At 65.2% G+C, this 56,948-nt stretch carries 50 protein-coding genes and 3 tRNA genes (1 of these 53 running past the window's edge); 33 read left to right on the top strand and 20 right to left on the bottom strand.

The annotated features are described in order from the left end of the window. The 3 genes from LL06_RS12670 to LL06_RS12660 all read right to left on the bottom strand — a co-directional run. The coding region annotated (locus LL06_RS12670; protein WP_210165720.1) for a hypothetical protein crosses the window boundary (this coding region is incomplete at its 3' end): on the bottom strand, positions 1 to 321 show 321 of its 2,492 nt. Its footprint begins 2,171 nt before the window's first position. 174 nt (positions 322 to 495) lie between these two features. Continuing rightward, complete coding sequence (argS, locus tag LL06_RS12665; protein ID WP_035527113.1) at positions 496 to 2,256, bottom strand: arginine--tRNA ligase; 1,761 nt, start codon at positions 2,254 to 2,256, stop codon at positions 496 to 498. 63 nt (positions 2,257 to 2,319) lie between these two features. Beyond that, on the bottom strand, positions 2,320 to 3,525 hold the full coding sequence (locus LL06_RS12660) for a deoxyguanosinetriphosphate triphosphohydrolase (RefSeq protein WP_035527110.1): 1,206 nt from the start codon (positions 3,523 to 3,525) through the stop codon (positions 2,320 to 2,322). Between the two features lie 139 nt (positions 3,526 to 3,664). Between LL06_RS12660 and erpA the strand changes: the two genes are divergently transcribed. The 3 genes from erpA (at position 3,665) to LL06_RS12645 (ending at position 5,188) form a co-directional block, all read left to right on the top strand. Then, positions 3,665 to 4,000, top strand: a complete 336-nt coding sequence (gene erpA, locus LL06_RS12655; RefSeq protein WP_035527107.1) for an iron-sulfur cluster insertion protein ErpA — start codon at positions 3,665 to 3,667, stop codon at positions 3,998 to 4,000. Between the two features lie 58 nt (positions 4,001 to 4,058). Next, the gene (gene xth, locus LL06_RS12650; protein WP_035527105.1) at positions 4,059 to 4,841 is read left to right on the top strand and encodes an exodeoxyribonuclease III; all 783 of its coding nucleotides are present in this window, start codon (positions 4,059 to 4,061) and stop codon (positions 4,839 to 4,841) included. Positions 4,842 to 4,906: 65 nt separating this feature from the next. After that, positions 4,907 to 5,188 carry a hypothetical protein gene (locus tag LL06_RS12645; RefSeq protein ID WP_035527102.1) on the top strand — a complete coding sequence of 94 codons (282 nt, stop codon included), beginning with the start codon at positions 4,907 to 4,909 and terminating at the stop codon, positions 5,186 to 5,188. A gap of 71 nt (positions 5,189 to 5,259) precedes the next feature. Here the strand turns inward: LL06_RS12645 and LL06_RS12640 are convergent, their stop codons facing one another. The 7 genes from LL06_RS12640 to LL06_RS12605 all read right to left on the bottom strand — a co-directional run bounded on the left by LL06_RS12640 (position 5,260) and on the right by LL06_RS12605 (position 15,962). Further along, positions 5,260 to 5,994 (bottom strand): tetratricopeptide repeat protein, encoded by a 735-nt coding sequence (locus LL06_RS12640; protein WP_244447117.1) that lies wholly within the window; start codon positions 5,992 to 5,994, stop codon positions 5,260 to 5,262. 49 nt (positions 5,995 to 6,043) lie between these two features. After that, entirely contained in the window at positions 6,044 to 7,768 is a 1,725-nt protein-coding gene (gene ilvD / locus LL06_RS12635) for a dihydroxy-acid dehydratase (RefSeq protein WP_035527097.1), read from the bottom strand. 254 nt (positions 7,769 to 8,022) lie between these two features. Further along, entirely contained in the window at positions 8,023 to 9,261 is a 1,239-nt protein-coding gene (locus LL06_RS12630) for an OmpP1/FadL family transporter (protein WP_052161502.1), read from the bottom strand. 317 nt (positions 9,262 to 9,578) lie between these two features. Beyond that, positions 9,579 to 12,395 (bottom strand): valine--tRNA ligase, encoded by a 2,817-nt coding sequence (locus LL06_RS12620; RefSeq protein ID WP_035527093.1) that lies wholly within the window; start codon positions 12,393 to 12,395, stop codon positions 9,579 to 9,581. A 382-nt stretch (positions 12,396 to 12,777) separates the two neighbouring features. Beyond that, a complete protein-coding gene (locus LL06_RS12615) occupies positions 12,778 to 13,566 on the bottom strand; it encodes a PopZ family protein (RefSeq protein WP_035527091.1) in 789 nt (262 codons plus the stop codon). A 193-nt stretch (positions 13,567 to 13,759) separates the two neighbouring features. Continuing rightward, positions 13,760 to 15,094: a TolC family outer membrane protein gene (locus LL06_RS12610; protein ID WP_152599589.1), complete on the bottom strand. Its 1,335-nt coding sequence runs from the start codon at positions 15,092 to 15,094 to the stop codon at positions 13,760 to 13,762. 199 nt (positions 15,095 to 15,293) lie between these two features. After that, on the bottom strand, positions 15,294 to 15,962 hold the full coding sequence (locus LL06_RS12605; RefSeq protein WP_035527088.1) for a protein-L-isoaspartate O-methyltransferase: 669 nt from the start codon (positions 15,960 to 15,962) through the stop codon (positions 15,294 to 15,296). 225 nt (positions 15,963 to 16,187) lie between these two features. Between LL06_RS12605 and LL06_RS12600 the strand changes: the two genes are divergently transcribed. Beyond that, positions 16,188 to 16,261 (top strand) — tRNA-Cys (locus tag LL06_RS12600). A 5-nt stretch (positions 16,262 to 16,266) separates the two neighbouring features. Here LL06_RS12600 and LL06_RS12595 read toward each other — a convergent pair. Beyond that, entirely contained in the window at positions 16,267 to 16,596 is a 330-nt protein-coding gene (locus LL06_RS12595) for a hypothetical protein (RefSeq protein WP_244447116.1), read from the bottom strand. A gap of 159 nt (positions 16,597 to 16,755) precedes the next feature. On the opposite strand from LL06_RS12595, the gene LL06_RS12590 reads away from it, so the two are divergent. After that, a tRNA-Asn gene (locus LL06_RS12590) sits at positions 16,756 to 16,830 on the top strand. 125 nt (positions 16,831 to 16,955) lie between these two features. Here LL06_RS12590 and LL06_RS12585 read toward each other — a convergent pair. After that, on the bottom strand, positions 16,956 to 17,921 hold the full coding sequence (locus LL06_RS12585; RefSeq protein ID WP_052161500.1) for a sensor domain-containing diguanylate cyclase: 966 nt from the start codon (positions 17,919 to 17,921) through the stop codon (positions 16,956 to 16,958). Positions 17,922 to 18,243: 322 nt separating this feature from the next. Here LL06_RS12585 and LL06_RS12580 point away from each other — a divergent pair, with 322 nt between their 5' ends. The 5 genes from LL06_RS12580 (at position 18,244) to LL06_RS12560 (ending at position 24,679) form a co-directional block, all read left to right on the top strand. Continuing rightward, positions 18,244 to 19,704 carry a deoxyribodipyrimidine photo-lyase gene (locus LL06_RS12580; protein WP_035527146.1) on the top strand — a complete coding sequence of 487 codons (1,461 nt, stop codon included), beginning with the start codon at positions 18,244 to 18,246 and terminating at the stop codon, positions 19,702 to 19,704. Beyond that, positions 19,701 to 21,041: an FAD-dependent oxidoreductase gene (locus LL06_RS12575; protein ID WP_035527085.1), complete on the top strand. Its 1,341-nt coding sequence runs from the start codon at positions 19,701 to 19,703 to the stop codon at positions 21,039 to 21,041. Before LL06_RS12580 ends, LL06_RS12575 begins: the two co-directional genes overlap by 4 nt. Before the next feature lie 2 nt (positions 21,042 to 21,043). Next, positions 21,044 to 21,895 carry a DUF1365 domain-containing protein gene (locus tag LL06_RS12570; protein WP_035527083.1) on the top strand — a complete coding sequence of 284 codons (852 nt, stop codon included), beginning with the start codon at positions 21,044 to 21,046 and terminating at the stop codon, positions 21,893 to 21,895. A gap of 36 nt (positions 21,896 to 21,931) precedes the next feature. Then, entirely contained in the window at positions 21,932 to 23,188 is a 1,257-nt protein-coding gene (locus LL06_RS12565) for a cyclopropane-fatty-acyl-phospholipid synthase family protein (RefSeq protein ID WP_035527081.1), read from the top strand. Between the two features lie 129 nt (positions 23,189 to 23,317). Then, positions 23,318 to 24,679 (top strand): MFS transporter, encoded by a 1,362-nt coding sequence (locus LL06_RS12560; protein ID WP_052161498.1) that lies wholly within the window; start codon positions 23,318 to 23,320, stop codon positions 24,677 to 24,679. Between the two features lie 12 nt (positions 24,680 to 24,691). Here LL06_RS12560 and LL06_RS12555 read toward each other — a convergent pair whose 3' ends face one another. Both LL06_RS12555 and LL06_RS12550 read right to left on the bottom strand, forming a co-directional pair. Continuing rightward, positions 24,692 to 25,495, bottom strand: coding sequence for an SDR family NAD(P)-dependent oxidoreductase (locus LL06_RS12555; protein ID WP_035527079.1), 804 nt, complete (start codon positions 25,493 to 25,495; stop codon positions 24,692 to 24,694). An 84-nt stretch (positions 25,496 to 25,579) separates the two neighbouring features. Further along, positions 25,580 to 26,251 carry a ChrR family anti-sigma-E factor gene (locus LL06_RS12550; RefSeq protein WP_035527077.1) on the bottom strand — a complete coding sequence of 224 codons (672 nt, stop codon included), beginning with the start codon at positions 26,249 to 26,251 and terminating at the stop codon, positions 25,580 to 25,582. Between the two features lie 252 nt (positions 26,252 to 26,503). Between LL06_RS12550 and LL06_RS12545 the strand changes: the two genes are divergently transcribed. From LL06_RS12545 to LL06_RS12520, 6 genes are all read left to right on the top strand, one after another. Next, positions 26,504 to 27,541, top strand: a complete 1,038-nt coding sequence (locus LL06_RS12545) for a cysteine synthase A (protein WP_035527075.1) — start codon at positions 26,504 to 26,506, stop codon at positions 27,539 to 27,541. 21 nt (positions 27,542 to 27,562) lie between these two features. Continuing rightward, positions 27,563 to 28,288, top strand: a complete 726-nt coding sequence (locus LL06_RS12540; RefSeq protein ID WP_035527073.1) for an alanyl-tRNA editing protein — start codon at positions 27,563 to 27,565, stop codon at positions 28,286 to 28,288. Between the two features lie 163 nt (positions 28,289 to 28,451). After that, the gene (locus LL06_RS12535) at positions 28,452 to 28,751 is read left to right on the top strand and encodes a hypothetical protein (RefSeq protein ID WP_152599588.1); all 300 of its coding nucleotides are present in this window, start codon (positions 28,452 to 28,454) and stop codon (positions 28,749 to 28,751) included. A gap of 260 nt (positions 28,752 to 29,011) precedes the next feature. Next, positions 29,012 to 29,866: a 3-mercaptopyruvate sulfurtransferase gene (gene sseA, locus LL06_RS12530; RefSeq protein WP_035527068.1), complete on the top strand. Its 855-nt coding sequence runs from the start codon at positions 29,012 to 29,014 to the stop codon at positions 29,864 to 29,866. Position 29,867: 1 nt separating this feature from the next. Beyond that, positions 29,868 to 30,437: a GNAT family N-acetyltransferase gene (locus LL06_RS12525; protein ID WP_035527066.1), complete on the top strand. Its 570-nt coding sequence runs from the start codon at positions 29,868 to 29,870 to the stop codon at positions 30,435 to 30,437. Positions 30,438 to 30,534: 97 nt separating this feature from the next. Further along, entirely contained in the window at positions 30,535 to 31,014 is a 480-nt protein-coding gene (locus tag LL06_RS12520; RefSeq protein WP_035527063.1) for a DUF1203 domain-containing protein, read from the top strand. 93 nt (positions 31,015 to 31,107) lie between these two features. Here the strand turns inward: LL06_RS12520 and ald are convergent, their stop codons facing one another. Continuing rightward, a complete protein-coding gene (ald, locus tag LL06_RS12515; RefSeq protein WP_035527061.1) occupies positions 31,108 to 32,226 on the bottom strand; it encodes an alanine dehydrogenase in 1,119 nt (372 codons plus the stop codon). A gap of 169 nt (positions 32,227 to 32,395) precedes the next feature. Here ald and LL06_RS12510 point away from each other — a divergent pair, with 169 nt between their 5' ends. Continuing rightward, the gene (locus LL06_RS12510) at positions 32,396 to 32,860 is read left to right on the top strand and encodes an Lrp/AsnC family transcriptional regulator (RefSeq protein WP_035527141.1); all 465 of its coding nucleotides are present in this window, start codon (positions 32,396 to 32,398) and stop codon (positions 32,858 to 32,860) included. 91 nt (positions 32,861 to 32,951) lie between these two features. On the opposite strand, the gene LL06_RS12505 is transcribed toward LL06_RS12510, so the two are convergent. Beyond that, positions 32,952 to 33,317 carry a PRC-barrel domain-containing protein gene (locus LL06_RS12505; protein ID WP_035527059.1) on the bottom strand — a complete coding sequence of 122 codons (366 nt, stop codon included), beginning with the start codon at positions 33,315 to 33,317 and terminating at the stop codon, positions 32,952 to 32,954. 304 nt (positions 33,318 to 33,621) lie between these two features. Between LL06_RS12505 and LL06_RS12500 the strand changes: the two genes are divergently transcribed. Together LL06_RS12500 and LL06_RS12495 are read left to right on the top strand one after the other, a co-directional pair. Further along, the gene (locus tag LL06_RS12500; protein ID WP_035527056.1) at positions 33,622 to 33,810 is read left to right on the top strand and encodes a DUF3008 family protein; all 189 of its coding nucleotides are present in this window, start codon (positions 33,622 to 33,624) and stop codon (positions 33,808 to 33,810) included. 184 nt (positions 33,811 to 33,994) lie between these two features. Continuing rightward, positions 33,995 to 34,366, top strand: coding sequence for a hypothetical protein (locus LL06_RS12495; RefSeq protein WP_035527053.1), 372 nt, complete (start codon positions 33,995 to 33,997; stop codon positions 34,364 to 34,366). Between the two features lie 92 nt (positions 34,367 to 34,458). Here the strand turns inward: LL06_RS12495 and LL06_RS12490 are convergent, their stop codons facing one another. Further along, positions 34,459 to 34,755 (bottom strand): HlyU family transcriptional regulator, encoded by a 297-nt coding sequence (locus LL06_RS12490; protein ID WP_035527052.1) that lies wholly within the window; start codon positions 34,753 to 34,755, stop codon positions 34,459 to 34,461. Positions 34,756 to 34,991: 236 nt separating this feature from the next. Here LL06_RS12490 and LL06_RS12485 point away from each other — a divergent pair, with 236 nt between their 5' ends. From LL06_RS12485 to LL06_RS12475, 3 genes are all read left to right on the top strand, one after another. Further along, positions 34,992 to 36,983: a bifunctional 2',3'-cyclic-nucleotide 2'-phosphodiesterase/3'-nucleotidase gene (locus LL06_RS12485; protein ID WP_081963944.1), complete on the top strand. Its 1,992-nt coding sequence runs from the start codon at positions 34,992 to 34,994 to the stop codon at positions 36,981 to 36,983. 144 nt (positions 36,984 to 37,127) lie between these two features. Beyond that, positions 37,128 to 37,445, top strand: coding sequence for a PilZ domain-containing protein (locus tag LL06_RS12480; RefSeq protein WP_035527047.1), 318 nt, complete (start codon positions 37,128 to 37,130; stop codon positions 37,443 to 37,445). Between the two features lie 165 nt (positions 37,446 to 37,610). Then, positions 37,611 to 38,567: an alpha/beta hydrolase gene (locus tag LL06_RS12475; RefSeq protein WP_345775680.1), complete on the top strand. Its 957-nt coding sequence runs from the start codon at positions 37,611 to 37,613 to the stop codon at positions 38,565 to 38,567. Positions 38,568 to 38,588: 21 nt separating this feature from the next. Here LL06_RS12475 and ilvA read toward each other — a convergent pair whose 3' ends face one another. Continuing rightward, complete coding sequence (gene ilvA, locus LL06_RS12470) at positions 38,589 to 39,863, bottom strand: threonine ammonia-lyase (RefSeq protein ID WP_052161496.1); 1,275 nt, start codon at positions 39,861 to 39,863, stop codon at positions 38,589 to 38,591. A gap of 75 nt (positions 39,864 to 39,938) precedes the next feature. Between ilvA and LL06_RS12465 the strand changes: the two genes are divergently transcribed. Then, positions 39,939 to 41,393, top strand: a complete 1,455-nt coding sequence (locus tag LL06_RS12465; RefSeq protein ID WP_035527044.1) for a TrkH family potassium uptake protein — start codon at positions 39,939 to 39,941, stop codon at positions 41,391 to 41,393. 89 nt (positions 41,394 to 41,482) lie between these two features. Next, the gene (locus LL06_RS12460; RefSeq protein ID WP_081963943.1) at positions 41,483 to 42,985 is read left to right on the top strand and encodes a methyl-accepting chemotaxis protein; all 1,503 of its coding nucleotides are present in this window, start codon (positions 41,483 to 41,485) and stop codon (positions 42,983 to 42,985) included. Positions 42,986 to 43,049: 64 nt separating this feature from the next. On the opposite strand, the gene LL06_RS12455 is transcribed toward LL06_RS12460, so the two are convergent. After that, positions 43,050 to 43,136: transfer RNA gene (locus tag LL06_RS12455), tRNA-Leu, on the bottom strand. A 131-nt stretch (positions 43,137 to 43,267) separates the two neighbouring features. Next, a complete protein-coding gene (gene wrbA / locus LL06_RS12450) occupies positions 43,268 to 43,867 on the bottom strand; it encodes an NAD(P)H:quinone oxidoreductase (protein ID WP_035527040.1) in 600 nt (199 codons plus the stop codon). A gap of 224 nt (positions 43,868 to 44,091) precedes the next feature. Between wrbA and LL06_RS12445 the strand changes: the two genes are divergently transcribed. From LL06_RS12445 to LL06_RS27290, 9 genes are all read left to right on the top strand, one after another. Beyond that, positions 44,092 to 44,859: a competence/damage-inducible protein A gene (locus LL06_RS12445; protein WP_035527130.1), complete on the top strand. Its 768-nt coding sequence runs from the start codon at positions 44,092 to 44,094 to the stop codon at positions 44,857 to 44,859. Positions 44,860 to 44,973: 114 nt separating this feature from the next. Continuing rightward, positions 44,974 to 45,816, top strand: a complete 843-nt coding sequence (locus LL06_RS12440; RefSeq protein WP_035527038.1) for a universal stress protein — start codon at positions 44,974 to 44,976, stop codon at positions 45,814 to 45,816. A gap of 216 nt (positions 45,817 to 46,032) precedes the next feature. Beyond that, the gene (gpt, locus tag LL06_RS12435; RefSeq protein ID WP_035527035.1) at positions 46,033 to 46,530 is read left to right on the top strand and encodes a xanthine phosphoribosyltransferase; all 498 of its coding nucleotides are present in this window, start codon (positions 46,033 to 46,035) and stop codon (positions 46,528 to 46,530) included. A gap of 14 nt (positions 46,531 to 46,544) precedes the next feature. Beyond that, on the top strand, positions 46,545 to 47,798 hold the full coding sequence (locus tag LL06_RS12430) for a TCR/Tet family MFS transporter (RefSeq protein ID WP_081963942.1): 1,254 nt from the start codon (positions 46,545 to 46,547) through the stop codon (positions 47,796 to 47,798). A 156-nt stretch (positions 47,799 to 47,954) separates the two neighbouring features. Further along, positions 47,955 to 48,287, top strand: a complete 333-nt coding sequence (locus LL06_RS27665; protein ID WP_035527032.1) for a hypothetical protein — start codon at positions 47,955 to 47,957, stop codon at positions 48,285 to 48,287. Further along, complete coding sequence (locus tag LL06_RS28405) at positions 48,284 to 49,990, top strand: methyl-accepting chemotaxis protein (RefSeq protein WP_161784972.1); 1,707 nt, start codon at positions 48,284 to 48,286, stop codon at positions 49,988 to 49,990. Before LL06_RS27665 ends, LL06_RS28405 begins: the two co-directional genes overlap by 4 nt. A gap of 176 nt (positions 49,991 to 50,166) precedes the next feature. Beyond that, complete coding sequence (locus LL06_RS12415; protein WP_052161493.1) at positions 50,167 to 50,706, top strand: NUDIX hydrolase; 540 nt, start codon at positions 50,167 to 50,169, stop codon at positions 50,704 to 50,706. A gap of 722 nt (positions 50,707 to 51,428) precedes the next feature. Continuing rightward, positions 51,429 to 55,232 carry a vitamin B12-dependent ribonucleotide reductase gene (locus LL06_RS12410; RefSeq protein ID WP_035527029.1) on the top strand — a complete coding sequence of 1,268 codons (3,804 nt, stop codon included), beginning with the start codon at positions 51,429 to 51,431 and terminating at the stop codon, positions 55,230 to 55,232. Between the two features lie 90 nt (positions 55,233 to 55,322). Beyond that, positions 55,323 to 56,084 carry a hypothetical protein gene (locus LL06_RS27290; protein ID WP_152599585.1) on the top strand — a complete coding sequence of 254 codons (762 nt, stop codon included), beginning with the start codon at positions 55,323 to 55,325 and terminating at the stop codon, positions 56,082 to 56,084. The last annotated feature ends 864 nt before the right edge of the window (positions 56,085 to 56,948 follow it).

Genomic DNA, 56,948 nt, shown 5'->3' with positions numbered 1-56,948 from the left:
GCCTGTCTCGTCCGTCAGCTCCGGGGAGAGGGACACCTCATCCTCGATCGCGCGGGCCAGGTCCTCGGTCGACAACTCCCCGGACGCGTCCCATTCCGGCAGGTCGCCGCCCTGGGCATCGAGCCAGTTCTCTTCGGTGTAGGCATCGTCCTCGACCGGCGCGCGATAGGCGTCCGCGTCGGAAGCCTGACGGTCGAAGCCCTCTTCGGCCTCGGCAGCATCGAGATCGTCCACGTCCGGGATCTTCGGCACATCGAGTTCGCGCATCAGTTCGGCCTCAAGATCGAACTCGGTCGACTGAGGCGCGCTATGGGCGGGCATGCGTCCCTCGGCCGGACGCTCGTAACCGATGATTCTGGCAAGTTCTGCCAAAGGATCGTCGATTTCGGTGTCCGGATTCGGGGACCGGGTGTTGCTATCCAGATGATCAGCCATGCATCACTCACATACTCTCGCGCATTCTACTGCCAGAGCATTGTGGGGAAAAGGTGACGTCTAGCGCATTTCTTCCGGTGCGTCAGTTCCCGTAATAGAGAGTCCCGACTTCAACACCGATGCGACCGCGTACACCAAACCCAACCTGGCGATGGTTGATTGTCTGTTTTTATCGTTAACAAACCGCAAACCCGGTTCATCACGCCCTTTATTCCAGTGCGCATGCAGTGAACTTGCGAGATCATAGAGGTAGAACGCCACCCTGTGCGGCTCTTGCCCGGCGGCCGCCGCCTCGATCATCCGCGGATATTCGCCAAGCTTGGCGATCAGCGCCAGTTCGCTCTCGTGGACCAGCGCGGACAGGTCGGCGGAGGCCAGCGCCTCGGGCGAGAGATCCAGGTCCGGGAAGATCTCCAGCGCCTGGCGCATCACCGAGGCGCAGCGCGCATGCGCGTACTGGACATAGAAGACCGGATTGTCCTTGGACTGCTCGGTCACCTTGGCGAAGTCGAAATCGAGCGTTTCCGAGCTCTTGCGGTAGAGCATCATGAAGCGCACCGAATCGACGCCGACCTCGTCGACGACGTCGCGCAGCGTGACGAAATCGCCCGAGCGCTTGGACATCCGCACCGGCTCGCCGTTGCGGTAGATCTTGACCAACTGGCAGAGCAGCACCGTGAGCTTCGCCTCGCCCGCCGACACCGCCCTCGCCACCGCCTCCAGCCGCTTGATGTAGCCGCCGTGGTCGGCGCCGAGCACATAGATCATCTCGGAAAAGCCGCGCTCGAACTTGTCGCGGAAATAGGCGACGTCGGCGGCGAAATAGGTGTAGCTGCCGTCCGACTTGATCAGCGGGCGGTCCATGTCGTCGCCCACCTCGGTGGAGCGGAACAGCGTCTGTTCCCGGTCTTCCCAGTCCTCGGCGGACTGGCCCTTCGGCGGCGGCAGCTTGCCCTTGTAGACATGGCCCTTGAAGGTGAGGTCATTGATGGCGTTGCGAATCGCCCGCGCGCCGTCGGCATGCAGGCTGCGCTCCGAGAAGAACACGTCATGCTCGACATTGAGCGCCTTCAGATCCTCCCGGATCATCGCCATCATCGCGTCGATGGTGCGGTCCCGGATCAGCGCCATGCGCTCCTCTTCGGGCTTGTTCCTGAGCGAGGTGCCGAAGTCCTCGGCAAGCGCCTTGCCCACCGGAACCAGGTAGTCGCCCGGGTAAAGCCCGGCCGGGATCTCGCCGATGTCCTCGCCGAGCGCCTCGCGGTACCTCAGATACACCGATTTCGACAGCACATCGATCTGCGAGCCGGCGTCGTTGATGTAGTATTCCTTGGTCACGTCGTAACCGGCGAACCCCATCAGGTTGGCGAGCGTGTCGCCGACCACGGCGCCGCGGCAATGGCCGACATGCATCGGACCGGTCGGGTTGGCCGAGACATATTCGACATTGACCTTGCGGCCGCCGCCGAGCGTCGAGCGCCCGTAGTCGACGCCGTCGCGGGCGATCACCACCACCAGGCGCTGCCAGAAAGTCGCCGTCAGCCGGAAATTGAGAAAGCCGGGACCGGCCACGCTGGTCTCGGCGACATCGGCGTCATCCTCGAACCGGGCGGCGATCAGTTCGGCCAGCGCCCGCGGGTTCATGCCCAGCGGCTTGGCCAGCACCATGGCCGCATTGGTCGAAATGTCGCCATGCGCCGGATCGCGCGGCGGCTCGACGGCCAGCCGCTCGAAATTGATCTCGACGCCTCCGTCCCTCACAATATCAAGGGCTTCCACAGCCTGCTTGATTCTGGTCTCGAAGTCCTTGAACACATTCATGCGATAAATCCGGATATGGCGGAAAGGGAGCGAAACGGTTGCTCGCGCGCGTTTGACCGCTGCCTATCGCAATTCAGGTGTATGGTCAAACAAGCGCCGGTGCGCCGCAATCGCATAGGTATCGGTCATCCCGGCGAGATAGTCCCTCACCTTCCGCGCCCGCAAGTCCACCGGAAGATCCTCGACGCCGGCATGGGCGTGCTTGTCGCCCATCCCGCCGGGATCGGCCATGAAGGCGGCGTAGAGATCGCGCACGATCCGCGTGGCGTTGGCCCGCACCCGCATCACGTCCGGGTGCCGGTAGAGATGGCGGTACAAGAACGCCTTGATGTCCTTGTCCGCGGCCACGAAGTCGGCGGAAAAATGCGCCATCGTCCGCCCGGCATGGCGCACGTCGTCGGCGGAGCCCGGCTTCACTTCGGCAAGATTGGCCTGGGCCACGCCGATCACGTCCTCGACCATCTCGGTGATCTGCCGGCGCATCACCTCATGGATCAGCCGCGGCTCCTCGAGACCGGGATAGCGCTGCCGCACGACCGACAGGAGCCGGGCGAGCATCGGCAGTTCCTCGAGCATGTCGAGCGTGATCAGGCCGGAGCGCAGCCCGTCGTCGATGTCATGGGTGTTGTAGGCAATGTCGTCGGCGATCGCGGCGACCTGCGCCTCGAGCGCAGAATGGGTCGCCAGCCACAGGTCGTGGCGCCGGTTGTAGTCGAGGATCGGTTCCGGCACCGGGCCCGTGCCCTCCCCGATCAGCGGCCCGTTGTGCTTGACCAGGCCCTCGAGTGTCTCCCAGGTGAGGTTGAGCCCGTCGAAATCGGCGTAGCGCTGCTCGAGCTTGGTGACGATGCGCAGCGACTGGGCGTTGTGATCGAAGCCGCCGGCGTCGGCCAGCAGCTCGTCGAGCGCCTCCTCGCCGGTGTGGCCGAAGGGCGTGTGGCCGAAATCATGCACCAGCGCCACGCCCTCGGCCAGGTCCTCGTCGAGCTTGAGCGCACGCGCCAGCGCCCTGGCGATCTGCGCCACCTCGATGGTGTGGGTGAGCCGCGTGCGGTAGTGATCGCCCTCATGGGCCACGAACACCTGGGTCTTGTGCTTGAGCCGCCGGAAGGCGGTGGTGTGGATGATCCGGTCGCGGTCGCGCTGGAACTCGGACCGGGTCGGGCTCACCGGCTCGGCGACAAGCCGCCCGCGGCTCGCCCAGGGGTTTTCAGCCCAGGGCGCGCGCGTCCCGGTTCCGAAACCCAGCTGTGTCACGTCGAATTCCATGCCTATCCCGTCAACAGGCGATCACGATGACCCGACTCACTCCGTCCAAGCATTGACGTCGGGCCACCGCCTTCATACCTATAGAGCAAGTGATTTGAAACATGTCTCTGCCGGACCTTGACCCCGGCAAGGAGGTTCTATGACTGAAACAGCACAAGTGACGCTGTCGGACTCCGCCGCCCGCCGGATCAGGGAGATCGTGTCCGCCGAGGCTGGCAAGTCGGCGCTCAGGGTCTCCGTCGAAGGCGGCGGCTGCTCGGGGTTTTCCTACAAGTTCGATCTGGCCGACCAGGCCGGCGAGGACGACGTGGTGCTGGAAAAGGACGACGCCCGCGTGCTGATCGACCAGATCTCGCTCGTCTACATGGCCGGGTCCGAAATCGATTTTGTCGACAATCTGATGGGCCAGGCGTTCCAGATCAGGAACCCCAACGCCGTCGCCTCCTGCGGCTGCGGAACCAGCTTCTCGATCTGATTGCCCCACCAGTCGCGCCGCGTACCAAACGCGGCGCCCCTTGCGAAGGATGCACGCCGTGAAAATCGCCACCTGGAACATCAACGGCATCAAGGCGCGCATCGACAATCTCCAGACCTGGCTCAGGGAAAGCGACCCGGACATCGTCTGCCTGCAGGAGATCAAGTCGGTCGACGAAGCCTTTCCCCGGCTGGAGATCGAAGCGCTCGGCTACCACGTGGAGACCCATGGCCAGAAAGGCTTCAACGGGGTGGCGATCCTGTCCAAGCGCAGCCCGGACGAAGTCCTTCGCGGCCTGCCCGGCGACGACGCCGACGACCACGCCCGCTTCATGGAGGCGGTGTTTTCGGTGGAAGGCGGCAGCCTGCGCGTGGCCTCCATCTACCTGCCCAACGGCAACCCGGTCGACACGCCGAAGTTTCCCTACAAGCTGTCCTGGATGGAGCGGCTCGAGGCCTTCGCAGCCGAGCGGCTGGCGCTCGAGGAACCGCTGGTGCTCGCAGGCGACTACAATGTCATTCCCGAACCGGTGGATTGCCATGACCCCAAGGTCTGGGAGGGCGATGCCCTGTTCCGCCCGGAAAGCCGCGAGGCCTTCCGCAGGCTCGAGAATCTCGGCTTCACCGACGCGATCCGCGCCGTCAACGACCAGCCCAAGACCTACACCTTCTGGGATTACCAGGCCGGCGCCTGGCCCAAGAACAACGGCATCCGGATCGACCATCTGATGCTTTCGCCGGAGGCGGCCGACCGGCTCCTCTCGGCGACCGTCGAAAAGCATGTCCGCGGATGGGAGCGACCCTCCGACCATGTTCCCGTGGCGATCTCCCTCTCCATCTGACCGAGCGCCCTGCGGGGCTCGCCGCTAATCTTGCCAAGACGCCCTTACAGGCGCATCATGCGGGCATGAAACATGCGCGATCATGGCTGTTGGCCGTGGGGCTCGGTGTTTTTCCGGTCCTCGGCCTGTCCGTTCCGCCCGCCACGGCGGGACAGGAGTGCGAGTGCCTCGGCAACGGCAAGCGCATCAAGGAAGGTGGCGTGATCTGCCTGCAGATCGGCTCATCCCAGCGCTATCTGGCGCGCTGCGAACGCAATCTCAACAACACGAGCTGGAAGAAGATCTCCGACGGCTGCCCCACCGCGCAGATGTCGCCCTGGAAGGCCACGGCGCAAGTCCGCGGTTGACGCTCCGCCCCTGCCCGCTCTTACGGCGCTGATAAAGGGGATAATTTCCCGCCGGAATCAGTGGACTGAGGTCAGTTGAGGCCCTTGGCCAGCATGTCCTGCGCCAGAGCCACCGCGGTGCGGCGGTCGGCTTCGCCGGCGAGTGAGAACGCCCGCTCCTGCAGGGCCTGGATCCACGGCTTGTCCGACGGCGCCGAACGTTCGAGCGCCGTGGTCATGAAGGCCAGGCCGCGAACCACCTGCCCCTCTTCGAACACCACATTGCCGAGCACGGCGGAGGCCGCCGGGTGACCGCTGACGCGCGCCCGGTTGAGCCACTTCTTCGCCTGCTGGATGTCGTTGGCGCCGCCCTCGCCTTCGAGGATCATGCGGCCGAGACGGTACTGCGCTTCCGGCACGCCAAAAGCGGACGCCGCCTGGAAATAGAGCTGGCGCGCGGCGCCCAGGTTGGGCTTGACCGGGCTGCCGGGAATGCCGATCTGGTAGTAGGACGCCAGCGACAAGAGCGCATTGACGAAATAACCGGTGTCCTGCGATCCGGGCTCCACGCCCTGGCGGGCGATGTCGTCATAGATCTTGAAGGCCTCGTAGTCGTTTTCCACCACGCCGTCGCCATAGGCGTACATGTTGGCCAGCGCCCAGCGCGCGCCGGGATGGCCCTTTTCGGCGGCATATTTGTAGGCCTCGACGGCCTCGTCCTTGCGGCCCTTCTTGTAGGCCGAGAAGCCGAACTTGAAGAGATCGAACGGACCCGATTCGCGCGTCACGCCGGCATTGGGATCAAGCGCGCGCGCAGGTTCGTTCATGCCGATGGCGGCGGCGAGAGCTGCGCAAAAAAGACCGGTCCGGGTAAGACTAGATGTCCGCATAGCAGTGCTTTTCTTTCGCTCCGCCCGGATGGGTGACCGCGCCGTAGCGCGCCGACCCCACCGTCTGGGCGTATTTCCAAAGCGCGCCCGATGCATAATCGGTCTCCCGCGCTGTCCATTTGTCCCTGCGCGCGGCCAGCTCCTCGTCGGACAGCCTCACGCTCAAAATGCCGTCGACCGCGTCGATCTCGACGATGTCGCCGTCCTCGAGCAGGCCGATCGGCCCGCCTTCTGCTGCTTCCGGTCCGACATGGCCGACACAGAAGCCGCGGGTTGCGCCGGAGAACCGGCCGTCGGTGATCAGCGCGACCTTGTCGCCCATGCCCTGGCCATAGATGGCCGCGGTGGTCGACAGCATTTCGCGCATGCCGGGCCCGCCCTTGGGGCCTTCATAGCGGATCACCAGAACCTCGCCTTCCTTGTAATTCCCGTTTGTGACCGCTTCAAAGCAGTCCTCTTCCGACTCGAAGCACCGCGCCGGGCCGCTGAACTTCAGCCTGGCCATGCCGGCGACCTTCACGATCGCGCCGTCCGGCGCCAGGTTGCCCTTCAGCCCGACAACGCCGCCGGTGACGGTGATCGGCTTGTTGGCCGGATGCACGACATCCTGATCGTCGTTCCAGCGAACATGCTCCATGTTTTCGGCCAAAGTGCGGCCCGTCACGGTCATGCAGTCGCCATGCAGGTAGCCGTGCTCGAGCAGCGTCTTCATGAGCTGCGGAATCCCGCCCGCCTCGAACATGTCCTTGGCGACGTATTTGCCGCCGGGCTTGAGATTGGCGATGTAGGGGGTGCGCTCGAAGATCCGGGCAACGTCGAACAGGTCGAACTCGATGCCGCATTCATGGGCGATCGCCGGCAGGTGCAGCGCGGCGTTGGTGGACCCGCCGGTGGCGGACACCACGGCGGCGGCGTTTTCGAGCGACTTGAGCGTGACGATGTCGCGCGGGCGGATCTGCTTGGCGATCAGTTCCATGATCTTCTCGCCGGCGGCATAGCAGAACTTGTCGCGCATCTCGTAGGGCGCGGGCGCGCCGCAGGAATAGGGCAGCGCCAGGCCGATGGCTTCGGCCACCGTCGCCATGGTGTTGGCGGTAAACTGGGCGCCGCAGGAGCCGGCCGACGGGCACGCCGCCTGTTCGATCTCGTAGAGTTCCTCGTCCGACATGTTGCCGACCGAATGCTGGCCGACCGCCTCGAACACGTCCTGGACGGTGATCTGGCGGCCGCGGTGGCTGCCCGGCAGGATCGACCCGCCATAGATGAAGATCGAGGGCACATTGAGCCGGACCATCGACATCATCATGCCCGGCAGCGACTTGTCGCAGCCGGCAAGCCCGACGATGGCGTCGTAGCAATGGCCGCGCATGGTCAGTTCCACCGAATCGGCGATCAGGTCGCGGCTCGCCAGCGACGCCTTCATGCCCTGGTGGCCCATGGCGATGCCGTCGGTCACGGTGATGGTGCAGAACTCGCGCGGCGTGCCCTTGGCGGACGCCACGCCCTTCTTGACCACCTGCGCCTGCCGCATCAGCGAGATGTTGCAGGGCGCCGCCTCGTTCCAGCAGGAGGCCACGCCGACCAGCGGCTGGGCGATCTCCTCGCTCGACAGTCCCATGGCGTACAGGAACGCTCGGTGCGGCGCGCGCGCCGGCCCGACCGTGGTGTACCGGCTCGGAAGCTTGGACTTGTCGAATGCACTGGCGGTCATGTGATCCTCAAACGCGCCCCGGTCCAAACTGGCCGGGCCGCGGGGCCGAACTGAAGCCTTGCCGTGCGCCCCGTTTGTGGCGGGAAATGGGCACCAAAAGCCTCCCGGATTTCATAGCAGATGCATTTGAAAAAAGTGTTGCGGAATCGTCACATTGCGTGATGACCGGCAGAAATTCACCGGATTTGCCCTGTCCAGAACGAAAAACCCCGCCACGAGGGCGGGGTTTTGAAATCAGACCCGTGGGGTCAGGATCAGAACTTGACCTTGATCGCGCCGGAGACCGCGGCCACCAGATCGTTGCCGAAATTGTAGCTCACATCGGTGCCGAAGCGGCCCTGCGAGGTGGTGACCACGCCCGAGCTGCCGGAGGTCAGCACGCCGAGCGCGCCGCCCAGACGGACTTCAACGTTCTGGTTGGGGGTGTAGGCGATGCCTGCAGCCGCGGTCCAGGTGTCGGTCTGCGTTCCGGTCCCGGTGCTGGTGCCGCGGTCCCAGGTCAGCGAAGCCAGGCCCGAGAGGTTGTCGTTGAAGCGATGGCCGACGCCGCCGCTGACCGTCCAGCCGTCCCGGTAGAGAAGGTCGAGCGAGGTGGCGCGGTTGACGCCGCTGTAGGAGCAGCCGAGCGCGCGGGTTGCGGTCGGGCAGAAGGCGACCGTCTGCAACTGGCTCCAGTCGACCCACTTGACCGAACCGAAGGCCAGCCAGCCCGGAGCGATGCCGGACTGCACCTTGAACTCGACCGCTTCCGGCATCGAGGTGGAGCCGAACACCGGAATCACCTGGCCGTTGACCTGCGACAGGTTCAGGGTGCCGGTGATGTCGTCGAGGTCCACTTCGCTGTAGTACATCAGGCTGGCGCGAAAGGCGATTTCCGGAATTTCGTAGGCAGCGCCGATGCGATAGCCATAGCCGTCGCCGCTCAGGTCGAGCCGGCCCTGGCCGTTGCCCAGCGCCAATGCCGGCGGAGCGACCAGACGGGTCTTGAAGCCGCTCATGTCGAGGTAGGACACGCCGCCGATCACGCGCAGATCGCCCTTGCCGGCCTTGAACTTGTAAGAACAGGTTGCGGCGAGGCCGTCGCTCTCGATCTTGGTTTCGATGTTGCTGTTTGCGCCCATCCAGTTCGCGCCCGGATTGGTGTGCGCGCCGTAGGGCTGAGAATAGTCGGCCATGCAGTCGGCGCTTTCGCCAAGCCCGACCTTGAAGCCGATCCTCGGCACCAGGTAGGATTCGGTTTCGTCGGCGGTTCTCGTGCCGGCGCCGAAGCCATTGCTGCCGATGCCGTCACGGGCGTTGGTGTCGACCACATTGGTCAACTCCCGGTCCGGCATGACATAGGCCACGGATGCATCGGATGCGAAACGGGACGTATCGAACAGAAGATCGATATTGTAGCCACCCCGTTCGAGACCCCCGGCCTGAGCTGCAGACGCGAATGCGACGCTCACCGACAGACCTGCAACAATCGTTTTCAAAACAGCGCGAATCATGAATCCCCTCCAGGACGTAAAAGCTTACGATTGAGGCGATTAGGTAATGATTATGAGGGGTTTGTAAACCGCCCCGGAAGCAACCGCGGAAGCAAGGACGCTGGACTTGTCGACAACCGGGCCAAAAATCATCGATTCCGCACCGAAATCCATGATCTTGGGCCCGGATATCGACGTCCGGGGGTCAGAATCCGACCAAATCGCCAGCGTGACACGCTTTTGTTGCATTTCGGTCACAATTGCCGTGATTTTGCGCGAATTGCACGGCATCGGCGGCGCTGGCCGGGTCCCGGGCCGGAATTGCCGCGATGGACGCGTCAGCCGGCCTGGCTGACGCGCTGAAGGGCCTGCGTGAGCTTGTCCCTCTGCCCCTTGAGCTCGGTCAGTTTCTCGCGTTCGGCCGCGACGATTTCCGGCTTGGCGTTGGCGACGAACTTCTCGTTGGCGAGCTTGCCCTCGATCTTGTCGATGTCCTCGGCAAGCTTCGACAGCGCCTTCTCCAGCCGCGCCTTTTCCGCTTCCAGATCAATCAGATCGCCCAGCGGCAGGCAGGCGGTCGCCTCCCCCACCACGATCTGGGCGGACCCGCGGGGCGCCGCGCTTTCCGCCGTGATGTCGCTCACCCGCGCCAGCCGCTTGATCGCCGCGTCATGGCGCGCCAACCGCTCCCCGGTGGCGGCGTTGGCGCCAACCATCACCAGCGGCGCCTTGGCCGAAGGCGGCACGTTCATTTCGGCGCGCACCGAGCGCAGGCCGGAGACGAGATCGATCAGCCAGTTGATCTCGTCGGCGGCATCCGCGTCGGCGAAGGACGGCTCCGGCCACGCCGCATGGCAGGCAAGGCCCGCGTCGGAGCCGGCGAGATGCTCCCACAGCTCCTCGGTCATGAACGGCATGAACGGGTGCAGCAGCTTGACCGATTCGGCCAGCACATGCGCCGCGCAGGCCCGCGCCTCCGCCTTGGCGGCCTCGTCCTCGCCGTTGAACACCGGCTTGAGCAGCTCGAGATACCAGTCGCAGAGCTGGTTCCAGACGAAGCGGTAGAGCGCGCCGGCGGCCTCATTGAACTTGTAGGCCTCGATGGCGGCCTTCACCTCGTTGGACGTGCGGGTGAGCTCGGTCAGGATCCAGCGGTTGATGGTCAGCTTGACCGACGACGGATCGAAACCCGAGTCGAGCACGGCGCCGTTCATGTCGGCGAAGCGGGCCGCGTTCCACAGCTTGGTGCCGAAATTGCGATAGCCGGCGATGCGCGAGGGATCGAGCTTCACGTCGCGGCCCTGCGCCGCCATGATCGCCAGCGTGAACCTGAGCGCATCGGCGCCGTATTCGTCGATCAGCGCAAGCGGATCGATGACGTTGCCCTTGGACTTCGACATCTTGGCGCCGTCCTTGTCGCGGACCAGCGCATGCACATAGACCGTGTGGAACGGCTCCTCTTCCATGAAATGCAGGCCCATCATCATCATCCGGGCGACCCAGAAGAAGATGATGTCGAAGCCGGTGACCAGGACGTCGGTCTGGTAGTAACGCGCGAGCTCGGGCGTCTTCTCGGGCCAGCCGAGCGTCGAGAACGGCCACAGCGCCGAGGAGAACCAGGTGTCGAGCACGTCCTCGTCACGGGTCAGGATCTCGCCCGGCTGGAAATTCTCGAGCTTTTCCTCGACCCAGGCCTTCCACGGGCCTTCATGGGCGATGTAGTGCTGGATCGCCGCCTCGAGCGCGGCCTCCTCGTCCTTCTCGACGAAGACCTGCCCGTCCGGCCCGTACCAGGCCGGGATCTGGTGACCCCACCACAATTGCCGCGAGATGCACCAGGGCTGGATGTTCTCCATCCATTCGAAATAGGTCTTCTCCCAGGTCTTCGGCACGAAATTGGTGCGGCCCTCGCGCACGCTCTCGATCGCCGGCTTGGCCATTTCAGCCGCGTTGACATACCACTGGTCGGTCAGGAACGGCTCGATCGGCACGCCGCCGCGGTCGCCATGCGGCACCATGTGCGTGTGCGGCTCGACATGGTCGAGCAGCCCGATCTCCTCCATCTTGGCGACGACCAGCGCGCGCGCTGCGAAGCGGTCCATGCCGTCGAGCGCTTCCATCACCTCGATCAGCTTGCCTTCGACCTTGAGGCCGTCGAGGAAGTCGTCATTGTCCTTGAGCGTCATCCGGGCGTCGGTCGTCAGGATGTTGATCGCCTTGAGATGATGCCGCTTGCCGACCTCGAAATCGTTGAAGTCATGCGCCGGCGTGATCTTCACAGCGCCTGAGCCCGCGGTTTCGTCGGCATAGTCGTCGCCGACGATCGCGATGCGCCGGCCGACGAGCGGCAGAACCACCTGCTTGCCGATCAGGTCCCTGTAGCGCACGTCCTCGGGATTGACCGCGACCGCCGTGTCGCCAAGCATGGTTTCCGGCCGCGTGGTGGCGACGATGATGTAGTCGCGGGTCTCGTAGGTGTGGGTGTCGCTGTCCTCGTTATAGGTCACCGGGTGCTCGTAGGTCGCGCCGTCGGCGAGCGGATAGCGGAAATGCCACAGATTGCCCTGGACTTCGATCTGCTCGACCTCGAGGTCGGAGATGGCGGTCAGAAGCTTGGGGTCCCAGTTGACTAGGCGCTTGTCCTTGTAGATCAGCCCGTCCTTGTAGAGGCTGACGAAAACTTCCAGCACCGCGGCCGACAGGCCCTCATCCATGGTGAAGCGCTCGCGCGACCAGTCGCAGGACGCGCCCAGCCGCTTGAGCTGGTTGAAGATCATGCCGCCCGACTCGTCCTTCCACTCCCAGACCCGCTCGACGAAGGCGTCGCGGCCCATGACATGGCGGCTGGGCTGCTGGCGTTCGGCGAGCTGCCGCTCGACCACCATCTGCGTGGCGATACCGGCATGGTCCATGCCCGGCTGCCACAGCACGTCGCGGCCGCGCATGCGCTGGAACCGGACCAGGATATCCTGCAGCGTGTTGTTGAGTGCGTGGCCCATATGCAGCGAGCCGGTGACGTTCGGCGGCGGGATGACGATGCAGAACGGCTCCGCCCCGGGCTTTGCGCCGGCGCCGGCGGCAAAAGCGTCCGCCTCCGCCCAGCGCGTCGCGATTTTCGGCTCGACGGCCGAGGCGTCATAGGTCTTGTCAAGCATCGTCACAGGTCTCCGTGGTCCGGGATTGCACCCGCTGTAGAGCCGATTGCAAGCCGAGGTCAAGCCGCAACGGCCGCTGCCGCCGCGACAAAGGCGCGGGGCGCGGAGCCCGGACTGTCGGATGACATTATGACCGAATTGGCGCGCTCTCTATGGCGAAGCTCCTGCGCGCCCGGGCGGTTGCGCGCTACTGGCCGCCCTTGCCCAGCGCATCCACTGTAAACCGATGGGTGCGCGGTGGCGGGCCTGGACCTTTGCGGCGAAACGCCGCCCGGGGCATAATGTTGGCGTGCGCACACTCGACCATCCCTGTGCGGACAGCCGAACGCGGTGAGGCCAGTCATCCTGGCCCCGGGCGTCCCGGATCCTTTGGGCAATCGTGCTAGCGGCGGTTTCCGCGCGACACGCGTTCGATTTCTTCCCGCACAAGCCGCTCGACCAGCGTCGGCAGATTGTCGTCGAGCCATTGCGTCAGCATCGGCCGGAGCATTTCCTCGGCAATCTCGTCGAACGAGCGGTGCTGTCCGGCGGCGATGGCCGCGTCCAGTTCACCAAAGGCGGCAGCGACCTTTTCCCCGGTCTGCAGCGAAACCAGTTGCCCCGTGCTGCCGCGACGGTCCTCGGACTGCGGCTGCGCCGGCTCCTGGGCGACAGGATCCGTCTGGCCGGAATCGGATGCGGCCGCTTCGGTCCGGTCCGGAGCCTTCACCGGCTCGTCCGACACCAGCGCGTCGCGCAGCTCTTCGGCGGCCGCGTCATCGATTTCCGCGACGACCTGCATGGTGACCGGCGCCGTCCGGGGTTCGGACTCCTGGTCGCCCGAAGCCTGGGCTTCGGCGGTCTCGCCCTCAGTGGTCCGGGGGGAGAAATTCTGGGCCGCAAAGCGCGGCAGCTCCGTTTTCAGGTCCAGATGCTTAGGAACGGAGCGCGCCAGTGCCGCGACCTCGGCCAGCGAGACCGGACGGACAGCCGGTTCGTCGTCCCGGGCATGCTGGTCGTCGGCCTCATCGGCATCCAGTTCGTCGGCATAGGCGTCGCTGCCGTCAAAAGCATGCGCGCCGGCTGCCGGATGACTGCCGTCCGCCGCAGGTTCGTTGTTTTCGATGATCCTGCGGATGGAAGCCAGAATCTCTTCCATCGACGGTTCGCGCTGCGCGCCGGCCTGTCCCATGATTACGCTCCATTACTCTCGTCGCCGGGCTCATGCCGACCGGCGAATCACCTTCGCAGTCTACGGCATCGGCCGCGACTTGAGAATCGCGCCGGTGGAAGCTTCTGCTTTCATGCACAGGTATTCCCGCAGGCCGCGTGCGGCCTATCCGGTTGCGGCGGCAGGCGAATGCCGGTCCCGGCCTGTTCGCCGGTCAGCGACCGTCGACGGTGCGAAGGCCGTACCAGCGGTCCTTGGTGGCCTCGTAATGCACTTCCGGACGGTAATTGGCGACCTGCAGGCCGAGCCGGTCGATGGTCAGCTTGCCGGTCGAGGCGAGAACCGAGAAGGTCGCGACGATGGCATTGCGTTCCGCCTGCGACAGCGATTCTTTGGCGGTCAGCACGGTCTGCTGCGCGTTGAGCACGTCGAGCGTGGTGCGCTGGCCGACGCGGCGTTCCTCGACCACGCCGTTCAGCGCGAGGTTGGCGGCGGAGATCTGCGCCCGGTTTGCCTCGATCAGCGCCAGCGACGCCTCCATCTGGGTCCAGGAGGAGACCACGGATTGCTCGATCGCGCGGCGGGCGGAATCGACCAGGATGCGCTGCTGGCCCAGCCGCTCCTTGGCCTGCCGGACCGTGGCGGAGGCTGCGCCGCCCTGATAGATCGGGATCGTCACCCGCGCCTGGATCTGGGCCGTGTCGACGCCGCCGTCGGCCTGGGCGACCGTGCCGCTGACCCGGACGCCCGGCAGGAAGGCGCCTTCCTTGGACTTGACGTCGTAGCCGGCCGCGTCGACGCCGTAGAGCGCCGCCAGCACCGCGGGATGCTCGGTGGTGCCCTGCGCCACCGCCGCCTCGAGCGAGGGGGGAAGCAGCTTGCGCGGCAGCGGAACCGACTGCAGCTTGCTGGGGAGCGTGCCGACGATCTGGGCATAGACGGCCACGCTGGACTTGGCCTGGGCCACGGCCGCCGTCAGGCTGGCGCGGGCGCCGGCGAGCTGGGCCTCGGCCAGGCTCACGTCGGTCCTCGTGCTTTCGCCCACGTCGAACCGGGCCTGCGCCGCGGACAACTGTTCCTGCAGGAAGGCGATGTTCTGCTTGCGGTAGACCACGATCTGGTTGTCGCGGTTGACATTGGCATAGGCCTGCACGGTGGCGAGGAGGATGTCGATTTCGGTGCCGCGCAGGTTCTCGCGGCCGGCAAAGACCTGCGATTCGGCCGCGCGGACATTGTTGCGCGTCTGGAATCCGTCAAACAGCGTCTGGTTGATCGACACGCCGATGCTGGCCGAGTTGGTCACGAAGCCGCTGGTGTTGGTCGAGGTGGTGATCGCTTCCGCCCCGACAGTGGGACGGTAGCCCGATTTGGCCAGGGCAACACCTTCGTCGGTTGCCCGCAGGCCGGCGCGCGCGGCGTTGAGATCCGGGTTGTTTTCGTATGCCTTCGCCATCGCCTGGTAAAGGGTTTCCGCCATCACCGGCTGGGGAAGCAAGGCTACCGCCGAGATTATGGCGAAACAGGCAAGCGATTTTTTGAAAAAATACACGAGTACATACTCCAGCGTGCGCGGGAACGGGATGCCGACTTAGCGCAGAACACGATCATGGTGTTAACCACATATGATATCTCGCGCCGTCCGAAGCAATCAAACAAGACGACGCAGCCATCACTAATCCCGGTCACGTTGCCATCGCGCAACAGCGCGGCGATTGGCAGCATCCCCGACCCTGCGGGCCAGGCCGGTGTTAGAACACGAATTCTTCCACCGTCCGGAACCCCGGAAGCGGCTTGACCGACACATTGAACGCGGCCCGGCCCGAGACTTCGCCGCCGTCCTTGACGTAGAGAAAGGCCTGCGCCGACAGGCCCGAACCGACCGGGACCACCAGCCTGCCGCCGTCGCGCAACTGGTCGAACAGCGCGGGCGGGACGGTCTGCACCGCGCCGTTGAAGAAGATCACGTCGTAGGGACCCTCGGCCGCGTAGCCCTTTTCCAGGTCGCCCGTCACAACCGCCACATTGTCGTAGCCGGTCTCGCTGAGCAGCGTGCTCGCCGAGTCGGCCAGCGCCGGATCGCTTTCCAGCGCCACCACCGAGCCCGCCAGCAGCGACAGGATCGCCGCCGTGTAGCCTGCGCCGCAGCCGATCTCGAGCACGACCTGGTCGCGCGTGATCCGGGCGAGCTGCAGCATCTTGGCCAGCGGAGACGGTTCCATGAGATAGCGGCCGATGCCGCCGCTGTCGGAAATCTTAAGGTCGGTGTCGATATAGGCCAGCGGCTTGAGCGGCGTCGGCACGAAATCCTCGCGCGCCACCGTCAGGAACGCCTTCAACACGGAATGCGATGTGACATCCGTGGTACGGATCTGGTTGTCCACCATTTTCTGGCGCGCAGCTTGATAGTCGGTGCCCATAAGGTCTCTCCGATGCATCTCGTCCTGCGCTTCAATAGAGCGACGCATCCGGACTTTCAAGCTGAACCGCGGACGGCGCGGTTCGAATTCACTGTTTTCGTCCCTGCCGGTTTTCGCCCCCCGGCGGGCCCGGGGCGCAGGAAAGCGGCCGCGGGGGCGCACATGCCCCTTGCGCCGCTGCGATTCTCCGTCTATTTGCCAGCCGTCGGTCGATGACCGGCGCGAGGCCTCGTGGCGGAGTGGTTACGCAGAGGACTGCAAATCCTTGCACCCCGGTTCGATTCCGGGCGAGGCCTCCAAACTCTCACTCATCCAGATCAGACGCAGCTCCATCCTTCTTCCCGTCACTGCGGGCGGCCCGGCGCGCCTGCCTCTCCGCGTTGCGGCGCTCCATCCGCACCACGAAATTCCGCCGCCACCGCCGGACCATCGGCAGATCCTGCGACAGCACCAAAAGCCCGAGCGGAACCATCCAGAAGCCGAGCACAGGCAGGAACCCGAGCGTGCCGCCCACGATCAGCCCCGCCCCGAGCGCGATCCGCCCGCGCGCGTGCCTGGGGAGCTGGAACTGGTGCGAGCCGACGCGAATCTCGGCGCGGGCGGCATCAAAGTGGAAAATCGGCTTTTTCGGCATGGCGTGCGGACCGTTCCTTCGGGCAAAACCGGCCTCGGCCGGACCCAAGACATGGGCTTTGCCGCCCGCCGGTGCAAGATCGACACATTTTCTTCAAAAACCGCTTGGCAAGTTGGAGAGGCATTTGTTATAGGCCCCACACGCTGCTTAAGGCAGTGATCCCCGGTAGCTCAGTGGTAGAGCAATCGACTGTTAATCGATCGGTCGCTGGTTCGAATCCGGCCCGGGGAGCCAAAACCATTTCCGCCTTGCTTTATTCAGCAGTCTGCTCGCGGCAGCAAAGGCGGACTCCCCACCCCCAGGCATGACCCGAAGATGCGCGAGCCTCGAAGGCGCGCGTCATGAATCGTGGGTGCGCCTCAGCCCTCGCCGCCGCTCGCCAGCGCGCGGATGCTCCCCGCCCCGTTCCAGATCACGACCTGGTTGCGGCCGTTGTTCTTGGCTTCATACAGCGCATGGTCGGCATCCTTGATCATCTGTTGGAGCGGACTTCTGCCCTCGCGGATGTCAGCCACGCCGATGCTCACGGTCACGCGCAACGGACCGTCGCCCTCGGCATTGAAGCGCCGCCGCGCGACCGCCTCCCTGATCCGTTCCGCCGCCACCCTTGCGGCGCGAAGATCCGCATGCGGCAATGCCGCGATGAATTCTTCGCCGCCCCAGCGGCCGAAAATGTCGATGTCGCGCAATGCTCCGCGCGCGAGGTCGGAAAATTCGCAGATGACCCGGTCGCCGGCGTCATGTCCGAAGGTGTCGTTGACGGACTTGAAATGATCCAGATCGAACATCACCAGCGACAGTCCGCTCTTGTAGCGGAAGGCCCTTTGCCATTCCCGATCCAGCGATTCCAGAAACGCCCGCCGATTGAGCTGCCCCGTCAGCGGATCCGCGCTCGCCAGCCGGGCCAGTTCGGTCTGCAACCGGATCCGCTCGCTGATGTCCCGGAGCATGGCGACCATGACGGGGCCTTGAGGGGTCGCGACCGTCAGAATCGTCGAGCCGAGCATCACCTCGGTGCCGTCGGCGCAGAGGCCGACAAGGTGGGACTTGCGGTCGCCCATGTACCTGGCCGGGCTCTGCTGGGCGTGGAATTCCTCCACCTTTCCCGCATGGCCTTTCCTGAAGCGGTGCGGCAGCAGCGTTTCCAGCGGCTTGCCCAGAATGTCCTCGCGGCGATAGCCGAACACCGACTCCGCCGCAGGGTTGAACAGCACGATCCTCTGCATGAGGTCGATGGCAACCACGGCATCCGCCGATTCCATCACGATATGCCGGAAAAACTCACCGGAACCGTCACCATCGTGATCCAGCAGCGTATCCGACATCGACGCAGTCCTTTTTCATTACACAATCGGGGGCAAATTGCGGGGGCTGTGACATTTGATAGGTCGAATATGTTAACGGATTGCTTCTCTTGAGGGCTCCGTCCGAGGGGAAACCGGAGCTTCGTCAAGGGACACCTGGGAGCATCATTGTGCGGCTTTCGCGGCAATTCGGACCGCCGGCGCGGGACCCGTCTCCGCCCTCTCCGCAACGCCGTGGAAATTCAGCGTTTTTTCGTGAAACTTCTGATCCGCTTTTTGCGTACCTCCGTATGAGACAATCAAAGACCTGGCGACTTTCGCCCAAATGGAAACAATGCTCGGGATGGGACGCGACACCTCATTTTCAGATGACACGGCAATTGTCTGGTTTCGCAATGATTTGCGAGTCAGCGACAATGCCGCGTTGATGGCGGCCAGCCGCCACGGCGCCGTCCTGCCGGTCTATATTCGCGAGATCCCGTCCCCTGCCCGGCCGCTGGGCGCGGCGCGCGCCTGGTGGCTGCATCATTCGCTGGCGGAGCTTGCCCGGAAGCTCGAAGCCCTGGGCGCGCCGCTGCTGCTGCTGAGCGGCGATCCGGCCCGCCTCATTCCCGGCCTCGTCAAGGCGACCGGCGCGCGGGCGGTCTACTGGAACCGGCGCTATGACCCCGCCCACCAGACCGCCGATGCGGCGCTCAAGGCTGAGCTCCAGGCGGACGGGTTCGAGGCGGAGAGTTTTGCCGGCCAGTTGCTGCACGAGCCTCTGCGTTTGAAAACCGGCGGCGGCGCGTCCTACAGGGTCTACAGCCCGTTCTGGCGGGCGATGGAGCCCGGCATCGAGGATCGTCCGCCGCTGCCCGCGCCACAGGCGCTTGCGCCGCTCCCGGTCCCGCACGGATTCGACGCCGAACCCCTGGCGGAATGGAAGCTGCTGCCGGCGCATCCCGACTGGGCCGGCGGGCTGCGCGACGCCTGGACCCCGGGCGAGGACGGCGCCCGGGCCCGGCTCACGGATTTTCTCGAGAGCCGGATGCGGGGCTATGCCGAGCGCCGCGACATTCCCGGCGTGGAGGCGACCTCGGGCCTGTCGCCGCATCTGGCGAGCGGCGAGATCACGCCGTCGCAGATCATCGACGCGCTCAGGACCGCCGACACAGATGCCTCCCCCGACGACCGGTCGAAATTCCGCAAGGAAGTCGGCTGGCGCGAATTCGCCTGGCACCTGCTGGTCAACGATCCGGGCCTGGTCCAGTCCAACCACAATCCGAAATTCGACGCCTTCCCCTGGATCGACGATGAAAAGGCGCTCACCGCCTGGCGCAAGGGCCTGACCGGATACCCGATCGTCGACGCCGGCATGCGCGAACTCTGGCGCACCGGCTGGATGCATAACCGCGTGCGCATGATCGTGGCGTCGTTCCTCACCAAGCACCTGATGATCGACTGGCGCGAGGGCGAAGCCTGGTTCTGGGACACGCTGGTCGACGCCGACCCCGCCTCCAACGCGGTGAGCTGGCAGTGGGTCGCGGGATCGGGGGCGGACGCAGCACCCTATTTCAGAATCTTCAATCCGGTGCTGCAGGGCGAGAAGTTCGACACCGACGGCGCCTATGTGCGCAGACACGTGCCGGAACTGGCCGACCTGCCACAGAAATTCCTGCACAAGCCCTGGGAGGCGCCCGAAATCGTGCTCCGGGCCGCCGGCGTCCGCCTGGGCGAGACCTATCCCCACCCGATCGTCGACCATCAGGCGGCGCGCCAGCGCGCCCTTGCCGCCTATCAGACCCTCAAGGATGCCGCATGAACGTTCACCTGTCGCCCCCCACCGTCAAGACCGGCCCCGCGCGCCTGAAGATCGCCGTCATCGGCTCGGGCATCTCGGGAGCCGTGGCGGCCTGGGCACTCAATCCCCGGCACGACGTTACCGTCTACGAGGCGGACAAACGTCCCGGCGGCCACACCGCCACCGTCGACATCGACTACCAGGGCGTGCCGGTCTCGGTCGACACCGGCTTCATCGTCTACAACGAGCTCAATTACCCCAATCTCACCGCGCTGTTCGCCCATCTGGGCGTCAAGACCCATGACAGCGACATGAGCTTCGCGCTATCTCTCGATTACGGAAAGCTCGAATGGGGCGGCGACAATCTCTCGACCCTGTTCGCGCAGAAGCGCAACCTGCTGCGTCCCTCCTTCCTGCTGATGCTGCGCGAAATCCTGCGCTTCAACCGGATCTGCCTGAGGGACCGCGCCGACGGCCACCTCGCCGCCCGCTCGATCGGCGACTATCTCAACTGGCGCGGCTTCTCGCCCGGCTTCACCAACAATTACCTGGTGCCGATGGCGGCGGCGATCTGGTCGACCCCGGCCAAGCGGATGCTGGAGTTCCCGGCCACGCATTTCATCAATTTCTTCGAGAACCACCGCCTGATCTACTCCGAACGCCCGGTCTGGCGCACCGTCACCGGCGGCAGCCGCAACTATCTCGACAGACTGCTCGCGCCGCTCGAGGGCCGCGTCCGGCTCGACACCGGTGCAGTGTCGGTGCGCCGGTCGGCCCAGGGCGTCGATATCCTCGACACCACCGGCCGGTCCGAAACCTATGACCGCGTCATCCTCGCCTGCCACACGGACCAGGCGCTCCGGATGCTTGACCGTCCGACCGACGAGGAGCGCCACATCCTCACCGCCATTCCCTACAGCGCCAATCGGGTGATCCTGCACCGCGACGACCGGCTGATGCCGGTGCGCAAGAAGATCTGGGCGTCCTGGAACTACCTGCGCTCGTCCGACCGGTCGAGCGACGCCAATGTCGCCGTCTCCTACTGGATGAACCGGCTGCAGGGCATCGATGCCTCCATGCCGCTGTTCGTCACCCTCAACCCGGACCGCGAGCCGCGCCCGGACATGGTGTTCGGCGAGTACAGCTACGACCATCCGCAGTTCGGCACCGACGCAATGCTGGTCCAGGCCAGGCTGAAGGCCATCCAGGGCGACAACAACACCTATTTCGCCGGCGCCTGGACCGGCTACGGCTTCCACGAGGACGGGCTGAGCTCGGGCATCGCCGCCGCCGAGGCGCTGGGTGCTGTGCTGCCCTGGCGCACCGGGTCCGCCGCCCCCGCCGAAGCGATGGCCTGAGCATGAATGCGCCCCTCGCCCATCCGCTGCTGAAGACCGGCCCAGGCCCCGCCGCCGCTTCGCTCTACATCGGCGACGTCATGCACCAGCGCATGAAACCGGTGGGCCACCGCTTCCGCTACAAGGTCTATTCGCTGCTGATCGATCTCGACCGGCTTGACGAAGCCGACCGCCTGTCGGCTCTGTTTTCGGTCAACAGCGCCAACCTGATGTCGTTCCACGAGGCCGATCATCTGCGCGGAACGCACGAGAAATCGCTGCGCGCCCATATCGACCGGCTGCTCCGGGAGGCCGGCGTGCGCGAACGCGCGGCGCGGATCGAGCTTGCCTGCTACCCGCGCATCTTCGGCCAGGTGTTCAATCCGCTGTCTGTCTTCTACGCCTACGGCGCGGACGGAGCGCCCATCGCCATGGTCTACCAGGTGCGCAACACCTTCGGCGAAGGCCACACCTATGCCTGCCGGATCGAGGACGGCGACGTCTCCGCGGCCGGCATCCGCCAGAGCCGCTCGAAGATCTTCTATGTCTCGCCCTTCATCGAGCTCGACATGCGCTATCACTTCCGGATGAACCTGCCCGGCGACCGGATCAAGTGGCGGATTCTGGAAACCGACGGCTCCGGCCCGCTGCTCGCGGCCACCTACAACGGCGCCCGCAAGCGGCTGTCGACAGGGTCGGTTCTCGCTTGCCTCTTGCAGTTTCCGCTTTTGACGTGGAAGATTGTCGGCGGCATCCACTATGAGGCATTGAGATTGTGGCTCAAAGGGATGCGTTACGTGCCCCGCCCGGCCCCGCCTCCGGTCGCGAGCTTTCGCGATCAGGCCAAGCTCGAACGTCAGGCGGCAAAGCCGTGACGGACCAACCCATGGCGAGACGGAGGGGCTGCGCTCATGAAGACTGAAGCCACCTGGACTGAACATCAAACCGCCGAAAAACTGTCCACGGACAATCTCTCGGCCTATCTGCGCGGACTGCCGGCCAAGGCCAAGATGGCGCTGCGCGGGCTGCTGCACATGGGGCACGGCCGGCTGTCGATCCGCATGCCGGACGGCCGCACCGTGCTGATCGAGGGCCGCGCCGAAGGTCCCGAGGCGGTGCTGGTCCTGCACAACTGGAACCTCGCGCACAGGGCGCTGACCGGCGGCACCATCGGCGTGGCCGAATCCTATATGGACGGCGATTGGGAAAGCCCGGACGTTACCGCGTTCCTCGAACTGTTCCTCGTCAATGTCGAGGTCGGCGACACTCTGGCGGGCGGAGCGCGCGGTCTCGCCCGAGTGGTCGAGCTGATCCGCCACTGGCTCAATTCCAACTCGCGATCCCAGGCGAAGAAGAACATCTCCGCCCATTACGACCTCGGCAACGACTTCTATTCGAAGTGGCTCGACGAGACGATGACCTATTCCTCCGCGCTCTACCAGGATGGCGCCAACGATCTGGCGAGCGCGCAGACCGCCAAGTACCGGGCGCTGGCGCAGGCCACGGGCCTCAAATCCGGCGATCATGTGCTCGAGATCGGCTGCGGCTGGGGCGGCTTCGCCGAATTCGCCGCGCGCGAGATCGGCTGCCGCGTCACCGGCCTGACGATCTCCCGCGAGCAACTGGCCTTCGCGCAGCAGCGCATCGCCAAGGCCGGCCTGTCCGACAAGGTCGACCTGCGCTTCCAGGACTACCGCGACGAGACCGGCCGCTATGACGGCGTCGTCTCGATCGAGATGTTCGAGGCGGTGGGCGAGAAATACTGGCCCACCTATTTCTCCAAGGTGCGCCAGTGCCTCAAGCCCGGCGGCAAGGCCGGCCTGCAGATCATCACCATCAAGCCCGAGGCCTATCACACCTACCGCGCCAATCCCGACTTCATCCAGCGCTACGTGTTCCCCGGGGGCATGCTGCCCACCGAGAACCATCTGAAATCGCTGGGCGAGGCGGCCGGGCTCCAACTCATCGGCCACCGCGCCTTCGGGCCCGATTATGGCCGCACGCTGGCGGAATGGCGCCAGCGGTTCTGGAACGTCTGGGACGAGATCCAGCCGATGGGATTCGACCTGCGCTTCAAGCGGCTGTGGGAATTCTACATGTACTACTGCGAGGCCGGGTTCCGCTCCGGCCACATCAACGTCCGCCAGGTGGTGTACAGCCAGGCCTGAGAGACGCTCACCGCTGTCGCGGCCATCCCGGCAGCGGTGAACCAACAGCCCGGCTGCGCCGTAGACACGGTCACAAGAAGCCTCGCTCTGATCCGCGCAGCCGGCTCGGACCCCTCTCCGGATACCAACGTGACCGCACACAGCGACTCCGCCTCAGCCGCTCGCAGGAAGTCGCCAACCGCACGGCTGGCCCTGCCCCGGATCATCGCCTATGCGCTGCCCGCCATCCCGCTCGCGGCGCTGACGCTGCCGCTTTATGTGCTGGTGCCGACCTTCTACACCGAGACGCTCGGGCTGCCGCTCGCCGCGGTCGGTCTCGCGCTGCTGCTGGTCAGGCTCTTCGACGCGGTCAACGATCCGCTGATCGGCTGGGCGGCGGACCGGTTCCGCCCCCGCTTCGGCCGCAGGCGGACACTGTTCGCGTTCAGCCTGCCGCTGACGGCGCTCTCGGCCTTCATGCTGTTCTGGCCGCCTGCGGACGCAACCACCGCCTGGCTGGTGTCCTGGGGCCTGCTGCTGTCGCTGGGCTACACCGCGGCGCTGATCCCGTTCTCGGCCTGGGGCGCGGAACTGGCGAGCGATTATCACGGCCGCTCCCGCATCACCGGCTGGCGCGAGGGCCTGACGCTGGTCGGCACGCTGATCGCCATCGCCCTGCCCTTCGCCATCGGCTTCGAGCGGGCGGACGGCCTGCACGGGCTGGCGGTGCTCGGCATCGCCGTGCTCGTCGCCCTGCCGCTGTTCGGGGCTGCGGCGATCCTCGCCACGCCCGAACCCGCCGAGCATTCGAAGACGCGGGTCGACCTCAAGTCCGGGCTCGGCCATCTCATGCGCAACCGGCCTTTCGTTCGGCTGATCTCAGCGTTCTTCCTCAACGGTCTCGCCAACGGCATTCCGGCGACTCTGTTTCTCTATTTTGTCTCCGCACGCCTGGGCCTGCCCGACGCGCGCGGGCCGCTGCTGTTCTTCTATTTCCTCTGCGCCATCGCCGGCGTGCCGCTCGCCACCTGGGCCGCGCGCCGGGTGGGCAAGCACCGGGCCTGGTGCTACGCGATGCTCGCCGCCTGCCTCGCCTTCGCGCCCGCGCCCTTGCTGCCCGAAGGCAGCCTTGCGGCCTTCGCTACGATCTGCGCCGTCACCGGCCTGCTGCTCGGCTTCGACCTGGCGCTGCCGCCGGCGATCCAGGCCGATGTCATCGACGTCGACACGGCAGCCTCGGGCGAACAGCGTTCGGGCGTCTATTTCGCCGCCTGGAGCCTGTCGACCAAGCTCTCGCTCGCGGGCGGCGTCGGCATCGTCTTTCCGGTGCTGGCGGGCTTCGGCTTCGATCCGGCGGCGCAGGCCGGAGCGGCTCAGGGCCTGACCGCGCTGGCGGTCACCTACGCCTGGGCGCCGATCGCCGCCAAGCTCATCGCAATTGCGCTGATGTGGAATTTTCCGCTCGACGAAGCCGCGCAACAATCCCTGCGCCGCAGCATCGAGGCGGACTGAGGCCGGCCACCGCTACCTGGTCTCCAGCGGCCGCTTCTTCCAGCCGGTCGCCGCGTTCATCAGCGCGAAATAGGCCGGATAGGGAAGGAACTGCAGCGCCTTGAGCACATAGGTGAAGCGTCGCGGAAAGGTGATCTCGAAGGAACTCGACCTCAGGCCCTCGGCGATACGCCTGGCCGCGTCCTCCGGCTGCATCAGGGCGGGCATGGAAAACGCGTTGCCGGCGGTGGCCGGCGTGTCGACAAATCCCGGGTTGATCACCTGGATGCGCACGCCCAGCTTGTCGAGATCGAATTTGAGGCTTTCGGCCATGTTGATCAGCGCCGCCTTGGTCGCGCCATAGGCGGCGCTGGTGGGCATGCCGCCATAGCCGGTGACCGAGGAGACGATCGCCAGATGGCCGCGGCCGCGCGCCTTCATCCGCTCGAGCGCGGGCACGAGGCAATTGACCACGCCCGACAGGTTGACGGCGAAGCTCTTGTCGAAATCGGCGACCGTGAGCGTTTCGCCATGCACCGGCAGATAGATCCCGGCATTGAACACGGCAAGCGCCAGGCCCTTGCCTTCGGCATCGATTCGGCCGGCGATCCTGGCCATCGCCTCGGCGTCGGCGACGTCGCCGGGTGCGGCGATGATGCTGCCGCTCAGGCCCGAAGAATCCCGTTCAAGCTCCGCTAGCGCCTCTTCGCCGCGGGCGGTCGCATAGACCGTATAGCCCTCGCCCGCGAGCCTGAGCGCCAGCGCCCGGCCGATCCCGCTCGAGGCGCCGGTGATCCAGGCGGCTCCATCGGTCGGGCGGGCGGAATAGGTGGTCATGCGCTCTCTCCAATAAAAAACGTCCGAAGCTTCATACGCTCCGGACGCCGGTTCGGTTGCGGGACAGGTGAAAAAAGAGGGGCGTCAGCCGATGATGTCGCCGATGAGCTGGCGGAACGAGCCGGTCAGCTTCAACGGCGCATCCATCACCGCAAAGCCGATGCAGGGCCGGCCGAGATCGACATTCGGGCGGTGATCGACGGAATCGTCGGCCACCGAGATGTCGCCGCGGGCGTAGTGCCCGCGCGCGTCGCTGAACGCGCCGTCGAGCACCAGCGACAGCTCGCTGCCCTCATGGGTGTGCGCCGGCACCGTGCGGCCCGGCTTGAGCCAGAACAGGCTCACGTGACAGCCTTCGATGTCGCCCAGATCATACTCCCGGAAGCCGGGCATCCTTGTGCGCCACGGCACGTCGGCGGCGTCAAAGCCGACGAAATCATAAAGCGCCCGGGGGAAGACCCGGTCCTGCTGAGCCGAGAGGTCGGGCTGCGGCGCCTGTTCCGTCGGCTGCGACGCCAGAACCGATGCCAGCATGGCGTCGCGGTCGGACAGCGCCACCGGATCGGCGGCGATCAGCTCCAGCCCCGCCATGGCTTCAAGATTGCGCACCTTGATGCGGCTTTTGGGCTTGAGCTCAAGATGCGCCTCCACCAGCACCCGCGCGGGGGTTGGCAGGGTTCCGGCGACGTATCTGGCAAGCAGAGAATCCAGCGTATCGATGTGTTCACGCACCATGCGTATCAAACTTTCCATCATTTCCGCGTCCGTTGCCGCCAAGGGGCTCAAACAGACGCTGTAAACCAATCCATTTGTCTGTGCATACGCCCGAACGCGCAATCCGGATCACCGGAACATGCCATTTCCTATTTATGACGTTTTGAGGCAAATAACACCCGCCGCCAGGTTTTTGTGAAGCACTGATTGCTTGCAACAGCGCCTCCGAGACGCCACAACTGGCTGCCTACTCTCAGTGCGCTCGTGAGACCACAGCAAACGACAGGATTCCCCATGCCAGCCTTTGATTCCATTCTCGACGCCATCGGCAACACCCCGCTCATTCGCCTCAATGCGGCGTCGGAGGCCACCGGCTGCACGATTCTCGGCAAGGCCGAGTTTCTCAATCCGGGCCAGTCGGTCAAGGACCGGGCGGCACTCGAGATCATCCGCGACGCGGAATCAAGGGGATTGCTGGGGCCGGGCGGCACCATCGTCGAAGGCACCGCCGGCAACACCGGCATCGGGCTGGCGCTGGTCTCCCGCGCGCTCGGCTACAACACCGTCATCGTCATTCCCGAGACCCAGAGCCAGGAGAAGAAGGACGCGCTGCGCCTGCTCGGCGCGGAGCTGGTGGAAGTCCCGGCCGCGCCCTACCGCAATCCCAACAACTATGTCCGCCTTTCGGGCCGGCTCGCCGAACAACTGGCCATGACAAATCCCAACGGCGCGATCTGGGCCAACCAGTTCGACAATGTCGCCAACCGCCAGGCGCATGTGAAGACCACCGCGCCGGAAATCTGGCGCGACACCGACGGCAAGGTCGACGGCTTCATCTGCGCGGTCGGCTCGGGCGGCACGCTGGCCGGCGTGGCCGAGGGCCTGCGCGGCTATTCAAGAACCGTCAAGATCGGCCTGGCCGATCCCGACGGCGCGGCGCTGCACCGGTTCTACACCACCGGCGAGATGAAATCCGAGGGCAGCTCGATCACCGAAGGCATCGGCCAGGGCCGCATCACCGCCAATCTCGAAGGCTTCACGCCCGACATGTCGTTCAACATTCCCGATTCCGAGGCGATTCCGCTGGTCTTCGACCTGCTGGAACAGGAAGGCCTGTGCCTGGGCGGCTCCTCCGGGATCAATGTCGCCGGCGCCATCCGCATGGCCCGCGAGATGGGCCCGGGGCACACCATCGTCACCGTGCTGTGCGATTACGGCAACCGCTACCAGTCCAAGCTGTTCAATCCGGAGTTCCTGGCGTCAAAGAACCTTCCGGTGCCCGGATGGCTCACCCGCAAGAGCGAGATCTCCATCCCCTATGTGACCGAATAATTTCCACGAAAGCCCTTTTCCATGCCCCTGCTTTTTCTCAAGGACGTCTATCTTTCCACCGCCGAAGCGCTCGTCACCGGTGTGCGCGAGGATGGCGGCATCCTCATGCACCAGACCTGCTTTTACGCCACCTCCGGCGGCCAGCCCGGCGACACCGGGTTTTTCGAGCGCGCGAACGGCGACAGGATCGTGATCGCCGGCACGGTGACCGGCGAGAGCAAGTCCGAGATCATCCATATCCCCGCCCCCGGCCAGGCCACGCCCGAGATCGGCGAGAAGCTGGTGCTGCACATCGACTGGGACCGGCGCTACAGGCTCATGCGCATGCACACCGCCTGCCACCTGCTCTCCGTGGTCTGCCCCTACCCGATCACCGGCGCGTCGGTGAACGAGGACGACAGCCGGGTCGATTTCGACATGGCCGACACCATCGACAAGGCGGAGGTGACGGCAAAGTTGATGGACCTCGTCAACGGCAACCATCCCGTCTTCTACGAATGGATTTCGGAAGCCCAGCTCGAGGCCAATCCGGGCATCGTCAAGTCCAAGAATGTCCGCCCGCCGCGCGGCCAGGGCAACATCCGCCTGGTCTGCATCGGCGAGGCCTCGTCCGTCGACAGCCAGCCCTGCGGCGGCACCCATGTCGGCGAGACCGGCGAAGTGGGCGAGATCCACATCGCCAAGATCGAAAAGAAGGGCAAGGAAAACCGCCGCTTCCGCATCAGGTTCGGACCCGCGCCGGAGTGAGGGCCGGGCCGTTGCGAGGCCCTCGAAGCGGCGGATCGCGACAATCTTAAGGGTTTGTTTGAAGGCGCATTAACGGCTGCGGGCGTAGGAGCCTGTGTCCGATGAGGTGGAGGATCTGCGAGGCTGGTGGCCCCGGGGCCTCCGGCAGCCGAGAAACGAGCCGATGTCCGTCATTCAAGCCGTCTCCTACTCCGTCTCCGCCGTGGCGCAGAGCCACTCGCCGCCTCCTGCGCGCGATGCAAGTGCGGGCGTGGCTGCGGCCAGGGCCGTGGCGCTCCCCGCAGGCGCGCCGGCGCAGACCCGCGGCGTCTCCAACCGCGTCAACGCCTATATTTCCACCGAACGCACCAATGCGGCGCGGTCCGACCGCGGATCGTCCGGCAGCAACGCGGCCGAGGACGAGGCCGAGGACGGCGTCGATCTCGACGAGGCGCTGACCTACAGGCCGAACTCGCGCTACTGATCCCGCGCCAAGCCCTTGGCCTTCCGGGGCGGACCGCTTCTCCACCCCACGGAAGCCTCATCCTCCGGCGCCGGTTGCAGGGCTTGTCCTGGCGTGGGACGGCATGTCCGTGCGCAGTCCCATCGTCAAGCCGCGGCATCCCCTTCAGCCGCGCCGTCTCTCTGAAAATGGCTGCATAAATCGGGAAAAGAATTCCGGTTCGTCCAAATATGCAGTAGTCATGGAGGCCCCGCAAATGAGGACTGCTGCCGATGACCGCTATGCCTGACACCAGCCCGTTCGTCGTCTCCTTCGATTGGCTCAAGGACCGCATCGGCGCGCCGGGCATCAGGATCGTTGACGCCTCCTGGTACCTGCCGGCGCAGAACCGGGACGCCCAGGCCGAGTATCGCGCGGCGCGCATTCCGGGCGCGGTGTTTTTCGATCACGACAGGATCGTGGCGCCGGGATCGACCCTGCCGCATACGCTGCCCGACCCCGCGACCTTTGCCCGAGCCGCGGGCGAACTGGGCCTGTCAGAGACGGACACCATCATCGTCTATGACGGTCCGGGCCTGTTCTCGGCGCCGAGGGTCTGGTGGATGCTGCGCGTGTTCGGCGCGGCCAAGTCCTTCGTTCTCGATGGCGGGTTCGATGCCTGGAAGCGCGAGGGATTGCCGGTCGAGACCGGCGACCCGGCACCTCCGGTTCCCGCGCGCTTCACCCCGGACTTCAACGCGCGCGCGGTCATCGGCTTTGAGGAGATGCGGGCGATCGTCGAACAGAAGTCCTCGCAGATCGCCGACGCCCGCGGCCCGGGCCGCTTCACCGGCGCCGAGCCGGAGCCGCGCGCCGGCATGCGCTCGGGCCACATGCCCGGCGCCCGGAACGTCCCGTTCAGCAGCCTGCTCGAGGGCGGTAGGCTCAAATCACCCGCTGCGTTGCGCGAGGTTCTTCAATCCTCGGGCCTCGATCTCGACCGGCCGGTGGTCACGAGCTGCGGCTCCGGCGTGACGGCGGCGGTCATCACGCTCGCGCTGCAATCGGTGGGCCACCGCAACAACACGCTCTACGACGGGTCCTGGTCCGAATGGGGTGGCCGCGACGACACCCCCATCGTCACCGGGGAGGCCTGAGATGGCGAAAGCTCCCAAGCCCAAATCGCTCACCGCCACCGTCACCCATCTCGAGATGAAGCGCTATCCGCGCACGCTCAAGCCCTTGCCGGTCAATCTCCACGCGAGCCTGATCAGGTGCTCCGACATCCCGCTGCATTTCTACCGCTACCTGCAATGGCGGGTGGGGCGGGAATGGCACTGGGTCAACCGCCTGCGCATGAGCGACGAGGAGCTCTCGCAGATCGTCCACGCCAAGACGACCCATATCTATGTTCTCAGCCTGGATGGCGCGCCAGCCGGATTCTTCGAGCTCTCCGAGCGCGAGGAGGCGACCGTGGAGCTGGTCTATTTCGGCCTGATGGCGCATGCCCGCGCCCGGGGCTTGGGCGAATGGATGCTCGGCCAGGCCCTGTCGACCGCCTGGGCGACGACGCCCGCCCGCGTCATCGTCTCGACCAACACGCTCGACCACCCCGCTGCGCTGCCGCTCTACCAGCGCGTCGGCTTCAGTCCCGTGAGCCAGAACGGCGCAATCCTGCGGCCGCTGTCCGACGACGAGATCCTGGCGCTGATGAAGTCCACAACCTGAGCAAGGGTGCACCCGGCGGCGGTCGCGGCTGAAATCGGGTGGCGCCCACGCGGCGCGGCGGCTACCTCGCAGGTCCCACCACGCTTGCGAGGACATCATGACACTCACTTTCGTTCCCATGGACCCGGCCACCGCGGCGCATCTGCGCGAGGGCGGCCCGGACTCCTATGGCAATCCGCCGGAGAAGAAGGTCTCTGACGGCGCCGGCGTCCCCTGCCGGCGCTGCATGAAGATGGTCAGCCGCGGCGAGCCCTATCTGGTCGCCGCCTGGCGGCCGTTCGGCGCGCTTCACGCCTATGCGGAAACCGGCCCGGTGTTCCTGCACGCCGAGCCGTGCGCGCCGGATCCCGTCGGCCCCGGCGAGCTGCCGCCCTTCCTGCTCAGCCCCGACTACATCCTGCGGGGCTATGATGCGGGCGAGCGCATCGTCTATGGCACCGGCGGCGTGATCGCGCGGGAGCAGATCCTGGCGCGTATCGGGCAACTGCTCGATGAGCCCGGCGTCGAAGCGGTGCACATCCGCTCCTCGCGCAACAATTGCTACCATTGCAAGGCGGTCTCCGCGGATCGGACGTAGGACCGGCGCGCACAAAAAATCCCGCCCGCACGATCAGGTGCGGACGGGACGGGCCGGTGTGGACAGCCCACGGAGCCTGTTCAGGCCGGGCGGCTACGCCGCCTTCAGGGCCTGGTCGATATCGGCCAGCTCGTAGCCCAGCGCCTCGGCGACCGGGCGATTGGTGATGCGGCCCTTGTGAACGTTGAGGCCGGCGCGCAAATGGCGATCGCCGGCGATGGCGTTGAGGCCGTTGTCGGCCAGCATCAGGCCGTACTGCAGGGTGGCGTTGTTGAGCGCATGCGCGGACGTGATCGGCACCGCGCCGGGCATGTTGGCCACGCAGTAATGGATCACGCCGTCGACCTCATAGGTGGGGTCGGCATGGGTGGTGGCGTGCGAGGTCTCGAAGCAGCCGCCCTGATCGATCGCGACGTCGACGATCACCGAGCCCTTCTTCATGCCCGAGAGCATGTCGCGGGTGACGAGCTTGGGCGCGGCGGCGCCGGGGATCAGCACCGCGCCGATCACCAGGTCGGCCGAGAACACTTCCTCTTCCAAAGCCTCGATGGTCGAGTAGCGGGTGTGGACCCGGCCGTTGAAGATGTCGTCGAGCTGGCGCAGGCGCGGCAGCGAGCGGTCGACGATGGTCACGTCGGCGCCGAGACCCACGGCCATCCGCGCCGAATGCAGTCCGACCACGCCGCCGCCGATGATGGTGACCTTGGCGGGCAGCACGCCGGGAACGCCGCCGAGCAGGATGCCGCGTCCGCCATGGGCCTTCTGCAGCGCGGTGGCGCCGGCCTGGATGGCGAGGCGGCCGGCCACTTCCGACATCGGCGCGAGCAGCGGCAGGCCGCCGCGGTCGTCGGTCACCGTCTCATAGGCGATCGCGGTGCAGCCGGACGCCAGCAGGCCCTTGGTCTGGTCCGGATCCGGAGCCAGGTGAAGATAGGTGTAGAGCAACTGGCCCTCGCGGAACTGCGCCCATTCGGACGGCTGCGGTTCCTTGACCTTGACCACCATGTCGGAGCGGTCGAAGACTTCCTTGGCGCTGCCCACGATCTTTGCCCCGGCGGCCTGGTAGGCCGCGTCGTCGGCGCCAATCCCCATGCCTGCCTTGGTCTCGATGATCACCTCGTGGCCATGCGCCACATATTCGCGCACGGCGCCGGGGGTGAGACCGACGCGGTATTCATGGTTCTTGATTTCCTTGGGGCAGCCTACGCGCATTGAGATCTTCCTCCGGGGACGGCGATTGGCGTCTTCAGCGCCAGATCGGGTTTCAATGCGGCTTATCCTACCATCCGGGTGGTGAAAGGTCCTTGCAAACTGCCCTTGCCCGGCGCCCACCCTTCGAATATTCTTGCATCAGATCGGCATTTTTTCGGGCAATCTGCGAATGAATGAATTGGATACACTCGATATCGCCATTCTGAAGACGCTTCAGAGCGAGGGGCGGATTTCCAACGCGGCGCTCGCCGAGCGGGTCGGCCTCTCGGCCTCGGCCTGTTCGCGCCGGCTCGACATCCTGGAAAAATCCGGCGTCATCAAGGGCTATCACGCGCGGCTGTCGCACAAGGCGCTCGATTACCGGATGATCGCCATCGTCCATATCTCGCTGTCGGGCCAGTTCGCCAAGACGCTGTCGGAGTTCGAGGCGGCGGTGAAGCTCTGCCCCAACGTGCTGGTCTGCTACCTGATGAGCGGCGAGTACGACTACACGCTGCGCATCGCCGCGCGCGATCTTGAGGATTACGAGCGCATCCACCGCGACTGGCTCTCGGCCCTGCCGCATGTGGTCAAGATCAACTCGAGTTTTGCCCTGCGCGAGATCATCGACCGTCCCAATGTCGGGCTGGGCTGACGCGAGAAGCCTGGACGTCGCCCCACAGCACGGAACTACGGCCGCCGGGGGATCGGCGGCCGTTCATAATCGTCCATTGCTGGCGGAGGCGTCAGCGCCAGTAGGGCGGCTGGCCGTAATGGGCGTAGAGCTGCTCCTGCGCGCCCAGCGTCCAGTCGTAGTCGGAGCCCTTCGAGTAGCGCGGCGCGCCTTCGACCTGCTCCTTGGAGATGTCGATGCGATAGCCGCCGAGTTCCTCGTCATATCTGAGCTTTTCCCAGGGCAGCGGGTAATGGTCGTCGCCGATGCCGAGGAAACCGCCGAAGCTCAGCACCGCATAGGACACCTTGCCGCCGACCTTCTCAATCATGACCTTCTCGATCGAACCGATGTGCTTGCCGGAGCGGTCATAGACTTCCGTGCCGGCAACCTTGTCGCTGCCGATGACCGCAGCGTTTTCCTTGGTGAGTGTGGACATGGGACTCTCCTTGTTGATGGCCGTTGCCATCCGGGTTGAGGACCGGCCCGTCCGCGGCAGTCGCCGCCATGACCGATCTGTCCAAACAACGCGTCCATCGTGTCCGCGTTCCCTCTGTCATCTGGGTGTTTTCATGGCAGCGCCGCCGTGCCGACACATTTTCCCGCACCGGCCCGTTGCCGCGCCGCACGGGCGCGGATGGGTCGACGGGCCATCGATCGGGCCTGCCCCTGCAGGCGCCGGAACCGGAACGCGGGATTGGCGTTTCTCCGTCACGGGAACCCCAAGGCGAAAGGATCAAGCCATGCCCGCCAAATCGAAAGCCCAGCAGAAAGCCGCCGGCGCCGCCCTGTCCGCCAAGCGCGGAGACACCAAGGTCTCCGACCTCAAGGGCGCCTCGCGCGAGATGTATGAAAGCATGAGCGAGAAGGAGCTCGACGAGCTGGCCTCGACCAGCCGCGACGACCTGCCCGCCCACGCCTCCAAGGACTGACGCCCGGCCCCGTCGGTGGGGGACCGCCCTTCCCGCCGCAGAACGCCCCGTCCGCTGAAGCTTCGGCGGCGGATAAGGGACTGTGGCCGCAACGAAAATATTGTATTTGAACCGGGCAGACGAGGTTCGCGATCTGGGATAATGTCCGTCTCCGTAACGACTTCTTTCTCACCCGGGGACACCCATGACGCTTACCAGACTGGCCATCGCACTGACTTTCTCCGCCTTCTTCGCCGTTCCCTCGGCCCTCGCACAGAGCGGCGCCGAATGCGTTTTCACGATTCACAACGACACCAAGGTCAACACCCTGATCGGCTTCTACACGAGCGATGATGACGGCGAGACCTGGAGCGACAACTGGCTCGGCGGCAAGATGGCGCCCGGTCAGACGGCCCGGGCCGAATTCACCGCCGACACCTGCGCCTGCGACCAGGTCTTCCAGGCCGGCTGGCTGGGCGAGGACAAAACCACCGAAGTGATGGATGACCCGCACACCATCGACATCTGCGAAGCCACCAATGTCTATCTCGGCGACGACGAAGTCACCTTCGACTGAGCCGGCAGTCCCGGATCAATGACCTGTTTGCGCGGCGCGGAACTCCCTGGGTTCCGCGCCGTTGACGTGCGGCGGCACTGTAAGCACTGGCCTCAGCGGAACAGCGCCGCGCCCTGTTCGTCGATGATCTGCCGCGCTTTGCGCAGCGTCGCCGCCTCGACCTCGTCCTTGCTGGAAAAGATGTCGGCGCGAATGAACTTGTGTTCCCTGGCCTTGGCGCCCTCGCCCCTGACGATGCGCCCCGCAAGCCGCCATTGGCCGCCTTCCGCCATGGGTTCGGCATAGATCAGGCAATCCTTGTAGGAGTCCGGCTCGTTGGCCGCCTGCGGCGGGGCCGATGCCGCGGCGCCGCCGAACAGGCTGCGGATGCTGTCGAAAATTCCTGCCATGACCTTCTCCTCGCTTTCACTCTCACCTGGTTTGCGCTCCGCGCCGGTCAAGCCGAGGACCGGCGTGACCCGCCGACAATTGGGTTGCACAAGCGTCATGTCGGGATCACACTTGGCCTGTAGCACTGCCCGTCAGGATCGGTCGCGTCCGGGCAGATACGGTCTGCTGCCGATGCGGTCCCCGCCAAACACGGATCCGGGAGACTTCTTTTAGGTCAAAGCCAGGGAGAAAGTCCATGAAAGACCAACGTATTCTCGACATGCTGCATCCGATTTCACGGCGGTCCCTGCTGGGCGGGATCGCCGCCACCGGCGCCCTCGCCCTGGTGCATCCCTTCTCCGCCCGCGCCAATGCCGGCCAGGCGCACCTGCGCATCATGGAGACGACCGACCTGCATGTGCATGTCTTCGCCTATGATTACTACGGCGACAAGCCCAACGACACCATGGGCCTGGCCCGCACCGCCTCGATCATCGACCAGATCCGCTCGGAGGCGCAGAACTCCATCCTTCTCGACAATGGCGATTTCCTGCAGGGCAATCCGATGGGCGATTACATCGCCTATGAGCGCGGCATGAAGGAGGGCGACCTGCATCCGATCGTCGCCGCCATGAACGTGCTGGGCTATGACGGCGGCACGCTCGGCAATCACGAATTCAACTACGGCCTGGACTTCATGTTCAAGGTCATCGCCGGCGCCAATTTCCCGATGGTCTGCGCCAATCTCGCCAAGGGAACGCTTGCCGCCAATCCGCAGGAGGACGACCTGTTCCTCAAGCCCTATGTGATCCTCGATCGCACCATCAAGGACGGCGCCGGCGCCGAGCACAAGATCCGCATCGGCCTGATCGGCTTCGTGCCGCCGCAGATCATGACCTGGGACGCCAGGCATCTCAGCGGTAACGCCGCCACCCGCGACATCGTCCGGGCGGCCGAAGCCTGGGTCCCGCAGATGCGCGAGGAAGGCTGCGACCTCGTCGTGGCCCTGTCGCATTCCGGCATAGGTCCGCAGGCCTGGGCAGAGAATCTCGAAAATGCCTCCGTGCCGCTCGCCGCCGTTCCCGGCATCGACGCCATCCTGACCGGACACAGCCATCTCGATTTCCCCGGTCCGAAATTCGACGGCGTCGCCGGCGTCGACAACGCCAAGGGCACGATCTCGGGCAAGCCGGGCGTCATGGGCGGCTTCTGGGGTTCGCATCTGGGCCTCATCGACCTGATGCTCGAGCGTGACGGCAATTCCTGGAAGATCGTCGGCCACAGCTCGGAGGCGAGGCCCATCTACGAACGCGTCGACCGCAAGGTCGTGGCGCTGGTGCCCGACAAGCCGGAGGTGCTCGCCGCCGCCCAGGCCGAGCACGAGGCGACGCTCGCCTATGTGCGCACCGCGGTCGGCAAGACCTCGGCGCCGCTGCATTCCTATTTCGCGCTGGTCGCCGACGATCCCTCCATCCAGATCGTCAGCCAGGCGCAGACCTGGTACATCACCGACATGCTCAAGGAAACGCAGTGGAAGGACCTGCCGGTCCTGTCCGCGGCCGCTCCCTTCAAGGCCGGCGGACGCGGCGGCGCAGACTACTACACCGATGTGGCCGCGGGCGACATCGCCATCAAGAACGTGGCCGACCTCTATCTCTATCCCAACACCGTCCAGGCCGTGGTCATCACCGGGGCCGAGGTGAAGGAGTGGCTGGAAATGTCGGCCGGCATCTTCAACCAGATCGCGCCCGGCGCCACTGATGCCGAGCTGATCAACACGGATTTCCCGTCGTACAATTTCGATGTCATCGACGGCGTCACCTATCAGGTCGACGTCACCCAGCCCGCCAAATACTCCTCCAAGGGCGATCTGCTCGACGGCCAGGCGAACCGGATTCAAAATCTCAGCTTCAACGGACAACCGGTTGATCCTGGGCAGGAATTCGTGGTCGCGACGAACAATTACCGGGGCGGCGGCGGCGGCAATTTTCCGGGCATCGCCCCCGACAAGGTGGTCTTCGAGGCGCCCGACACCAACCGCGACGTGATCGTGCGCTACATCATCGACCAGGGCACCATCAATCCCTCCGCCGACGGCAACTGGAGCTTCGCACCGGCGGGCGGCGCCACGGTGCTGTTTTCGACCGGGCCCCGGGCCAAGGAATTCCTGGACAACGTCGAGGGCGTCGCCATTGAACCCGCCGGCGATGGCGCCGAGGGCTTCGCACTGTTCCGCATCACGCTGTGAACCGGTGCTCCGAGTGGTCCCGGCGAACAGCCGCCGGGATTCACCCGGCTTTAACCGCGTGCAAGGTTTGGCGCCGGCATTAGCCTTTTGATTACGGATAGTTGCGAGACTTGGCCTCGTCGAGCCACGGGGAGGCGAACGGACATGAAAAATCACATCGGCCGCGCGCTCAAGCGCGACAAGACGCGGCTGCGCGCCAAGATCGACTGCATGGGCCAGAAGACCCATGGCGCGGTGCTCGATCTCTCCCAGCACGGCATCTGCCTGCATCTGGCGATCGACATCCCGGTCGGCCGCGGCGACAAGATCACCGTGGAAACCGAGGAGATGGGTCTGCTGATAGGAACCGTCCGCTGGATCCGGCGGCCGCGGGTCGGCGCGGAACTCGTGCTGACCTCCAACAACCGTGCCAAGGTCGAAAGCTATTACCGCTTCTTCAAGGACAGCCCCCTGCCCGCCTGACCGCCCGTGCGTTTCCGCCGCAGTCCCCGGCCGGCGCGCCGCCGCCAGGCCATTGCGCGGCCGCATTCCCTAACCTAATGTCGCGTCACTTCTCTCACCGGCCAAAGGTGGGGATCCGGTCGGGAGGACAGGCTCATGGCAAAGCGGATGTCGAGGACACGCAAAGTGCTGTATTTCATCGCGTTTGTGATCATTGCCGGAGGCGCCGCCTATCTCTTCGGGCCGCGCCCGCCGGTCGACACCGGCATCCAGTTCGCCGATGCCGACCTGCCGGAGGATCTCGACCAGTACATCACCCAGTCGGAAGCCCGGTTCGACGATCTCCGGCCCGGCAACGAGCGGCAGATCGTCTGGGCCTATCCCGCCTCGAAGGCCCGCACGCCGATCTCCATCGTCTATGTCCACGGCTTTTCCGCCAGCCCCGCCGAAATCCGCCCCCTGCCCGATCTCGTCGGCCGCCAGTTGGGGGCCAATATCTACTTCGCCCGCCTGACCGGGCACGGCCGAAGCGGCGACGCCATGCTCGAAGGCTCGGTCCATGCCTGGGTCAACGACATGGCCGAAGCGCTCGCCATCGGCCGCAGGCTGGGCGAGCGCGTCGTCGTCATGGCGACCTCGACCGGCGCGTCACTCGCCACCTGGGCCGCCACCCAGCCGGATCTGATGCGCGATGTCGCGGGCCTGGTGCAGATCTCCCCGAACTACGGCGTCCAGGCCGCGGGCTCGAGCCTCCTGACCATGCCCTGGGCCGACAGGCTGGTGCCGCTGATCGCCGGCCGGCGCCGTTCGTTCGAGCCCGTCAACGAGCTGCAGGCGCAATTCTGGACCTATGAATATCCGAGCCTCGCGCTTCTGCCGATGGCGTCTCTGGTGCAGCTCGCCAACGATGTCGACGCGGCGAGCATCCAGGTCCCCTCGCTGTTCATCTTCTCGCCGCAGGACAAGGTCATCCGCCCGGATCTGGTCGCCGCCATGGCCGCGAAGTGGGGGGCAGCCGCGGAGACCGTCGAGGTGACCGACAGCGGCGACCCCAACCACCACGTGATCGCCGGCGACGCGCTGTCTCCCGGCACCACCGAGAGGCTCGCCAGGACCGCCGCCGACTGGATCGCCGGCCTTTAGCCGGCGCGACAGGCCGGCACGTCAGATGATCAGGTTGGAGATGATCTCGTTGTCGGTGATGTCCTGGTAGCTCAATCCCGCCTGGTCGAAGGCCTCGATCAGGCGGACGAAGTTCTCGGGCGCCTTGGTTTCGATGCCGATCAGGATGGAGCCGAAATTGCGCGCCGATTTCTTCAGATACTCGAATCGGGCGATGTCGTCGTCGGGCCCCAGCAGCGACAGGAAGTCCCTCAGAGCGCCGGGCCGCTGGGCCAGCCGCAGAACGAAGTATTTCTTCGTTCCCGCGTAGCGCATCGCCCGTTCCTTGACGTCGGGCAGCCGCTCGAAATCGAAGTTGCCGCCGGAGACGACGGCGACCACGCTCTTGCCCGAAAGCCGCTCCGGCCCCAGCGCCTCGAGCACCGACAGCGACAGCGCCCCTGCGGGCTCCAGCACGATGCCTTCGGTGTTGAGGATCGAGGTCATGGTCAGGCAGATGGCGTTTTCCGGCACGATCATGACCTGGTCGGCGCGAAACCGCTTGAGGATCTCGAAATTGCGCAGGCCGATTTCCGCGACCGCGGCGCCATCGACGAAATTGTCGATCTTGGCGAGCTTCACCCGGTGTCCGGCGGCAAGGCTCTGCTTCAGGCTCGGCGCGCCCGCGGGCTCGCTCAGCAGGAAGCGGTCATTGTCGACCAGGCCCTCGAAATAGCGCGCCACGCCCGCCGACAGGCCGCCGCCGCCGACCGGCAGCACGATCAGGTCGGGCGTCTCGCCCTCGGGCAGTTGCGCGGCGATTTCGGCGGCCACCGTTGCCTGCCCCTCGATGATGTCGTCATGGTCGAAGGGCGGCGCCATCAGTGCGCCTTCGGTCAGCGCGAAATCCTGCGCGGCGGCATAGCAGGCGTCGAAAAAATCCCCCGTCAGGCGGATCTCGATGAAGTCGCCGCCGAACATGCGGGTCTTGTCGATCTTCTGCTGCGGCGTCGTCACCGGCATGAAGACGACGCCCTTGCGCCCAAAATGGCGGCAGACATAGGCAAAGCCCTGGGCGTGGTTGCCGGCCGAGGCGCAGACGAACAGCGGCAGGCCGGGATCGCGGTCGAGCGCCTTTCGGATGAAGTTGAACGCGCCGCGGATCTTGTAGGACCGGACCGGCGACAGATCCTCGCGCTTGAGCCAGATCTGCGCTCCGTAGCGCGCCGAAAGATGGTCGTTGAGCTGCAGCGGGGTGGGTCCGAACAGCGCCCGCATCTCGTCGAGCGCCCTGTCGGCGCAGGCGCGGAATGCAGCAGGTGATTGTTTTTCGTCCATCTCCGGTCTATGCCACGGGAAGCAGCCGGTTGCCAACCAGAACCAGCTCTATTCCTTTCTTGAGAGGGGCGCGGCTTGCCCAGCCAGACCATCCGCTACGCAGTCTTCATCGCATCGATGGCGGGATTGTATCTTTCCGCGGCGATGCTGGTCCCCGCGGCGATCGATTTCTATTACGGCAATCCCGACTGGCAGGTCTTCACCGTGTCGGCCTTCTCGGTGGGCGCAGTGTGTCTCGCCTCGGCCACAGCCAACCGCGGCTCGCCCGCGCCCTTTTCCCGGCGACTGGGGTTTCTGGTGGTCAATATGTTGTGGATCACGCTGTCGGTGACCGGCGCCATCCCGCTCTACCTCTCCACCCTCGGGCTGGACCTCGCCGACGCGCTGTTCGAATCGGTCTCCGCGGTGACGACCACCGGCTCCACCGTGATCGCCGGCCTCGACCGGCTGCCGCCGGGCCTCTTGCTGTGGCGCTCGATGCTGCAATGGTTCGGCGGCATCGGCATTGTCGCCATGGGGCTTCTGGTGCTGCCATTCCTCAAGGTCGGCGGCTTCACCGTCTTCAAGATGGAATCCTCCGACACCTCGGAAAAGCCCTTCGCGCGGTTCGCCGTCTTCGTGCGCGCCTTCTTCGCCATCTATATCGGGCTGACGGTGGTCTGCGCCATCCTCTACGGCGTGCTGGGAATGAGCGGCTTCGACGCCGTCAACCACGCCATGACCACGCTGGCGACCGGCGGCTTCTCGACCCACGACGCCTCGTTTGGCGCCTTCCAATCCCCGGCGCTGATCTGGACCGGGACCATCTTCATGGCGATCGCCGGCCTTCCCTTCTCGGTGCTGATCCTGTTTGCCGTGCGCGGCCGGCTCGACGCCCTGCGCGACCCGCAGATCTACGCCTATCTCGGCATCATCGTCGGTCTCTCCCTCGTCGTGGCGCTGAGCCTGCGCCTCAACGCGGGCGAGAATTTCGGCATGGCGCTGACCCATTCGGCCTTCAACATCGTCTCGGTGGTGACAACGACCGGCTACGCCAGCGCCGACTACACGCTGTGGGGCCCGTTTGCCGTGGCGATCTTCTTCATGGCCACCTTCCTCGGCGGCTGCTCCGGCTCCACCGCCGGCGGCATCAAGGCCTACCGGCTGGTCATCATCTTCGGCTCGATCCGTTCCGGCCTGATGCGGCTGATCTATCCGCACAGCGTGCGGCCGGTGCGCTATGGCGCGGTGGCGGTCGAGCCGGAAATGCAGCGCACCGTGTTTCTGTTCGTCTGCGCCTATTTCGGCATCTGGGCCTTCGGCTCGATCGCGCTGGCCGCGACCGGCCTCGACATCGAGACCGCGACGTCCGGGGCGATCACCGCGCTCGCCAATGTCGGCCCCGGCATCGGCACGGTGATCGGACCGGCGGGCAATTTCAGCACCATCGGCGATCCGGCCAAGCTGATCCTGGTGTTCCTGATGTTGCTCGGCCGGCTCGAGATCCTCGCGGTCCTGGTCCTGTTGATCCCGGCCTTCTGGCGGCAATAGGCGCAGCGCCGGCCATATCGCATTTGCCTAAATTATACATCGATTAACCAAAATCTGCTTTCCTCCAATGACACGGAGGATCGTTTCCCATGCACGCATTGCAGGTATCTTTTGCCGACGGCGCGGAGGACTTGCCGGATGCCGGACCGGCAGACGCGCGCTCCGCCCAGGCCCCGGACCAGGACCAGGCCAGGCTTGCCCGGGCGATGAGTGTCATCGGCTCGCAGATCGGCGAGCTGTCGGTCAATATCGCCGACACCAACGGCATGATCGGCGACGTGTCGGGATCGATGTCCCGGCAGGCCGACGAGTTCCACGCGCTGACCCGCGACATCTCGATGATCGCCCGCTCCAACCAGACCGTCGCCGAGGCCTCGCACGGCGCCATCGTGTCGGCGCGGTCCACCCAGACCGGGCTCGACACCACCACGCAGAGCGTCAACGGCATCCTCGTCAACGCCGTCTCCGACATCAAGTCGATGGCGCAGAACGCCACCGAGATCACCGGCGTGCTCGATTCTGTCTCGGTCCAGATCAAGGAGATCCATTCCTTCCTGGAAGCGATCCAGGGGATCGCCACCCAGACGCAACTGCTGGCCGTCAATGCCGGCATCATGGCGGCGCATGCGGGCGAGGCCGGCCGCGGCTTCGCGGTGGTCGCCGAGGCCGTCAAGCAACTGGCCGACAAGACCGGCAATGTCTCGCGCGACATGGTGGCGCGGCTGCAGGGGCTGCGCTCAACCGTCGACAGGCTGCAGAAGCAGAACGCCGCCAACGAGGCCGTCGCAACGCTGGCCTGCCAGCGCTCGACCGAGATCGAGGAGGAGTTGCGCAAGTTCACCGGCTTCAGCGAGAGCGTCGCCGGCATGATCACCGAGATCGAGCGCATCAGCGCCCCGGTGGAGGAAACCACGAGGGCCTGCACGACCGTGCTCGCCAAGGTCTCCGACCTCGACACCCAGGTGCATCACAGCGCCCAGATGCTGACTTCGGCCAGCGCCAAGATCGACCGGCTGGTGTCATTCTCGGAAAACGTCATCGGCGAGGTCGCCCAGAGCGGCATCGAGACCGAGGACACGCCGCTGATCCGCGCGTGCATCGCCGGGGCCCACGAAGTGGGCGCCCTGTTCGAGGAGGCCGTCAGATCCGGCGCGCTGTCGATGGCCGACCTGTTTGACGAACACTACCAGCCACTGCCGGGCACCGATCCGCAGCAGCACATGACCCGCTTCACCCGCCACACCGATCGCCTGCTGCCGCCGATCCAGGAGGCGATGCTCGGCTTCGACCCGCGCGTCACCTTCTGCGCCGCGGTCGACCGCAACGGCTACCTGCCGACCCACAACCACGTCTTCTCCAAGCCGCAAAGCGCCGATCCGGTATGGAACGCCGGCAACTGCCGCAACCGGCGCATCTTCAACGACCGCACCGGGCTCGCCGCCGGGCGCAACACCAAGCCGTTCCTGCTGCAGACTTACCGCCGCGATATGGGCGGCGGAAAATACAGCCTGATGAAGGATCTCTCCGCCCCGATCAAGGTCGGCGGAAGGCATTGGGGCGGCTTGAGGATCGGCTTCAAGATCAACGTGTGAACCGTCTGCAGGCAAGAGGGAATCAAAGCCTTGGGTTGGGCGGGCGGCGAGGTACAGCCAAAATTGGTGCGGACGACGGGAATCGAACCCGTACAGCCTCGCGGCCGAGGGATTTTAAGTCCCTTGCGTCTACCAGTTTCGCCACGTCCGCACGTCAGACAGTCGGTAGCCCACCCTCCGCCGGCAGGCAAGGCCCTGCCCCCGGCCTGTGCATAAACAAGGCCCCGCGGTGAATGCCGCGGAGCCTGAGTGTTCGTTGATGGAGCAGACCGGTGACGCGGTTCAGGCGACCAGCTTCGCGGCGATCTCGGCCACGCGCTTGCCCTGGAATTCGGCGGCTTCGAGCTCGACGGCCGAAGGCTGGCGCGAGCCGTCGCCATCGGCGATGGTGGTGGCGCCGTAGGGCGAGCCGCCCTTGACTTCGCCGACGCCCATCTGGCCCTGGAACGTGTAGGGCAGTCCTGCGATCAGCATGCCGTGGTGCAGGAGCACCGTGTGGAAGCTCAGGATGGTCGATTCCTGGCCGCCGTGCTGGGTGGCCGAGGAGGCCATCACCGAGCCGACCTTGCCGACCAGCGCGCCCGAGGCCCACAGGCCGCCGGTCTGGTCGAGGAAATTCTTCATCTGCGAGGCCATCATGCCGTAGCGCGTCGGCACGGCGAAGACGATGCCGTCGTAATCGGCGAGTTCGGCGGGGTCGGCGACCGGCGCGTCCTGGTCCATCTTGTAGTGGAACTGCTCGGCCACCGAGTCGGGAACCAGCTCCGGCACCCGCTTCAGCGTCACCTCGGCGCCGCCGGCGGCGGCACCCTTGGCAGCGGCTTTCGCCATGGTTTCCATGTGGCCCCAGCTCGAATAATACAGCACCAAAATCTTGGCCATGTCGCTCTCCTTCGTGTTGCTTTGCCGCATCGCAGCGGACGGTAGGCAACACATAAGCGGTTCGTTGTTCAATGATAGTGAGCTAACGCAGCACGGTTTGTTCACAAATCGGCACGTTATTTAATCCCCGGCGCAGGCTTGCGCAGCCCCGCGAAAGCCGTCTATCCATTCTGGCCCGGAGCGCGCCCGATGCCGTCCGGGCAAGACCCGGAAAGGACATGACCATGAGCGAGCCCGACACCTTGACCGTGACCGCAGCCGCGCTGGCGATCGGCGACGAACTGCTCTCGGGCCGCACCAAGGACAAGAATATCGGCCATCTCGCCGAGATGCTCACCGCCGCCGGCATCGCGCTCGAGGAAGTCCGCATCGTCCCCGACGACCAGCAGCGGATCGTCGAGGCGCTCGACGCGCTCCGCACCCGCTACGACTATGTCTTCACCTCGGGCGGCATCGGCCCGACCCATGACGACATCACCGCCGACGCGGTGGCCGCCGCCTTCGGCGTCCCCTGCGACCACGACTCGGACGCGCTGGCGCTGCTGGGCGCGCATTACGCCGAGCGCGGCCTCGAGTTCACGCCGGCGCGCCAGCGCATGGCCCGCATGCCGCTGGGCAGCCGCCACATCGACAATCCGGTCTCCCGCGCGCCGGGCTTCATCATCGGCAATGTGCATGTCATGGCCGGCGTGCCGTCGGTGTTCCAGGCCATGCTCGACAATGTGCTGCCGACGCTGAAGACCGGGACCAAACTCCTGTCCGAGAAAGTGAGCTGTCCCTTTGGCGAGGGCGACATCGGCGACCCGCTGAGCCTGATCGCCAAGGCCCACCCCGATGTCAATATCGGCTCCTATCCGCGCTTTTCCGGCGCCGGCTTCTCCACCGAGATCGTCATCCGCGGCCGCGAGCGCGACTTGATCGAGGCAGCCCGGCGGGACATCGAGGCGATGCTTGCGAGCGTCGCGCAAAAACTCGGCACGGCCGCGGTCTGAGACGCCCGGACTGACGCCCGGACCGATTTGACAAGGATCAATGCGCTGGCGTGAGCCGCACAGCATTGTGGACTTCCGGGCCCGGTGTCCCGGGAGCGCCCAAAGGAGATCCCCATGGCCTATCATACGATCCTCGCCGTCCTTGCAACCGAAGCCGACGTCGCCCCGGTGACCGACGCCGTTGCCGGTTTTGCCGCGGGCAACGAAGTCCATCTGATCGGCTGTCACGGCGAACCTTCCCAGTTCGTGGTCCTTTCCGCGCCGATCGACGTGCCCGACGCCACCACCATCGCAGCGCTTTACGAACAGGCCGAAACGCGCATGCGCGAAGTCGGCGACGCCTTCACCAAGGCCTGCGAGAAGGCCGGCCTGTCGCATGAATGGCGGCCGGTGCGCTCGCCCGGCGGAGACAGCGCGGTCTCGGCGCTGGTGAGCGCCAGGTCGTCCGATCTCGTGGTGGTGCGCCAGCCCGACCGCGCCGCCAACGAGGACATGGCCAGCAACATCGAGGCGCTGTTGTTCGAAGGCGGACGCCCGGTGCTGTTCCTGCCGCCCAGCGGCGCGCTCGCCGCCCCGATCCGCCGCATCCTGATCGCCTGGGACGGCTCGCGCGAAGCCGCCCGCGCCGCCCATGACGCGCTTCCGCTGCTCAAGGCTGCCGAGGCCGTGGAAATCGTCATCGTCGACGCCGACAGGCTGCCCGACATCGACGCGCCCCTCGCCGGCGCCGACATCGCCAGTTGCCTGTCGCGCCACGGCATCCACGCCAATGTGACGACGACCTCGAAGGGAACCGGCTCGACCGCCCAGGCCATCATGGCACAGGCCACGGCCAGCAATGCCGATCTCGTGGTGATGGGCGCCTACACCCATCAGCGGCTGAGGGAATGGCTGTTCGGCGGCGTCACCCGCGCCTTCCTCGAAAAAGCGCCGGTGGCGGTGCTGATGTCGCGCTAAGGGTCCGGGCGGACCTGCGGAGGCCGTTCGCCGGAAACGCGCAACCGGGCCCGTGGCCGCGGAGCCTTTGCCGGTCCGGGCCGGATCCCCGATCCGGTCCGTGGTCCCGCCTAGCCGGACGCGGGCCGACTTGCACTTGACACCGGTTTTCGGCTATCTGCCGCGATCAACCGTGCAAACCGCTGCCGTCGCGCCGCCCATCCAAGGACATCCGCCATGTCTCTTCCAGACAAAGCCTTTCCGGTCTCCTGGGACCAGTTCCACCGCGATGCGCGGGCACTTGCCTGGCGGCTGAGCGGCACCGGGCAGGCCTGGAGCGCGATCGTCTGCATCACCCGCGGCGGCCTGGTTCCCGCGGCCATCATCTCACGCGAGCTCGACATCCGCCGCATCGACACGGTCTCGGTCGCCTCCTACCACGACTATGTCACCCAGGGCGACATGAAGGTGCTCAAGGAGATCAACGCCGATATTCTCGAAACCGAGGGCGAAGGCGTGCTCATCGTCGACGATCTCACCGACACCGGCAAGACTGCGGCGATCGTCCGCGCCATGCTGCCGAAGGCGCATTTCGCCACCGTCTACGCCAAGCCGAAGGGCCGGCCGCTGGTCGACACCTTCGTCACCGAAGTGAGCCAGGACACCTGGATCTATTTCCCCTGGGACATGGGCTTTGCCTATGTCGAACCCATCGCCAAGGATTCCCGCGGCTGAGCCGCGGCCGGGCCGTGACGGCCCCGGACGATCCGTCCGCCGCGCCGGCCGCCGGTCCGGGCGGCGCGTCGCGTCCGCTGCTGTTCATCTTCCTGGTCGTGACCATCGACATGATGGGCGTGGGCCTCGCCTTCCCGCTGCTGCCCAAGCTGATCCAGGCGGTCGGAGACTATTCGATCTCCGAGGCCGCGTTCTACAACGGCTCCGTCGCCCTCATCTACGCGCTGGCGCAGTTCGCCTTCTCCCCCTTGATCGGCAATCTCTCCGACGCCTACGGGCGCCGGCCCGTGCTGCTGATCGCCCAGTCGGGCCTGGCGCTCGACTATCTCCTGATGGCGCTGGCGCCCACCCTGTGGTGGATCGCCGCCGCCCGGCTGGTCTCGGGCGTGTTCGGCGCCACCGTGTCGACCGCCAGCGCCTATGTCGCCGATGTCTCGACGCCCGAGAACCGGGCGCGCAATTTCGGCTTCATCGGCATGGCCTTCGGCCTGGGCTTCGTCATCGGGCCGTTCCTGGGTGGCGTGCTGGGCGAGATCGACATCCACCTGCCGTTCTTCGTCGCGGGCGTTCTCGTCGCGCTCAACGTGGTGTTCGGCTATTGCGTGCTGCCCGAATCGCTGCCCAAGGAAAACCGGAGGCCGCTCGCGGGCTGGCGGCAGAGCAATCCCTTCGCCGCCCTCGGCCTGCTCACGCGGCTGCCCAGGCTGACCCCGTTTCTCGTCTGCTTCTTCCTGGTCTTCCTGGCGCAGCGCGGGCTCGAGAGCATCTGGGTGCTCTACGCCGATTTCCGCTACGGCTGGGGCATCCGCGAGGCGGCCTTCTCGCTCGCCTTCGTCGGCCTCATGTACATCATCGTCCAGGGCGGCCTGGTCGGGCGCGCGGTCGCCCGCTGCGGCGAACCGCCGGTCATCGGCGCGGGCTACCTGCTCGCGTCAGCGAGCCTCTTCGCCTTCGCGCTGGTCGACAACGGGCTCCTGGCGCTGCCGCTGGTGGGCTCCTTCATCCTCGGCGCGGCGCTGGCCGAACCGGCGCTCCGGTCGCTCGCCTCGCAGGTCGTGGCGGCCAACCAGCAGGGCCTGCTGCAAGGCGCCATCGCCTCGGTCAACAGCCTGGTCATCATCATCGCCCCGGCCGTCGCCAATCTGGTTCTCGCCAATGTCTCGGGGCCGGCACCCCTCGCGCCCCTCCCCGGCGCCTGGTTCCTGATCGGCGCGGTGCTGTTCTTGATAGCCTTCCTGGTCTTCCGCCGCGCCCGCACGAGCCTGTGACGCCCGGCGGGTTTTGACAGGCATCATTAACCTTCCCTTATCGACACTCATGGCATGAAAGGCTGCTCGGAACTGAACGAGCGGCTGGGATGACTTCAGCCACGACAAGCCTCCCGGCGGGCATGCGGCTTTCCCATTTCGCGGATCGATCAGTTCATGCAGCAGGCGTCGTCATCTTCGGGCGGACTATCCAGGCAGGTCCGGATCGTCGGCATCAATCTCGCAGTCATCCTCATTGTGCTTTCGGCCGCCGCCATGACGCCGCGGGATGGACGGGCGCTGGTCTTCGTCTCGCCCTGGAGCGAACCCGGCCGCGTGGTCGAGGTGATCGCCCAGGCCGGAGGATCGATCCTCAACGGCACCGGCGCGCCCTACGCCGCCATCGCCCATTCGAGCGAACCCTTTTTCACCTACCGATTGTTCAAGTCCGGCGCTGTGCTGGTGCTCGATGGAAGTTTAGCCTTCCTTTGCAGGAGTTCGCCTTCATGACCTACATGACCTCGCTTCGCACCCGTGCGGCCATCGCCATCGTGGCGCTGCTGTGGATCAACCTCTTGATGATGGGCCTGCGCTTCTGGTGGGGCATGAGCGCCGATCCGGTGATCGTGCTTGGCGGCGGCACGGCCATCGCCGGCGTCGCGACCCTGACCTGGTGGCGCGACCGCATCGGCACGGCCACGCAGATCTCCACGGCGCTCGCCCACGCGGCGAGCGTGGCGCTGCTGGTCTATGCGTTCTCCGGTTCGCCGCTGCAGATCGACATGCACATGTATTTCTTCGCCAGCCTGGCGATCTGCGCCTCCTGGGTGAGCTGGCGCCCGATCATCGCCTTCGCGGGCCTTACCGCCGTGCATCACCTGCTGCTGTTCTTCGTGCTGCCGGCGGCGGTGTTTCCCGATTCCTCCGACCTCGGCCGGGTGGTTCTGCATGCGGTGATTCTCATCCTCGAGGCTGGCGCGCTGATGGCGCTGGGCCATACGCTCGCCAAGGCCTTCGCCCAGAACGAGGAGACCATGCAGGAAAGCCGCGCCGCCACCGAGCGGGCGAGCGAAATGACGCTTCGCGCCGAACAGGCGCAGAAGCAGAACATGGAGGATTCCAGCCGCCGCGAGGCCGAACGGGCCAGCGACGATCACCGTCTGCGTTTCGCCATCGACGCGCTCGGCCGCGGCCTCGACCAGTTGGCGCGCGGCGACCTGCGCTTCCGCCTGAACGAGCCGTTCGACGGCTCGCTCGAAAAGCTCCGGGTCGATTTCAACACCTCCATGCAAACCCTCGAACGCACGGTGGCCGAGCTCGGCCGTTCGGCGCTCGACATGCGCGAGGGCACCAAGAGCGCCAGCAGCGACGCCGAGCGCATTTCCCAGAGAACCGAGCAGCAGGCCGTTTCGCTGGAGCAGACCGCCGCCGCCATCGGGCGAATCACGGAAAATGTTCAGAGCGCATCGCAGCGCGCCGGGGAAGCCGGCCGCCTCGTCGACGAGACCACCCGCAACGCGGCCCATTCCGGCGACATCGTCGCAAAGGCAGTCGGCGCCATGGCGGAAATCGAGGACTCCTCGCGCCAGATCAGCAAGATCATCAGCGTCATCGACGGCATCGCCTTCCAGACCAACCTGCTGGCGCTCAATGCCGGCGTCGAGGCCGCGCGCGCCGGCGAGGCAGGCAGGGGTTTTGCCGTCGTCGCCCAGGAAGTGCGCGAACTGGCGCAGCGCTCGGCCAGCGCCGCCAAGGAGATCAACACGTTGATCGCCACCTCCTCGAGCCAGGTCGACGTTGGCGTGACCCTGGTCAACCAGGCCGGCGACGCGCTGCGCTCGATCGGCGAACAGGTCAAGACCATCAACGACTACATCGGCAAGATCGTCGACACCGCGCGCGACCAGGCCAGCGACATTTCGGAAATCAACGCCGCCGTCTCCACCATGGACAAGGGCACGCAGCAGAACGCGGGCCTGGTGTCCGAGGCGACCAACTCCATCCGCCAGCTTGCGAGCAATGCCGATGGCCTGGTCGCGAAGCTGGCGGTGTTCAACGTCAATGACGGCGAGACCCCGCATCTGATCTCGACGCCCGGAACCGCCGCGCCTGTCGCGGCCCATGCCTCTCGTTCCCCTGTCCAGCGGAGCGGCGGCGCGGTCGCGCGCGGCAACGCCGCGGCCGCCGTGGCCCCGCAATGGGACGAATTCTGAGCCCTGCCAGAGCTTCGCATCGCTGCCCGACAGTGGTAGGATGGTTTTGCTGCCGCCCGCCGATTGAAGAACGGCGCCCGGCGACTATATCTGGTTAGTATTGCATGCTCCGGTCCTCCCGCCCCTGAGAGGCTGTCGGCCAAAGGCTCTGCAATGCTGTATCAAAACTGTCATACTTGCATGAAACCCTGATCGCAGGAGGCGATTCGCTGACTATTACCGCTTTTGACAGGATCAAGACCCTGCTGGATCTCTTCAGGCAACCCGGTGACGCGGACTCGTGCCTTCGCGGCAAGCCCAAGCGCCAAGCCGCGGCCGCGGTGTTCCGCGGCTCGGGCGATTCGCGCGAGCTGATGCTGATCACCAGCCGCGACACCGGCCGCTGGATCGTGCCCAAGGGATGGATCGAAAGCGACGAGGACGGCCCGGCCGCGGCCATCCGCGAGGCCTGGGAAGAGGCCGGCGTGTTTGGCGACGTCCTGCCCGGCGGCCCGGTGGGCCACTACCGCTACGTCAAGCAGAGAACCCGGCGCGGCGACGCGCTGTGCGATGTCGACGTCTATCTGGTCAGCCTGATCGAGCTGAGGGACCAGTGGCCCGAACGGGACCAGCGCCGGCGCAAATGGTTCCCCGTCGCCAGCGCCATCGGCCTGATCGGCGAAGAGGGATTGAAGGACGTCATCCGCGACGCCTTCAAGATGCTCAAGGCCGCCTGACCTCACCGCTTCGTCCACATCCCATCCCAAATTCCGCAATGTTGGATCCGCGTCCACGGCGCCGCCCGGCCGGTGCGGCTGCGTCCCTCCAATGTCGCCGCGAGGGATTTGATCCGGCAGCGCCACGCCCGGCATCAGTTCTCACCCGTCAGATTTTCCGTCCCGTTTGCGACCCTGCCGCCGGGCGTCCCAGAATGGGGCAGCGCCCCGCCTCAACGCCTTGGGATTCAGGGGTTTATCCCCCGGCAATGGCAGATCGGGTTAAAACCGCCTTTGTCCTCGTTTTCCACAATCCGGATCCACTAGATGTGGTGTACATGAATCCGTCACAGTCAACCTCTTGACGCACGCAACCGAGTCGCTGCTTATAGGATCAACGTTGCGGCGGCGGCGCGGCTGGAGAGTTTCGAGGCCAGTCAATTCCTGACATTTCCGGGTGAAAACGTCTGACACTGTGCAGATCTGCGCGGTGATCGGAGGGGCGTGTCCCGGCTCTGAAAAGAGCCGGCGCAGCGAAAAAGGGGCTGGTGGTAAGAAGCTGTTAATACTATATTTAGTGTTTGCAGCGATCCTGACCACAAGATAGAGGATTTCCCCAGAGCGGGAATCACATCGAGTGACCGAGTATCAAACTGGCTGCGCAATGAGTGTGCGGCCTGCGGACGAGATATTGTCGAGACGCAAGGACTGCGGCCGACCGAGAGATTTAAAAGAGGAAGACAATGCGCATTGAACGTCGGTTCACCAAGGATGGCCAGTCCGCCTATTCAGACATCGAATTCCGCAAGGCCACGAGCGAGATCAAGAACCCGGACGGGTCGATCGTCTTCCGCCTGGCCGGCATCGACGTGCCCGTGCAGTTCAGCCAGGTCGCGGCCGACATCCTGGCGCAGAAATATTTCCGCAAAGCCGGCGTTCCGGCGCGGCTGAAGAAGGTCGAGGAGAATTCGGTCCCGTCCTGGCTGTGGCGGTCGACCGCCGACGAGGCGGCGCTGGCCGAGCTTCCCGAAGGCGAGCGCTACGGCTCGGAAACCGACGCCCGCCAGGTCTTCGACCGGCTCGCCGGCACCTGGACCTACTGGGGCTGGAAGGGCGGCTACTTCACCTCCGAGGATGACGCCCGCGCCTTCATGGACGAGCTCGCCTACATGCTCGCCACCCAGCGCGTGGCGCCGAACAGTCCGCAGTGGTTCAACACCGGCCTGCACTGGGCCTATGGCATCGACGGCCCCGGCCAGGGCCATTTCTATGTCGACCCCTTCACCGGCAAGCTCACCAAGTCGAAATCCTCCTACGAGCATCCGCAGCCGCATGCCTGCTTCATCCAGTCGGTCGAGGATGATCTCGTCAACGAGAACGGCATCATGGACCTGTGGGTGCGCGAGGCGCGTCTGTTTAAATACGGTTCGGGCACCGGCTCCAACTTCTCCTATCTGCGCGGCGAAGGCGAGAAGCTGTCGGGCGGCGGCAAATCGTCGGGCCTGATGAGCTTTCTTAAGATCGGCGACCGCGCCGCGGGCGCCATCAAGTCGGGCGGCACCACCCGCCGCGCCGCCAAGATGGTGGTGGTCGACATCGATCACCCCGATATCGAGGCCTACATCAACTGGAAGGTCAAGGAAGAGCAGAAGGTGGCGGCGCTCGTCACCGGCTCCAAGATCGTGGCGATGCACCTCAAGGCGATCATGAAGGCCTGCATCAACTGCGAGGCTGACAACGACGCCTGTTTCGACCCCAAGCAGAACCCCGCGCTCAAGCGCGAGATCAAGGCCGCCAAGCGCGACCAGGTGCCGGAAAACTACGTCAAGCGCGTCATCCAGTTCGCCCGCCAGGGCTACACCGACATCGAGTTCAAGACCTACGACACCGATTGGGATTCGGAAGCCTATCTCACCGTCTCGGGCCAGAACTCCAACAACTCGGTCTCCATCAAGGACGACTTCCTGCGCGCCGTTGAAACCGACGGCGACTGGAACCTGACCGCCCGCAAGGACGGCAAGGTGATGAAGACCTTGAAGGCGCGCGACCTGTGGGAACAGATCGGCCATGCCGCCTGGGCCTCTGCCGATCCGGGCCTGCACTTCAACACCACCATGAACGACTGGCACACCTGCCCGGCCGAAGGCCCGATCCGCGCCTCCAACCCGTGCTCGGAATACATGTTCCTGGACGACACCGCCTGCAACCTGGCCTCGCTCAACCTGCTTCAGTTCAAGGACGCGACCACCAAGCGCATCGACGTCGCCGATTACGAACACGCCGTGCGGCTGTGGACCATCGTGCTCGAGGTCTCGGTGATGATGGCGCAGTTCCCGTCCCACCAGATCGCCGAACGTTCCTACAAGTACCGCACGCTGGGCCTCGGCTACGCCAATATCGGCGGCCTGCTGATGACCACCGGCATTCCCTATGATTCCAAGGAAGGCCGCGCCATCTGCGGCGCGCTGACCGCGATCATGACCGGCGTATCCTACGCAACTTCCGCCGAGATGGCCGCCGAGATCGGCCCCTTCCCGGGCTACAAGGACAACAGGAAGAACATGCTGCGGGTGATCCGCAACCACCGCCGCGCGGCCCATGGCGAGACCACGGGCTACGAGAGCCTCTCGGTCAACCCGGTGGCGCTGATCCACGGCGACTGCCCCGATCCGGAACTGGTCAAGCACGCCACCGCCGCCTGGGACAAGGCGCTGGAACTGGGCGAGAAGCACGGCTACCGCAACGCGCAGGCGACCGTCATCGCCCCCACCGGCACCATCGGCCTGGTGATGGATTGCGACACCACCGGCATCGAGCCCGATTTCGCGCTTGTGAAGTTCAAGAAGCTCGCCGGTGGCGGCTACTTCAAGATCATCAACAACGCGGTGCCCGAGGCTTTGCGCACGCTCGGCTACTCCGAAGCCCAGCTCGCCGAGATCGAGGCCTATGCGGTTGGCCACGGCAACATCAACCAGGCGCCCGGCATCAATCCCGGCTCGCTCAAGGCCAAGGGCTTCACCGACGCCCAGATCGACATCATCAACGGCGCCACCAAGGCGGCCTTCGACATCAAGTTCGTCTTCAACAAGTGGACGCTGGGCGAAGAGTTCTGCAAGGACGTGCTCGGCTTCACCGACGATCAGATGAACGATTTCTCCTTCGACCTGCTGTCGGCGATCGGCTTCTCGAAGAAGGACATCGAGGCCGCCAACATCCATGTCTGCGGAGCGATGACGCTCGAAGGCGCGCCGCACCTGAAGGTCGAGCACTATCCCGTGTTCGATTGCGCCAACCCCTGCGGCAAGGTCGGCAAGCGCTACCTCTCGGTCGACAGCCACATCCGCATGATGGCCGCCGCCCAGCCCTTCATCTCGGGCGCCATCTCCAAGACCATCAACATGGCCAACGACGCCACCGTGGATGATTGCAAGAACGCCTACATGCTGTCCTGGAAGCTGGCGCTCAAGGCCAATGCGCTCTACCGCGACGGCTCCAAGCTCTCCCAGCCCCTGAACGCCTCGCTGATCGAGGACGACGAGGACGAGGATGACGCCATCGAGGCGCTCGCCGCCCTGCCCGCCGCCGCCCAGGCCGTGCAGGTCACCGAGAAGATCGTCGAGCGGGTGGTCGAGCGGCTCTACCGCGACCGCGAGAAGCTCCCCAACCGCCGCAAGGGCTACACCCAGAAAGCGGTGATCGGCGGCCACAAGGTCTATCTCCGCACCGGCGAGTTCGACGACGGGCGGCTCGGCGAGATCTTCATCGACATGCACAAGGAGGGCGCCGCCTTCCGCGCGATGATGAACAATTTCGCCATCGCCATCTCGCTCGGCCTGCAATACGGCGTGCCGCTCGAGGAATATGTCGAGGCCTTCACCTTCACCAAGTTCGAGCCGGCCGGCATGGTGCAGGGCAACGACGCGATCAAGAACGCCACCTCGATCCTGGACTACATCTTCCGGGAACTGGCGGTGTCCTATCTCTCGCGCCATGACCTCGCCCATGTCGACACCTCAGACTTCGGCAACACCGCGCTCGGCAAGGGCATTTCCGAGGGCAAGGCGCAGCCCTTCTCCAAGGGCCTGACCCGCGGCGCCTCGCTCAAGGTCGTCACCGGCGCCAGCGTCGCGGGCTCCGTCGGCGCCTCCGAGCCCAAGGGCATGGCGTCTCCCGCCAAGGCCCCCTCGGGCGCCTCGGTGATCACCGCCTCCTTCGCCACCAAGAGCTCCGGCAACCTGGCCGTCAAGTCCGACCCGGAAACCGCGGCGAACGACGGCGCGGTCGCCTTCAAGCGCGACTACGAGGAACGCGCCGAGGTGCTGGCCGCCGAGATCGCGCTGGTCGAGCAGGACGCCCAGGCCCTGTTCACCGACGTGGCCGACGCCGAGGCCCGCGACGCCAAGGCCAAGGCGGCCGCCCGCCGCGCCAAGTCTCTGGCCCAGGGCTACACGGGCAACATGTGCTCGGAGTGCCAGAATTTTACCATGGTGCGGAACGGGACCTGCGAGAAGTGCGACACGTGCGGGGCGACGAGCGGGTGTAGCTGAGGCAAAGAGCTTATAAGTGAAACCATACGGAGCCCCGCCGTAACTGGCGGGGCCAATTTTGGGTCAATGTCTATGCCAAAAAATTGTTTCGTGATTCAACCATTTGACGGCGGTCGATATGACAAACGATTTAAAGACACTTTCAAGCCAGCAATAGAAGAAGCAGGCTTCCATGCCTACCGTGTAGATAAAGATCCTTCAGTCGAGATTCCAATAGAAGACATCGAACAAAGAATTAGAGAATCTGAAATTTGCCTAGCAGAAATCACTGAAGATAACGCAAATGTTTGGTATGAATTGGGATTCGCTATAGCATCTGATAAGCCTGTTATAATGATATGCTCTAGCGAAAGAGTTAAATTTCCGTTTGACGTTCAACATCGAACAATTATTAAATACAAAAATGAATCTCTGAGCGATTTTAACGATCTAAAGAATAGAATTACCGAGAAGCTACTTCACGTGTCACAACGGAATAAAAATAGACAAAAACTTCAGATTGATGCAGTGACCAAACCACGCGCAGGCTTGGCTGATCACGAGATTGCTGCTCTTGTCACAATTGCCACAGAGGTGGACGGTTCAAATGATACATTATCCGTCTATCGCCTCAAAGAGTTGCTTAACAAGGCTGGATTCACAGGCCTAGCGGGCAATTTGGCAATTCAAAAACTGCTGTCTGTTGGTCTTATCTCAAGCGGGATCGAAAGCGGATGGAATAATAATGAGGAGTTCGAGGTCTGCAAGCCAACAGAAGAAGGTTGGACATGGGTGTCTGATAACGTGCAGTCCATAGAGCTTCGTACAAGCTCGCCACCGGAGCCCAACGCCGATGATGACATCCCTTTTTAATTTCTAGGCCTAGCATATCGACGCTAAGATCCTGAAATTGCTTGTTCTCCTCAATAGGAAGAGGATCCAAAATCACGGTCTTAGACCGCAGGGCCAAGTCGCAGATTTTGTTGGTGCGGGGGGCGGGTGACAGGCAGCCGCCCTGCCTCCCCCTTGAGGGGAGGCTGGCGATTGACCGCCCAAAGGGCGGTCAGAGCCGGTGGGGGTACCGCAGTTGCCGCACACTCCGGAGTTCGCGGATGGATCATCACCCCCACCTGGATCAGCTTCGCTGGCGCTCGCTTCTCCGACCTCCCCTCAAGGGGGAGGTGGATGCCGCATCACAGGCCGAAATCCCTCTTCTCCTTCACCCCGGCCTTGAGCCGGGGTCCAGCCACCGCGCGTCGGCGCGGTGAGAGACTCTTCCGGCTCGCGGACGCTCGCCTGCTGGATGCCGGATCAAGTCCGGCATGACGGGTCCCAGAAATGCCCGGACGCGCGGAGTCGGGTGGATACCCACCATCCCCCTCACCTGCAATTTCCAGCACTTGGCCGCCCTAAGGTGTTGAAATTGCGCTCCCACGATGGGAGAAGCAGGACCGCAAACCCCGCGTCACCCTCTCCTCGCCCCTCGTGGGAGAGGATATAAAATCGCGGTCTTGGACCGCAGGGCCAAGTCGCAGATTTTGTTGGTGAGGGGGTCGGGCAACAGGCAGCCGCCTTGCCTCCCCCTTGAGGGGGTCCGCAGGACGGCGATTGACCGCCCGAAGGGCGGGCAGAGCCGGTGGGGGTTCTGTAGCCGCCGCTCGCTCCACACCTCGCGGAGCGCTCACTACCCCCACCCGGATCAGCTTCGCTGGCGCTCGCTTCTCCGACCTCCCCTCA

The sequence above is a fragment of the Hoeflea sp. BAL378 genome (assembly GCF_000759435.1).
Lineage (GTDB): Bacteria > Pseudomonadota > Alphaproteobacteria > Rhizobiales > Rhizobiaceae > Hoeflea.
This window is presented reverse-complemented; position numbering and strand designations above follow the sequence as displayed.

What these genes read in the sequence shown, in the direction of transcription:
- argS (WP_035527113.1), bottom strand. Translation starts at nt 2,256, where the DNA reads ATGAATGTGTTCAAGGACTTCGAGACCAGAATCAAGCAGGCTGTGGAA.
- LL06_RS12660 (WP_035527110.1), bottom strand. Translation starts at nt 3,525, where the DNA reads ATGGAATTCGACGTGACACAGCTGGGTTTCGGAACCGGGACGCGCGCG.
- erpA (WP_035527107.1), top strand. Translation starts at nt 3,665, where the DNA reads ATGACTGAAACAGCACAAGTGACGCTGTCGGACTCCGCCGCCCGCCGG.
- LL06_RS12645 (WP_035527102.1), top strand. Translation starts at nt 4,907, where the DNA reads ATGAAACATGCGCGATCATGGCTGTTGGCCGTGGGGCTCGGTGTTTTT.
- LL06_RS12640 (WP_244447117.1), bottom strand. Translation starts at nt 5,994, where the DNA reads ATGAACGAACCTGCGCGCGCGCTTGATCCCAATGCCGGCGTGACGCGC.
- ilvD (WP_035527097.1), bottom strand. Translation starts at nt 7,768, where the DNA reads ATGACCGCCAGTGCATTCGACAAGTCCAAGCTTCCGAGCCGGTACACC.
- LL06_RS12630 (WP_052161502.1), bottom strand. Translation starts at nt 9,261, where the DNA reads ATGATTCGCGCTGTTTTGAAAACGATTGTTGCAGGTCTGTCGGTGAGC.
- LL06_RS12620 (WP_035527093.1), bottom strand. Translation starts at nt 12,395, where the DNA reads ATGCTTGACAAGACCTATGACGCCTCGGCCGTCGAGCCGAAAATCGCG.
- LL06_RS12615 (WP_035527091.1), bottom strand. Translation starts at nt 13,566, where the DNA reads ATGGGACAGGCCGGCGCGCAGCGCGAACCGTCGATGGAAGAGATTCTG.
- LL06_RS12605 (WP_035527088.1), bottom strand. Translation starts at nt 15,962, where the DNA reads ATGGGCACCGACTATCAAGCTGCGCGCCAGAAAATGGTGGACAACCAG.
- LL06_RS12595 (WP_244447116.1), bottom strand. Translation starts at nt 16,596, where the DNA reads ATGCCGAAAAAGCCGATTTTCCACTTTGATGCCGCCCGCGCCGAGATT.
- LL06_RS12585 (WP_052161500.1), bottom strand. Translation starts at nt 17,921, where the DNA reads ATGTCGGATACGCTGCTGGATCACGATGGTGACGGTTCCGGTGAGTTT.
- LL06_RS12580 (WP_035527146.1), top strand. Translation starts at nt 18,244, where the DNA reads ATGGGACGCGACACCTCATTTTCAGATGACACGGCAATTGTCTGGTTT.
- LL06_RS12575 (WP_035527085.1), top strand. Translation starts at nt 19,701, where the DNA reads ATGAACGTTCACCTGTCGCCCCCCACCGTCAAGACCGGCCCCGCGCGC.
- LL06_RS12570 (WP_035527083.1), top strand. Translation starts at nt 21,044, where the DNA reads ATGAATGCGCCCCTCGCCCATCCGCTGCTGAAGACCGGCCCAGGCCCC.
- LL06_RS12565 (WP_035527081.1), top strand. Translation starts at nt 21,932, where the DNA reads ATGAAGACTGAAGCCACCTGGACTGAACATCAAACCGCCGAAAAACTG.
- LL06_RS12555 (WP_035527079.1), bottom strand. Translation starts at nt 25,495, where the DNA reads ATGACCACCTATTCCGCCCGCCCGACCGATGGAGCCGCCTGGATCACC.
- LL06_RS12550 (WP_035527077.1), bottom strand. Translation starts at nt 26,251, where the DNA reads ATGATGGAAAGTTTGATACGCATGGTGCGTGAACACATCGATACGCTG.
- LL06_RS12545 (WP_035527075.1), top strand. Translation starts at nt 26,504, where the DNA reads ATGCCAGCCTTTGATTCCATTCTCGACGCCATCGGCAACACCCCGCTC.
- LL06_RS12540 (WP_035527073.1), top strand. Translation starts at nt 27,563, where the DNA reads ATGCCCCTGCTTTTTCTCAAGGACGTCTATCTTTCCACCGCCGAAGCG.
- LL06_RS12535 (WP_152599588.1), top strand. Translation starts at nt 28,452, where the DNA reads ATGTCCGTCATTCAAGCCGTCTCCTACTCCGTCTCCGCCGTGGCGCAG.
- sseA (WP_035527068.1), top strand. Translation starts at nt 29,012, where the DNA reads ATGCCTGACACCAGCCCGTTCGTCGTCTCCTTCGATTGGCTCAAGGAC.
- LL06_RS12525 (WP_035527066.1), top strand. Translation starts at nt 29,868, where the DNA reads ATGGCGAAAGCTCCCAAGCCCAAATCGCTCACCGCCACCGTCACCCAT.
- LL06_RS12520 (WP_035527063.1), top strand. Translation starts at nt 30,535, where the DNA reads ATGACACTCACTTTCGTTCCCATGGACCCGGCCACCGCGGCGCATCTG.
- ald (WP_035527061.1), bottom strand. Translation starts at nt 32,226, where the DNA reads ATGCGCGTAGGCTGCCCCAAGGAAATCAAGAACCATGAATACCGCGTC.
- LL06_RS12510 (WP_035527141.1), top strand. Translation starts at nt 32,396, where the DNA reads ATGAATGAATTGGATACACTCGATATCGCCATTCTGAAGACGCTTCAG.
- LL06_RS12505 (WP_035527059.1), bottom strand. Translation starts at nt 33,317, where the DNA reads ATGTCCACACTCACCAAGGAAAACGCTGCGGTCATCGGCAGCGACAAG.
- LL06_RS12500 (WP_035527056.1), top strand. Translation starts at nt 33,622, where the DNA reads ATGCCCGCCAAATCGAAAGCCCAGCAGAAAGCCGCCGGCGCCGCCCTG.
- LL06_RS12495 (WP_035527053.1), top strand. Translation starts at nt 33,995, where the DNA reads ATGACGCTTACCAGACTGGCCATCGCACTGACTTTCTCCGCCTTCTTC.
- LL06_RS12490 (WP_035527052.1), bottom strand. Translation starts at nt 34,755, where the DNA reads ATGGCAGGAATTTTCGACAGCATCCGCAGCCTGTTCGGCGGCGCCGCG.
- LL06_RS12485 (WP_081963944.1), top strand. Translation starts at nt 34,992, where the DNA reads ATGAAAGACCAACGTATTCTCGACATGCTGCATCCGATTTCACGGCGG.
- LL06_RS12480 (WP_035527047.1), top strand. Translation starts at nt 37,128, where the DNA reads ATGAAAAATCACATCGGCCGCGCGCTCAAGCGCGACAAGACGCGGCTG.
- ilvA (WP_052161496.1), bottom strand. Translation starts at nt 39,863, where the DNA reads ATGGACGAAAAACAATCACCTGCTGCATTCCGCGCCTGCGCCGACAGG.
- LL06_RS12460 (WP_081963943.1), top strand. Translation starts at nt 41,483, where the DNA reads ATGCACGCATTGCAGGTATCTTTTGCCGACGGCGCGGAGGACTTGCCG.
- wrbA (WP_035527040.1), bottom strand. Translation starts at nt 43,867, where the DNA reads ATGGCCAAGATTTTGGTGCTGTATTATTCGAGCTGGGGCCACATGGAA.
- LL06_RS12445 (WP_035527130.1), top strand. Translation starts at nt 44,092, where the DNA reads ATGAGCGAGCCCGACACCTTGACCGTGACCGCAGCCGCGCTGGCGATC.
- LL06_RS12440 (WP_035527038.1), top strand. Translation starts at nt 44,974, where the DNA reads ATGGCCTATCATACGATCCTCGCCGTCCTTGCAACCGAAGCCGACGTC.
- gpt (WP_035527035.1), top strand. Translation starts at nt 46,033, where the DNA reads ATGTCTCTTCCAGACAAAGCCTTTCCGGTCTCCTGGGACCAGTTCCAC.
- LL06_RS27665 (WP_035527032.1), top strand. Translation starts at nt 47,955, where the DNA reads ATGCAGCAGGCGTCGTCATCTTCGGGCGGACTATCCAGGCAGGTCCGG.
- LL06_RS28405 (WP_161784972.1), top strand. Translation starts at nt 48,284, where the DNA reads ATGACCTACATGACCTCGCTTCGCACCCGTGCGGCCATCGCCATCGTG.
- LL06_RS12410 (WP_035527029.1), top strand. Translation starts at nt 51,429, where the DNA reads ATGCGCATTGAACGTCGGTTCACCAAGGATGGCCAGTCCGCCTATTCA.